This is a genomic window from Enhygromyxa salina (assembly GCF_002994635.1).
GTDB classification, from domain to species: domain Bacteria; phylum Myxococcota_A; class Polyangia; order Nannocystales; family Nannocystaceae; genus Plesiocystis; species Plesiocystis salina_B.
Map to the genome: position 1 here is coordinate 1 of NZ_PVNL01000062.1, position 49,418 is coordinate 49,418.

At 68.8% G+C, this 49,418-nt stretch carries 38 protein-coding genes; 12 read left to right on the forward strand and 26 right to left on the reverse strand.

The annotated features are described in order from the left end of the window. Positions 1 to 2,280: tetratricopeptide repeat protein (locus ENSA7_RS16735; protein ID WP_146157776.1), on the reverse strand; the 2,280-nt coding region annotated here is incomplete at its 3' end. A gap of 86 nt (positions 2,281 to 2,366) precedes the next feature. On the opposite strand from ENSA7_RS16735, the gene ENSA7_RS16740 reads away from it, so the two are divergent. Next, positions 2,367 to 3,026: a tetratricopeptide repeat protein gene (locus ENSA7_RS16740; RefSeq protein ID WP_106090297.1), complete on the forward strand. Its 660-nt coding sequence runs from the start codon at positions 2,367 to 2,369 to the stop codon at positions 3,024 to 3,026. 153 nt (positions 3,027 to 3,179) lie between these two features. On the opposite strand, the gene ENSA7_RS16745 is transcribed toward ENSA7_RS16740, so the two are convergent. The 5 genes from ENSA7_RS16745 to ENSA7_RS16765 form a co-directional block, all read right to left on the reverse strand. Next, positions 3,180 to 4,316: a hypothetical protein gene (locus tag ENSA7_RS16745; protein ID WP_106090298.1), complete on the reverse strand. Its 1,137-nt coding sequence runs from the start codon at positions 4,314 to 4,316 to the stop codon at positions 3,180 to 3,182. A gap of 166 nt (positions 4,317 to 4,482) precedes the next feature. Beyond that, entirely contained in the window at positions 4,483 to 6,840 is a 2,358-nt protein-coding gene (locus ENSA7_RS16750; RefSeq protein WP_181233810.1) for a TonB-dependent receptor, read from the reverse strand. A 128-nt stretch (positions 6,841 to 6,968) separates the two neighbouring features. Continuing rightward, on the reverse strand, positions 6,969 to 7,787 hold the full coding sequence (locus ENSA7_RS16755) for a TetR/AcrR family transcriptional regulator (RefSeq protein WP_106090300.1): 819 nt from the start codon (positions 7,785 to 7,787) through the stop codon (positions 6,969 to 6,971). A 430-nt stretch (positions 7,788 to 8,217) separates the two neighbouring features. Then, on the reverse strand, positions 8,218 to 10,119 hold the full coding sequence (locus tag ENSA7_RS16760; RefSeq protein ID WP_106090301.1) for a feruloyl-CoA synthase: 1,902 nt from the start codon (positions 10,117 to 10,119) through the stop codon (positions 8,218 to 8,220). A gap of 13 nt (positions 10,120 to 10,132) precedes the next feature. Next, positions 10,133 to 10,639, reverse strand: coding sequence for a hypothetical protein (locus ENSA7_RS16765; RefSeq protein ID WP_106090302.1), 507 nt, complete (start codon positions 10,637 to 10,639; stop codon positions 10,133 to 10,135). Positions 10,640 to 10,684: 45 nt separating this feature from the next. On the opposite strand from ENSA7_RS16765, the gene ENSA7_RS16770 reads away from it, so the two are divergent. Further along, on the forward strand, positions 10,685 to 11,431 hold the full coding sequence (locus ENSA7_RS16770) for a hypothetical protein (protein ID WP_106090303.1): 747 nt from the start codon (positions 10,685 to 10,687) through the stop codon (positions 11,429 to 11,431). 153 nt (positions 11,432 to 11,584) lie between these two features. After that, positions 11,585 to 12,034: a hypothetical protein gene (locus tag ENSA7_RS16775; protein ID WP_106090304.1), complete on the forward strand. Its 450-nt coding sequence runs from the start codon at positions 11,585 to 11,587 to the stop codon at positions 12,032 to 12,034. A gap of 72 nt (positions 12,035 to 12,106) precedes the next feature. On the opposite strand, the gene ENSA7_RS16780 is transcribed toward ENSA7_RS16775, so the two are convergent. From ENSA7_RS16780 to ENSA7_RS16790, 3 genes are all read right to left on the reverse strand, one after another. Next, positions 12,107 to 13,390 carry a citrate synthase gene (locus tag ENSA7_RS16780; protein WP_106090305.1) on the reverse strand — a complete coding sequence of 428 codons (1,284 nt, stop codon included), beginning with the start codon at positions 13,388 to 13,390 and terminating at the stop codon, positions 12,107 to 12,109. Positions 13,391 to 13,549: 159 nt separating this feature from the next. Continuing rightward, positions 13,550 to 15,298 carry a DUF167 domain-containing protein gene (locus ENSA7_RS16785; protein WP_106090306.1) on the reverse strand — a complete coding sequence of 583 codons (1,749 nt, stop codon included), beginning with the start codon at positions 15,296 to 15,298 and terminating at the stop codon, positions 13,550 to 13,552. Between the two features lie 9 nt (positions 15,299 to 15,307). Further along, positions 15,308 to 16,498 carry an alanine racemase gene (locus tag ENSA7_RS16790; RefSeq protein WP_181233811.1) on the reverse strand — a complete coding sequence of 397 codons (1,191 nt, stop codon included), beginning with the start codon at positions 16,496 to 16,498 and terminating at the stop codon, positions 15,308 to 15,310. A gap of 48 nt (positions 16,499 to 16,546) precedes the next feature. On the opposite strand from ENSA7_RS16790, the gene ENSA7_RS16795 reads away from it, so the two are divergent. The 3 genes from ENSA7_RS16795 to ENSA7_RS16805 are packed head-to-tail and all read left to right on the forward strand — an operon-like array spanning position 16,547 to position 19,466. After that, positions 16,547 to 17,749 carry a pyridoxal-phosphate-dependent aminotransferase family protein gene (locus ENSA7_RS16795; protein WP_106090308.1) on the forward strand — a complete coding sequence of 401 codons (1,203 nt, stop codon included), beginning with the start codon at positions 16,547 to 16,549 and terminating at the stop codon, positions 17,747 to 17,749. A 57-nt stretch (positions 17,750 to 17,806) separates the two neighbouring features. Beyond that, positions 17,807 to 18,655 (forward strand): C15 family peptidase, encoded by an 849-nt coding sequence (locus ENSA7_RS16800; RefSeq protein WP_106090309.1) that lies wholly within the window; start codon positions 17,807 to 17,809, stop codon positions 18,653 to 18,655. 10 nt (positions 18,656 to 18,665) lie between these two features. Further along, a complete protein-coding gene (locus ENSA7_RS16805) occupies positions 18,666 to 19,466 on the forward strand; it encodes a glutathione S-transferase C-terminal domain-containing protein (RefSeq protein ID WP_106090310.1) in 801 nt (266 codons plus the stop codon). Between the two features lie 140 nt (positions 19,467 to 19,606). On the opposite strand, the gene ENSA7_RS16810 is transcribed toward ENSA7_RS16805, so the two are convergent. Further along, entirely contained in the window at positions 19,607 to 20,212 is a 606-nt protein-coding gene (locus ENSA7_RS16810; protein WP_146157777.1) for a hypothetical protein, read from the reverse strand. 384 nt (positions 20,213 to 20,596) lie between these two features. Here ENSA7_RS16810 and ENSA7_RS16815 point away from each other — a divergent pair, with 384 nt between their 5' ends. Then, complete coding sequence (locus ENSA7_RS16815; protein ID WP_181233812.1) at positions 20,597 to 23,410, forward strand: serine/threonine-protein kinase; 2,814 nt, start codon at positions 20,597 to 20,599, stop codon at positions 23,408 to 23,410. 4 nt (positions 23,411 to 23,414) lie between these two features. On the opposite strand, the gene ENSA7_RS16820 is transcribed toward ENSA7_RS16815, so the two are convergent. From ENSA7_RS16820 to ENSA7_RS16840, 5 genes are read right to left on the reverse strand one after another with little or no spacing between them, the layout of a single operon-like run. Next, positions 23,415 to 24,626, reverse strand: a complete 1,212-nt coding sequence (locus ENSA7_RS16820; protein WP_106090313.1) for an NAD(P)/FAD-dependent oxidoreductase — start codon at positions 24,624 to 24,626, stop codon at positions 23,415 to 23,417. Next, entirely contained in the window at positions 24,623 to 24,982 is a 360-nt protein-coding gene (locus tag ENSA7_RS16825; protein ID WP_106090314.1) for a (2Fe-2S)-binding protein, read from the reverse strand. Before ENSA7_RS16825 ends, ENSA7_RS16820 begins: the two co-directional genes overlap by 4 nt. Then, positions 24,979 to 26,463 (reverse strand): (2Fe-2S)-binding protein, encoded by a 1,485-nt coding sequence (locus ENSA7_RS16830; RefSeq protein ID WP_106090315.1) that lies wholly within the window; start codon positions 26,461 to 26,463, stop codon positions 24,979 to 24,981. Before ENSA7_RS16830 ends, ENSA7_RS16825 begins: the two co-directional genes overlap by 4 nt. A 20-nt stretch (positions 26,464 to 26,483) precedes the next feature. After that, entirely contained in the window at positions 26,484 to 27,200 is a 717-nt protein-coding gene (locus ENSA7_RS16835) for a YggS family pyridoxal phosphate-dependent enzyme (RefSeq protein WP_106090316.1), read from the reverse strand. Further along, positions 27,193 to 27,849 carry a Maf family protein gene (locus ENSA7_RS16840; RefSeq protein ID WP_106090317.1) on the reverse strand — a complete coding sequence of 219 codons (657 nt, stop codon included), beginning with the start codon at positions 27,847 to 27,849 and terminating at the stop codon, positions 27,193 to 27,195. The genes ENSA7_RS16835 and ENSA7_RS16840 overlap by 8 nt, the downstream gene beginning before the upstream one ends. Positions 27,850 to 27,902: 53 nt before the next feature. Between ENSA7_RS16840 and ENSA7_RS16845 the strand changes: the two genes are divergently transcribed. After that, positions 27,903 to 28,844 carry a hypothetical protein gene (locus ENSA7_RS16845; protein WP_146157778.1) on the forward strand — a complete coding sequence of 314 codons (942 nt, stop codon included), beginning with the start codon at positions 27,903 to 27,905 and terminating at the stop codon, positions 28,842 to 28,844. Here the strand turns inward: ENSA7_RS16845 and ruvA are convergent. From ruvA to ENSA7_RS16860, 3 genes are read right to left on the reverse strand one after another with little or no spacing between them, the layout of a single operon-like run. Then, positions 28,831 to 29,478, reverse strand: a complete 648-nt coding sequence (gene ruvA, locus ENSA7_RS16850) for a Holliday junction branch migration protein RuvA (protein ID WP_106090319.1) — start codon at positions 29,476 to 29,478, stop codon at positions 28,831 to 28,833. The two genes, ENSA7_RS16845 and ruvA, sit on opposite strands and share 14 nt — an antisense overlap. A gap of 40 nt (positions 29,479 to 29,518) precedes the next feature. After that, positions 29,519 to 30,130 carry a crossover junction endodeoxyribonuclease RuvC gene (ruvC, locus tag ENSA7_RS16855; protein ID WP_219907980.1) on the reverse strand — a complete coding sequence of 204 codons (612 nt, stop codon included), beginning with the start codon at positions 30,128 to 30,130 and terminating at the stop codon, positions 29,519 to 29,521. Position 30,131: 1 nt separating this feature from the next. Then, the gene (locus ENSA7_RS16860) at positions 30,132 to 30,881 is read right to left on the reverse strand and encodes a YebC/PmpR family DNA-binding transcriptional regulator (protein ID WP_106090320.1); all 750 of its coding nucleotides are present in this window, start codon (positions 30,879 to 30,881) and stop codon (positions 30,132 to 30,134) included. 193 nt (positions 30,882 to 31,074) lie between these two features. Here ENSA7_RS16860 and ENSA7_RS16865 point away from each other — a divergent pair, with 193 nt between their 5' ends. Further along, a complete protein-coding gene (locus tag ENSA7_RS16865) occupies positions 31,075 to 32,325 on the forward strand; it encodes a DUF4215 domain-containing protein (RefSeq protein ID WP_146157779.1) in 1,251 nt (416 codons plus the stop codon). A 177-nt stretch (positions 32,326 to 32,502) separates the two neighbouring features. Here ENSA7_RS16865 and ENSA7_RS16870 read toward each other — a convergent pair whose 3' ends face one another. Together ENSA7_RS16870 and recD2 are read right to left on the reverse strand one after the other, a co-directional pair. Further along, a complete protein-coding gene (locus ENSA7_RS16870) occupies positions 32,503 to 32,715 on the reverse strand; it encodes a hypothetical protein (RefSeq protein ID WP_146157780.1) in 213 nt (70 codons plus the stop codon). Positions 32,716 to 32,996: 281 nt separating this feature from the next. Next, a complete protein-coding gene (gene recD2 / locus ENSA7_RS16875; protein WP_181233813.1) occupies positions 32,997 to 35,255 on the reverse strand; it encodes an SF1B family DNA helicase RecD2 in 2,259 nt (752 codons plus the stop codon). A 207-nt stretch (positions 35,256 to 35,462) separates the two neighbouring features. Between recD2 and ENSA7_RS16880 the strand changes: the two genes are divergently transcribed. Together ENSA7_RS16880 and ENSA7_RS16885 are read left to right on the forward strand one after the other, a co-directional pair. Further along, entirely contained in the window at positions 35,463 to 36,812 is a 1,350-nt protein-coding gene (locus ENSA7_RS16880; protein ID WP_181233814.1) for a CotH kinase family protein, read from the forward strand. Positions 36,813 to 36,820: 8 nt separating this feature from the next. After that, complete coding sequence (locus ENSA7_RS16885) at positions 36,821 to 37,522, forward strand: hypothetical protein (protein ID WP_146157782.1); 702 nt, start codon at positions 36,821 to 36,823, stop codon at positions 37,520 to 37,522. Between the two features lie 14 nt (positions 37,523 to 37,536). On the opposite strand, the gene ENSA7_RS16890 is transcribed toward ENSA7_RS16885, so the two are convergent. From ENSA7_RS16890 to ENSA7_RS16910, 5 genes are all read right to left on the reverse strand, one after another. Then, entirely contained in the window at positions 37,537 to 38,439 is a 903-nt protein-coding gene (locus tag ENSA7_RS16890) for a TapB family protein (RefSeq protein ID WP_106090326.1), read from the reverse strand. Continuing rightward, positions 38,436 to 40,076, reverse strand: a complete 1,641-nt coding sequence (locus tag ENSA7_RS16895) for a dTMP kinase (RefSeq protein ID WP_106090327.1) — start codon at positions 40,074 to 40,076, stop codon at positions 38,436 to 38,438. Before ENSA7_RS16895 ends, ENSA7_RS16890 begins: the two co-directional genes overlap by 4 nt. Next, a complete protein-coding gene (locus tag ENSA7_RS16900) occupies positions 40,073 to 41,416 on the reverse strand; it encodes a porin (RefSeq protein ID WP_106090328.1) in 1,344 nt (447 codons plus the stop codon). The genes ENSA7_RS16895 and ENSA7_RS16900 overlap by 4 nt, the downstream gene beginning before the upstream one ends. 111 nt (positions 41,417 to 41,527) lie before the next feature. Beyond that, positions 41,528 to 42,892 carry a DUF1552 domain-containing protein gene (locus ENSA7_RS16905; RefSeq protein WP_106090329.1) on the reverse strand — a complete coding sequence of 455 codons (1,365 nt, stop codon included), beginning with the start codon at positions 42,890 to 42,892 and terminating at the stop codon, positions 41,528 to 41,530. Beyond that, the gene (locus ENSA7_RS16910; RefSeq protein WP_106090330.1) at positions 42,889 to 44,610 is read right to left on the reverse strand and encodes a DUF1592 domain-containing protein; all 1,722 of its coding nucleotides are present in this window, start codon (positions 44,608 to 44,610) and stop codon (positions 42,889 to 42,891) included. Before ENSA7_RS16910 ends, ENSA7_RS16905 begins: the two co-directional genes overlap by 4 nt. 513 nt (positions 44,611 to 45,123) lie before the next feature. On the opposite strand from ENSA7_RS16910, the gene ENSA7_RS16915 reads away from it, so the two are divergent. Continuing rightward, the gene (locus ENSA7_RS16915) at positions 45,124 to 47,106 is read left to right on the forward strand and encodes a nucleotide-binding protein (RefSeq protein ID WP_106090331.1); all 1,983 of its coding nucleotides are present in this window, start codon (positions 45,124 to 45,126) and stop codon (positions 47,104 to 47,106) included. Positions 47,107 to 47,112: 6 nt separating this feature from the next. Here the strand turns inward: ENSA7_RS16915 and ENSA7_RS16920 are convergent, their stop codons facing one another. Continuing rightward, on the reverse strand, positions 47,113 to 49,206 hold the full coding sequence (locus tag ENSA7_RS16920) for a hypothetical protein (protein ID WP_106090332.1): 2,094 nt from the start codon (positions 49,204 to 49,206) through the stop codon (positions 47,113 to 47,115). Between the last annotated feature and the right edge of the window lie 212 nt (positions 49,207 to 49,418).

Sequence of the window (49,418 nt, forward strand, 5' to 3'; positions counted from 1 at the left end):
CCCCAGCACCCCCCGCGCCCGCTCCCACTCCTTCAGCTGCGTCAGCGAAGCCACCAACCCCAGCAGCGCCGCTCGCTGAAGCTCCACACTAACCAACCCCTCCCCCAAGACCGCCCGCTCAAACACCTCAGCAGCCCGCCCAGGCTCCGCAATGCTCGCGAACTGCCGCCCAAGCAGATAATCCCCAATCCCAGCATACCCCGGCAACCCAGCAATCTTCGCCGCCGTCCACAGCTGCAGCATCGAGCTCGCCCGCGAATCATCACTCACCCGAAACGGCCCAAAAAACTCGACAACCAGCGGAGCAAGCTCCACATCCCCAGCCCCAAGCAGCTTGATCTGCAGCTGCCGCCGACCAGCCTCGCTCAACCCCAGCCCGATCGCCGCCCGGTAGTGGATCGCCGCCTCGTCCAGCCGCCCAGCCACCAGCGCCGTGTCCCCGCGCTGTTCCTCGATCACCGCCCGCACCGTAGCCGTCAGCTCCTCGCGCCCAGCCAGCTCGTCCAGCACCGCCGCCGCCTGGTCGAACTGCTCCCACCCCGCGAGCATGTCGGCCAGCCGCAAGAAGTGGCCAGGCTCGTCCGGCTCGATCCGACACAGCGTCCGCTGAGTATCCAGTGCCTCCTCCTCCTGCCCCAGCACCCGCGCGACCGCAGCGGCGTGGGCGAGATCAGCGGCCCGGTGCGCACACGGCCGCCGAAACACGGAGCTTCGCTGGTATCGCTGCGCCTGCGCCTCGACGTCCGCCTCCCGCAGCGGAATCTCGCGCAGGAACCCGAGCCACTGCTGCTCGAGCGCGTCCAGGCCCACCCCATACGTAGCCTCGAAGTCCCCCGCGTTGCCATACAGCTCCGCGACCGACTCCCAGTCATGCGTCTGCGCCAACCACAGCACGAACGACCCGGCGGCGGTGTAGGCCCGGCTCGCCGCCGCCCCCCAAAACCCCGCGCCCATGATCGCCTGCAGCGGCGGTCGCTTCTCCAACCGATCGAGCACCGCCGCCTGCTCGTGCAGCCCCAGGTTGTCGTGCGCGCGCGGGGCCAGGGCCGTGGGCACGCCCTCGACCAGCGCGCCATTGAAGCGCAGCCCCGCGATCGGCAGCCCCAGCACGGGGTCGCCAAAGTCACCCAAGAACGCGTGCGCGAGCTCGTGGTGCATCACGTCGTGCGGCCACGGCCGCTGGCTCAGGTACATCTGCTGCCGCCACGGGGGTGACACTTCCACCTTGTTGGCCCCGATCAGCGCGCCGCGCTGATCCCCGCTGACAAAGATGAAGCTCTCGATCTTCCGGGTGGGCGCCGATCCCAGCCGGCGCTCGAGCCGGTGCCACGCAAACTCGTGCTCGGCCGCGACCATCTCGATCTCGCGCGCGGTGATCGAGGTCGGCGCGTAGCGGATCACAAAGTGCTCGGTGGTCTTGGTCGCCGCCAGCACCCGCGCCAGGCTCTCTGTGGTCGCGGTGAACCCCAGGCGCGGCGCCGACCAGCCGATCGCCAGCGCCGCGAGCCCGAGCACCACCGCAACCAATGAACGCAGCCGATTCGGACCGCCCGCGAGCATTCGTGACCGACTCAACCGCAGCCGCTCATCCAGGCTCGCTCCCAGCGCCAGCCACACCGCCGCCGCGGCCACCCCGTTGTAGGCCCGGTACAGCACATAGCGCGATGAGATCTCGATCCCCTCGTCATAGATCGGCCCCGAGAACCACCCGACGAAGGGATCATACGCAAACACGACCGGATCAAAATACAGCCGATGCACGCCGATCAACGTCGAGCCCAGCAGCGGCATCCAGCCCGCGATCAGCACGACCCACCGCGGCCGCGGGCCGATCAGCAGCGCGGCGCTGACCCCCGCGAGCCAGGCCAGCGCGGCCGAACACATCGGCCCGATCACAAAGTACGCCGCGCCCCCGAACGGATCGCAATTGGTCGTCCACAGCATCCCCACCACCAGCAGGCCGAGCGCGAGACCGACCAACCACGCCAGCTCGCGCGCCCCGTGAGCCGCGAGCCGCCACAGCGGTCCACGCTCGTCCGGGGATCCCCCAGTGTCAGCCGCGGCTCGCAGCTCCAGCACCGCGTCGACCCCCGCGGCCGCGGCCAGACAGCTCAGCAGCGGCGCCAGCAGCAGACTCGAGAAATAGCCCAACGTCCCCGCCATGGGCACGAAGCTCAGCGCGAGCACGCAGACGAACACGAGCGCTCGCCGACGCAGGTAGGGCCGACGCGGGATGGTTCGCAGCCAGTGCAGCACGCCCGTCACGCCCGGAGTATGCATGGGCGGGGGGTCGCGCATCAGACGCATTACCGCTTTCGCTTCAGACCTGGGCGCCGCGGTTGTATGATCGGCCGGGAGAGAGCCCCATGGCCGCAACCAAGAAAGACCTGTGGAGCGCTGCGATCGAGGCGTTCGAGGACGGCAGCCACGCGGTGCTCGAGCGGGTCTGTCGCGCGCTACTCGAGCACGAGCCGGAAAATTTTCCGGTTCGCATGCTGCTGGCGCACGCGCTGCTCAAGATGAAGCGGTTCCCCGAAGCCGGCGATCTGCTCGAAGGCGCCAACCCCAGCGACGAGCGAACCCTCGTGCTGTGGCATCGCACGACTGGCGACTACTACGTCGAGCGGGGCGATCACGAGGCCGCCGAAGACGAGTACGCGTCGGCGCTGGCGATCGCCGACGCGATGTCCAGCGATCTCGTGCTCGATCTCGTCGAGGCGCGGATCAACCAGGGCAGCCACGAGGCCGCCCTGCGCACGATCGAGACCTTCGTCGCGCGGCACGAGCACGAGCCCCTCGACGACCGTGAGCTGCTCGCGTTCGCCAAGGCCCGGGTGCTCCGCAACCTCGGCCGGTTCGAGCAAGCCCTCGTCGCCGCCCGCGAAGCCGAGGGCCTCGGCCGCGAGCTCGGCGGGTTCCCCGGCTGCGAAGCGTTGATCACTGATCTCGAGGCGCGCCTGGCCTGGGACGCGAGGCTCCCCGCCTCCCAGGCTCGGGTCGAGCTCGACGCCGATTCGCCCGAGTAGCCCGAGCGCGCCGCCCGAGCTCCTGGGACGACTCGGATCAGCCGCCCGAGCCGCCAGGACGACTCGGGGTCAGCCGCCCGAGCTCTCCAGGAGACGATTCGGGGTCAGCCGTTCGAGTCCTGGGACGACTCGGCTACTCAGCTCGAGCGCAGGTCAGCCGCAGGGGATGACCGAGTCGAGCAGCTCGACCGCGCGCTCGATGTCCGCGGTGCCCGGCTCGCTGAGCGCGTAGATCGCCGCCAGCTCGTCGGCCGCGGTCGCGTCGTGCTCACGCAGCTCGCGATCGAGCGCCCCACCAGCGATCTGCACGAACGCCCAGTTCGCCTCGAGCGCCTCGCTGCACTGCTCGTCGTCGTGCGCGAGCAAGTGCTGGCGCAGGGCGACCACGAAGCCGCGGGCGAGCGCGTCGTCGAGCTGCTCCCACGCGTTGTCGAACAGCGCCTGGCCCTCGGCCGGGAGGTCGGCGTAGGTCGGGAAGTCGTCGATCGAGTACAGATCGCGGAAGCAACGGACCGCCAAGATCCCGTCGAAGATGCGCTGGTGGGCGGTCGGGCTGTAGTCGCGGACCAGCTTGGCGAAGCCGATCACGTCGCCGTCAGCCTGGGCGCCGCCCGTGTAGTAGGCCCACGCGGAGTCGCAGTCCTTCGGGGTCGCGACGCAGGTGAACGCCTCCTTGTAGACGGACAGATACGAGAACCACACGATCGCGGCTTCGATGCGGGCGGCGTGGACGTTGGGATCGCCCTCACCGGACATGCCGGCGATGAACGCGTCGTTGATCAACGGTCGGATCTGCACCGGGCCCGCGCAGCGATCCGGGTGGTTCTCGGCGTTTTGGGTGTTGGAGCACTGCTTGTCCGGGTCGAGCCCGGGGTCCCACTCGGCCTCGGGGATCTCGGGGTAGTGCAGATCCTCGCGTCGCTCGACCCGCGAGCCGAGGCCCTGGTCGAACTCATAGGCGGCGCGCGCCATGGTGAAGTCGTCTCGGGTCGGCGCGTCGTTGCGCCACAGCAGATCGGCGATCTCGTCGGCCGCCTCGACGCGGGCGATCGAGCCGGGCGGATCCGAGACCAGCTCGTAGACGCCGCCGTCCGAGATACACGCCTCATACGAATCCGCGTCGCTGTCCATTGGCAGGTAGTCGGTCGCGAGCGGGACACAGGCGCTCTCGTCGACCGGGTCGTCGGCCGGATCACAGGGTTCTCCCGCACCGACGTCACCGTCGCCGTCACCACCGTCATCATCGATCGGGTCATCGCCCGCGCGGCAGGCCACCAGCGTGGCGAACAAGGTCAGGGTACAAAGAGCGCGAAGAGGTTGTATGGGCATCGGGTAGAACTCCAAGCCTCGGATACACCCGCGCGGCCGCACCCAACAATCGGGAGACCACCCGTATCTGGCACCGAACTCCTGGAGGCGAATCCCCTGGCTGACCGAGGGTTTCCCCCTGTCCCGATCAGAACCCGACCTCGACCGACAGGTTGAGCGAGCGCGTGGCCCCATTGACGCTCGAGCCATGATAGCGATGCGGCGAGTCGATCACGTTCTCGAACACGAGTCCAAGCAGGACCACCGGATCAAATCGGTAGCCAGCGCGAAGATCCCAGACCGCGAACCCGGGCGTGCCACCATCGGGAATTCGCGTGTCGGCGACGTCGGCGAGCGCCAGGCGATCTTGGGTGCCGGCCCAGCGCAGCGCCGAGCCCAGCCACAGGCCGACGTTCGAGTACCACGTCAGCTCGACGGTCCCGTTGAGCGGGGGCACCCGCGACAGCGGCAGCCGCTCCTCGTAGTTGCTCGCGCCGGTGTTGGTCGGCGGCGGCACGGGGTTTTGGCCCTCGCCCCAGGCCCACGAGAAGGTCGCACCGATCACGAACCCGGCCGGGATGAACACCCGCACGGAGCTGTCGACGCCGCGCAGCAACGCCCACCCGTCGAGGTTGACCAGCTGAAAGCGCGTGCGTGAGGCCTCGCAGCCGGTCGGGTTCTCGGCCGCGCCGCCCGGGCATGCACCCAGCTCGCGCGGGGCCCGGCCGATCAAGCCGCGGATGAACGAGTGCCAGACGAACAGGCTGGCCTCGACCCGCTTGTGACGCACGCGAAACCCGGTGTCGAACGACAGGGCCCGCTCGGGCTCGAGGCTCGCGTTCTCGAACTGAAACCCCGGGCCGGTCTGCTGGCGACTCGTCAGGTCGTCGAGGTTGGGCGCGCGAAAGCCCTGATCAAAGTCCAGGTGCCAGGTCAGCCACGGCGCGGCGACGACCATGAGCCCGGCGTTGCCGACCGCGGTCGCCCAGCTGCGATCGACCGCCAGGGTCTCGCTGGCGTCCTCGCCGTCGGCCTTGGCCCACACGAACGCCCCCCGGCCGCCGGCCCTGATCCGGACCCGCTCACCGATCCACACGTAGGGCTGGGCCCACACGCCGGAGGTCAGGTAGCGCGAGCCGTCGATGTACTGGCCGCGCGGCGCGACCGAGGTCACCGGCGGAGACACGTCCGTGAACTCCAGCCAGGCGTGGCTCTCGATCATGTCGAAGTACAGATCACCGCCGTAGTCGACCCCAAACGCGACGCGCTCACCGAGCGGGAGCACGGCCGTCGACAGCGTGGTGCGCAGGCCGAGCGTGTGCACGTCGTCGCGGCCGTTGCTCTCGATCCCACCGTCGATCGCAGGGACCCCGTTGTCGCGGGTCAGCTGGGTCCGCTCGTGCTGATTTTGGTAGCTCACGCTCACGCGCGCGCGCGCGGCCGCGTCGGGCCCGTCGGACATGTCCGCGGCGAGGTAGGTCAGGGTCCGAAACTGGTCGAGGTAGACCAGGCACTCGTCGTCGGGGGCCTCGGCTGGTGGGCACTTGTCGGTCCGCGGCGCGTCCTTTTGGCGGTAGTCGTAGTAGCCCGCGCTCAGTCGCCAGCGGTCATCAATTTGCCAGACCAGGCGCGCGTCGGCGGTCAGCTCGCGAAATCCGGTGCCGAGCTGGGTCCGCTCGTCACTGGCGAACCGGGGCTCCTTCCACGGCCGGCCCGTCGCGGGGGCCGTGACGGCGCCGGAGGTGCGCAGCTGCCCGACGTCGCGGTAGCCGACCCCGCCGAAGAATCCGAGCTTGCCCTTCCACCCGAGGTCGAGCTGCGCCCGCCCGCCGAGCTCGCCGTCGGCCGTGCGGTGGGCGAGCAGCAGGCGCGGGTGCACCGTCCACCGCTTCGAGCGATCCATGGTCGGATCCATGGGCGTCGTCAGCAGCGCGCCGCCGAGCGCATCGGACCCCCAGGTCGTCGAGGCCGCGCCGCGGACCACCTCGAGCCGCTGGATCGTGCGCGAGTCGACCGTGAAGAAGTACTGGTTGGGCCCCTGGCGAAACGTCGAGGTGTTGAGCCGGATCCCGTCGAAGGCGATCAGCGTCTGCTGTCCGGTCAGCCCACGGACGTAGGGAGACGCCTGAGCGTGGGCGCTCTGCTGCACGTAGACCCCGGGCTCGAACCGCAGCGCGTCGGGGGCCGAGCGAGGCAGCCGCTCTTGGATCTGGCGGCGGCTGACCACGCTGGCGTCACGCACGTAGTTGTCGGGCGTGTCGCTGCTCACGATGATCTCGCGAGTGGAGCGGTCGTCGTCGGCGGCGTCGTCGCCAGGTTCGGACTGGTCTGCATCCGCCTCGGGATCTGGATCCGAGTCTGGATCTGGATCGAGATCTTCGGTCTGCGCGCGGGTGTCATCCGGCGCCTCGCCCGACCCAGGCGGCCCCGCCCAGGCCAGACGTGAGGCTCCCGCCAACAGCCCAGCCAGCGCGGCGGCGAGCCGGGACCCTGGCCGGACAGACATTCCTCGCATTGTCGGAGCTCACCGCTGGTGAGCAAGGCGGGAAACCCCGGGTCCACGAGGGATTTCACTCGTGCGAGATGGCCGCGATCGGGCGCGGTGCGCCACAAAAAACCTGGCGGCCGTCGAGATCAGCCGCCTTCGTGGCTCGCGCGCCACTCGATGTTGGGCCGCGCGATCGGTCGCAGGCGGGTGTCGACGTCATCGTCGTGGCTGCCGTTGGAGCCCTGGGCCGCCTGCAGCGGCGCGGTCGCCTCGATCCCGCCACGGATCAGCCGCATCGCGTCCCGCACGAGCCCCCGCCACTCCGACTCCGCGAGCTCGGCTCCCGCGTCGGGCTTGGTCAGCAGCTCGTGGGCGTCGACGCCGAGCCGCTCGAGCACCGCGTTGGTGGTGCCGCGCAGGATCAGCGCGTCGATCAGGTGCGCGGCCGTGCGCGGATCGATGTTTTGTCGGACCTCGCCGGTGTGCCGGGCCTCGCTGAGCCGGGCCGCGAGATCGTCGATCTGCCTGCGCCACAGCGCGCCGTGCAGCTCCCTCAGCTCGTCGTCGGCGGACGGCTCCATCGCGCTGGCGGCGAGACGAGCGAGCCGCGGATGCGCGAGCATGAAGCCGATCCGCGTCATCACCAGGCGCTCGAGCCCGGCGAACAGTCCGAGCACCTCGCGGGGGCCCGACGCCTCGGCGTCATCTGCCTGCGCGTGCTGTTGCGAGTCATTTTCCAACCACTGCGTGCGCCTGGCCTCGAGCTCGTCGGTCACCAACCACCGATACAAGTCGAGCTTGTTCTCGAAGTATTGGTACATGCTGCCTTTGGCGATTCCTGCCCGAGAGACGATTCGTGACAGCGAAGCTTGGCGATAGGGGTAGGTCGAAAACTCATCGAGCGCGAGCTCGGTGATTCGTTTGCGCTTCTCGTCGGGGAGGTTGAGGAAGGTCGGCTTTGGCATCGGTACTCGTTCGATTGCGCCTGGGGCGCTATTCGGGGTTGGGGGGAAAGCTGAGGGACTCGGGATGCAAACCAGGGCCGCCGCAGTGGGGCGTGACTGGGGGTGTAGTAATGACCACTGCTTGAATCGGTATACTGAGACGGCGTTGGCAACGGTGCGAGTCGGCTCACCGCGAATGCACTCAATGCATACACGAACGCGAGACGAGAAGCGAGCGTGCGGTCGCACCGCTTTCAATACACTGATACGATCGCGGCTCTAGCAGCACTCGACTGCTGGCACTGAACGACCTTTTTTGCCCCTACCGCGGCTCAATGCAGCCCCCGCGGTGTCGCTAAATGCTACGAGGAGCGATTCAATGCATACCACCACGGGCTCCCAGAGCGCTCGACGCATTTCCTGCGGCATGGGCCACGCGTGGGCGGGGAAATTAGCTACAGTCCACAGTGCCGACGGTGAGCGCGTCTCGATCGTCGCTGAACAACGATTCGACCAGTGTAGCGCGATGACTGAGCACGGCACGCTGGTTGATGTAGCCCTTGTCGGTGATCTCGTTGGCGTCGATCGACGGCGGGTCGGCGAGCAGGATCGCGCGCGCGAAGCGGGTGCTGCTGCTGGGGTGCTGGCGGTTGTGGGCCGCGAGCGCGCGGCTGACCGCGGCCCGCACGAGCTCGTGCGAGACCACCTGCTGGGCCGTCGCCGCGCGGTCGAGCCCGGCGAGCTCGCGGCACGCGGCGAGGTTGGGGAACAGCAACAGCCCGAGCTCGGCGCGGTCGTGGCCGGCGAGCACGCAGTCCTCGACGAGCGGCTCGCAGGCGGCGATCGCCTGCAGCCGGAGCTTGCCAGCGTGGACCCAGGTGCCGGAGCTGAGCTTGAAGTCCTCGGACACCCGGCCATCGAACTCCAGGCCGAGCTCGGGTCGGGTGGGGTCCGCGAGCTTGCCGGCGTCGCCGATCCGATAGAACCCAAACTCGTCGAAGGCCGCGTCGCTGAGCTGCGCGTCGCGCCAGTAGCCCGGGGTCACGTTGGGGCCGCGCACCCGCAGCTCTTGCTTGTCCCCGTTGTCGATCAGGGCGATCTCGGTGCCCGGCATCGGGTTGCCGATCACCCCCGCGCGCTCGATCGGCCAGTAGACCGCGGTCGAGCACGGCGCGGTCTCGGTCGAGCCCCACGCCGAGACCATCAGCAGCCGCTGGCCCCGGGCCGCGATCGCGAGCTGCTCGAGCCGCGTCCACAGCCGCTGCGGGAGCGCGGCGGCGGCATAGAACACCAGATCGAGGTTTGCAAAGAAGCGCTCGCGCAGCTCGGCGTCGGCCTCGAGCTCGGGGACCAGCAGCTCGAAGCCCCGCGGCACGTTGAAGTACAGCGTGGGCGAGCGCTCGCGCAGGTTGGCGAGGGTGGCCTCGAACGCGCCCGGACCCGGCTTGCCAGCGTCGATCCACAAGCTGCCGCCGTGCATCAAGATCAGGTTGAAGTTGAAGTTGGCGCCAAAGGTGTGGTTCCACGGCAGCCAGTCACAGATCACCGGGACCCGACCGCGGGCGGCGTCTTCGCCCAAAAACGGCCACACCCGCGCGAGCGCGGCCTGGTTCGAGCACAGCATCCGCTGGGTGTTGAGCACGCCCTTGGGCAGCCCGGTCGAGCCCGAGGTGAACAGCACCTTGGCGATCGTGTCGGGTCCGAGCTGGGCGAAGCGGCGGTCGACCTCGTCGCTCGGCGCGAGCGAAAGCAGCGACTCGTAACGCTCGACCGTGCGCGCCCGCGGTCCTGGATCCGCGGGCGAGCCTGGCGACGCGTCGCCACAGATCAGCGGCAGGGCGGCGAGCCCGGCGGCCTCGAGCGCGGGGATGAAGGGCTTGCGCTGCTCGACGAACACGACCCCGGGCGTGATCTGCTGACTGATCAATTCGAGCTTGGCGAAGTCGCGCGACACCAGCGAGTACGCGACCGAGACCGGCACGGCCGGAATCCCGACGTGCATGGCCGCGAGGGTCAGCAGCGCGTGGGCGATCGAGTTGCCCGACAGCAACAAGAGCGGTCGCTCGGGCCCCGCGCCAAGATCGATCAGCGCCTGCGCGAGGCTGCGGACCCGGGTCAGGGCCTGTGCCCACGTGACCGTCTGCCACGGGCTGTGGGGACCCGCGGTGCGCTCACCGAGGAACACCTGATCGGGCCGGGCAGCGGCGTTGGCCACGAGCAGATCACCGAGGCAGCGCGGGTAGCTCCCGAGCGGCAGCGCGTTGGCGAGGATCGTGGCCCCGTCGGCTCGGCGGCGGAGCTCGACCTGCGGCGACGCGAGCTTGGGCAGCGCCCACTGTGGGAGATCATCCATGACCAGCCTTCGCTCAGCGCCTGAGGTCCACGCCCGCGGTCAGCGAGTAGGTCACGCCGTCGGCCCACGTCGCGGTGGCCTCGACCTTCCACACGGCGCACGAGCCCGCGCCGCGCTCGAGCTTGCTCAGCGCGGTCGGGTCGACCCACACGATCCAGCTCTCGCGCGCGTCTTGATCGCTGAGGCCGTGCTTGCCGGGTCGCACGATGTCGCGCTCGGGCACGCTGACCTGCTTGCCCTTGCAGTCGGTGACCGTGGCGACCAGCTGCTCGAACGGGGCGGCCGCGGTGAACGCCATGCCGGCCTTGGGATCGAGCTTGACGGTGTTGATGTTGACGGTGCCGTCGCGGGTGCCGCTGGTCGACTTGACCATCTCGCTCGGCTTGCACGCTCCGCCGCCGCAGTGCCACGCGCCGCGGTACGAGAGCTCCTGGCCGCGCATGTTCTGCCGCAGCGCGGCGCAGCCGAGCAGCGAGCCCGCGAATACGGAGGTGGCGAGGCATAGGCTGAGCTGGCGCATGCGTGGATCCTAAGAGCTTCGCTCGGCGTCGGCTATGCTCCTGGCATGCTTCGCGCCCATGTCCGAACTTCGGGGCTGTCGCTTGGTCTGCTGCTCGCCTGCGTCGTGGCCTGCGAGGGCCGATCGAGCGAGCAGACCCGCGAGGTCGTCGACGAGGCGGCGCGGACGGCGGAGCGAGGGGTCGAGCAGGCCAAGCGGGGTCTGGGCGAGGCTCGCCACGAAGCCCGCGAGGGGCTCGCCAACGCCCGCGAGGGGATCGCCGACGCCCGCGAGCGGTTCGAGGTCGACGAGAAGGTCGCGGGCGCGCGGCGCAGCTTGGCCGTGGGGCTGGACGAGGCCGCGCAGGGGTTCGCGGAGCTCGGCGAGGCGGGCAGGGCACGCGCCGATCAGCTCGGCGACAAGCTCGATCAGGTCGGTCGCGCCAGCCTCGAGATCGCGCCTGGGGCGATCGTCTGCACCGAGGAGCCACAGCGCGTGTGCAAGATCGATCCCGATCTCATCGACAAGCTCGCCGCCGAGCCCAAGCTGCTCGTCGGCGAGGTCTCGCTGTGGCCCAAGCGCGGCGCGACCGGGCAGGGCCTGCAGCTGGTCCGCGCGCGAACCGAGAGCCTCACCGGCATGTTGGGCCTGCGCGAGGGCGACATCCTGCTCTCGGTCAACGGCGCCGAGCTGAGCTCGCTCGACGCGATCCGTGCCCTCGACGAGGCGCTCTCGGGCAAGGACGAGGCCAACCTGGTGTACGAGCGAGACGGGCAGCGCGGGGAGCTCACGGTGATCCAGCAGCCTCGCTGAGTGGCCCCGCGCGGGGGGGTGAACTGGCGGCCCGACCGCGCCCCGCAGCCTGCTCCAAGAACTGAGTTCCTACGGTTTCGGTCCGAGGGACAGTCGGCCGGATCCGCGACCCGCTAGCCTCGATTCGTGGCAGTCGCGTCGCATACTTGGCAATTGAACGAACAAGTTTGTCTGCCGAAGGGGCTGGCAGCCGTCCGTGGAGGCGTGTTCATCCTCTACCACCCGGTGACGCCGAGCCTCGACGTCGCGCTGCGCGAGGCCAAGGCCTACCTCGAGATGCGCAGGCACTTCGAGTCGATGGTGGTGCTGATCTGGCTGGGCAAGATGTTCCCGCCGCCATCCGCCGAGGTTCGAGCCGGGTTCGCGGCCGCGTTCGCGGCCGGTCCCACCGTCACCGCGGTCGCGTGGATCGTCGACACCGAGCACAGCCTCGGCGCGTCGATCGTGCACAGCGTGTCCATGCAGATGTTCTCCAGCACCGCACAGGTCCGCCTGTTCCGCGACCCCTTCGACGCGGCCAGCTGGCTCAGCTCGATCGAGGGCACTGACGCCGAGCTGATCCTCGACGGCCTCGAGGCATTGGATCGCGCGCAACCGGCTTAGCAATCGAACAAGCAAACGCCCCGGCCTCCATCACGAACATGGAGAGCCGAGGCGCTGAGTGGTGTGACCCTTTTAGCGCTTGTCCATGGGGACGTAGGCCCGCTCGCCTGCGCCCGTGTAGATCTGCATGGGCCGCGCGATCTTCTGCTCGGGATCCATCAGCATCTCTTGCCACTGGGCCAGCCAGCCGGCGGCCCGGGGGATCGCAAACAGCACCGGAAAGAACTCGACCGGGAACCCGATCGACTGATAGATGAGCCCCGAGTAGAAGTCGACGTTGGGGTACAGCTTGCGCTCGACGAAGAACTCGTCGTTGAGGGCGATCTTCTCGAGCTCGAGGGCGATCTCCAGCAGCGGGTTCTTGCCGGTCACGGCGAACACCTCGTGGGCGAGCTTCTTGATGATCCGCGCCCGCGGGTCGTAGTTCTTGTAGACCCGGTGGCCAAAGCCCATCAGCCGGCGCTCGCGGTTCTTCACGCCCTCGATGAAGCCGGGGATGTTGCCGAGGTTGCCGATCTCCTCGAGCATCCGCAGCACGGCCTCGTTGGCGCCGCCATGCAGCGGCCCGTAGAGCGCGGCTGCAGCGGCGGCCAGCGAGCAGTAGGGGTCAGTCTCGGCCGAGCCGACCGCCCGCGCGGCGCTGGTCGAGCAGTTCTGCTCGTGGTCGGCGTGGAGGATGAACAGCACGTCGAGCGCCTTCTCGATCGCGGGATCCGGCTTGTACTGCGGCTCCGCCATGCGGAACAGCATGTTCATGAAGTTGCCGGCGTAGCTCAGGCCGTTGTCGGGGTAGATGTACGGCCGGCCCTGCATGTGGCGGAAGCACCACGCGGCGATCGTCGGCATCTTGGCGATGATCTTGATGATGTGCTCGTCGCGGACCGCCGCGTTGCGGACGTTCTTGCTGTCCTCGTAGAAGGTGGACAGGGTGCCGAGCAGCGAGACCAGCTTGCCCATCGCGTGGGCGTCCCACTTGAAGCCCTCCATCGCCTGGATCATGTACTGGTGCACGTAGGTGTGGTGCGTGATCTTGTCGACCCACGTGTCGAGCTCGCTCTGGTTGGGGAGCTCGCCCTTCAGCAGCAGGTACGAGACCTCGAGAAAGCTCGACTGCTCGGCGAGCTGCTCGATCGGGTAGCCCCGGTAGCGAAGGATGCCCTTCTCGCCGTCGATGAAGGTGATCGCCGAGCGACACGACGCCGTGTTCTTGTACGCCGGGTCGTAGGACATCAACCCGAAGTCCTCGTCGTCTACTTTGATCTCACGCAGCGCGCTGGCGGGGATGGTCCCGTCGGAGATCGGAATCTCGTATTGCTTACCGGTTCGGTTGTCCTTGACTGTCAGCGTGTCGGCCATTCTTGCTCCGTGATCACAGCCCCTGGGTGTGTTCGATGCGCGCGGACCGTCGGGGCGTCGGCCGGGGAGATGATGCGCAACAAGGGTTGGTTCCGTCGAGCAAAATCGCCGCGCGGGCTCGGTTGCTCACTGTCCACGGGCTGCGCCGTGGGCTCGAGGTCAGAGGGCGGGCGTGAAGACTTGCCAACGGTCGAGCGCGGCGCCTTCTGGGTTCACGCCGCCAACGACGAAAGTAACACCGTTCTCGAGAGAAACTAAATGGCCGCCGCTGGCCCGGGCAGGGGACGAGTTGGGCTCGGTGACGGTCAGGCCGTCGCGGGCGATGCGGAACCACCGACCCTCGCCTTGCGTATAGAGCGCGGACGCGTCGCTGAACATCAGTGGGTCAGGCAGCGCGACGGGGAGGAAACTCTCGTGCACGTCGACCTGCGCCGACGCCCCTGGGATCACGTCGATCGTCAGCGCGTCGGCGGTGGGCACAGCGTCGATGCTGCCGCCGACGCACACGACCGCGACGCCGGCCTGGGTCGGTGTCGGTGTCTGGATCGCGCAGCCGAGCCCCCGCCAGGCCATGCTCGGACCCACGCCAGCGCCGACACTCGACAGCACCGCGAGCGGAGCGTCGGCGTCGCCGCCGACTAGCAGCACGTCGGCGGTTGGATCGTCCTGCGTCGGGATCCACAGCGCGGTGGCCCCATCGCGCGGGCCGTCGAGCGCAAAGTCGGCGACCGGGGCGGCCGCGAGCACACCTTGCGCGTCTGCGATCAGATCGATCGCCACGCCGTCGGTCGAGCCGCCGCCGCCGAGCAGGTACACCCGGGTGTCGTCGGGATCGGTGAGCACGGCTGCGCCCGCGCGGCCGCCAACCTCGACGCCCGCGCCCGGACTCGCGAGGTCGAGCTCGGTCCAGGTGTCGGCGCCCGGGTCGTAGCGCCACGCGATCGGATCTGGCTGATCCCATCCGAGCCGCACGACGGTGCCGTTGGCGGCCGAGAACAGCCCGCTGCCCAACCCGCTGCCTAAATTGTTCGGGTCGGTCGAGAAGCCGGCCGTGTCTGGCAGGCGGCTGCCGCTCTCGAGCAGCAGCGTGTAGTGGTTGAGCAAGAAGGTGTCGCCGTCGGCCTGGACCAACAGCATGCCGCGCCCGATCGCGCGGGCGCCGAGGATCAGGGGATCGGGCGCGTCGAGCTGCTCGGGCCAGCTCGACAGCAGCCCGGGGCGACCCAGAAACAGGGCGAGGCCGACGTCCGGGGCCGCGCTCGCAAACGGGGCCGTGGCGCCCCACGCGAGCAGCTCTTCACCGTCCGCGAGGTACAGCTCGAGCTGCTGCGCCTCGGTCGAGGGGGGGCCCTCGAGCTCGAGCGTGAAGTCGAGGCCGTCGACGTCGAAGCTGAACACGTCGCCGCTGGGGCGCATGACCACGCTGGCGTTGTCAGCCCGGTCATAGTCGCTGACGTCGGCCGGCAACATCACGGTGATCGGCAGCTCGCGGGGGCTCTCACACCCGCCGACGCCGACCAGCGCGAGCAGCAGCAGCAGCCCGACCTGCGCGCTCGACCCTGGCGCCGGGACCCCATCGCCGTGGCAGTGGGCCTGGCCCTGGACCTGGTCCTCGAGCCCGAGCTTGGTCAGGACATCCGCGAGCGAGGTGAGCCCCGCGTGGGGGGAGATCCGCACGGTCTTGCGCTTGCCAGCTTGGCCGTGGACGAGCTCGATCTGGTCGCGCGGGACACCCAGCGTCTTGCCGATCAGCTTGATGATCGCCGCGTTGGCGCGTCCGTCGACGGGCGCGGCCTTGACGTGAAGCTTGAGCCGTCCGCCGTGGGGCTTGCCAACCGCGTCGCGCGACGACTTTGGGACCGCGTGGACATCGATCTCGATGGCGCCGTCTGGCCGAACGCGAAGCACCGCGAGACCCTAGCCCTCGCGCGGCGGCTTGACCAGCGATGTGTCCGGCAACCCACAGCCGTGGCCCGAGGCACCGACCGGCCCCACGCCGACGTAGCGCCCGCCCCGGATCCACACGGCCTCGCGGTAGAGGTTGACGGTCGTGCACACGTGCTCGGGGATCAGCCACAGCAAGCGTCCGAGCTCGGGGCTCGCCGCGCCTGGCTGCACGCGACAAGGAAGGTGCTCCTCGCTCGCGCGCTGGGGCTCGAGCTCGCCGTGATCCACGATCGCGCAGCTGGGCGGGCTGACGTCGGGTGCGATCGCCTTGCTCCCGGCGTCGAGGGTCACGCGATCGGGGCCGGCGCTGATCACCCGCGTGGCGACGAACGCCGCCTGGCGCAGGCCAATGTCGCGCTCGGCCGCGTGCGAGCGGCGATCCGACAGCACGATCGTCCCGGGCGACACGCTGTGACGCCACGCGCCCGCTCGCAGGCCCGGGTGGTCGAGCGCGTGCGCGTAGCTGTGGGTGCCAGAAGTCACCAGCTCGAGGGTGCTGGGAGCTGGCGCCGCGGGCCCCGAGCACAGCGCGGTAGCGAGCTCGACGAGCGCGTCGTAGCCGAGCTGCGCCTGCTCGCGCTGGGCCCAGGTCAGGTGTCCGTCGTAGCCGTGCAGGCCCGCGAGCACCAGCGGCTCGGGGACTGAGGGGCGCTCGCGCCATTCCGCCGGGATCGAGCCGGTTCGGTGCATGCCCAGATCGACGTCGAGCATGACGGGCAGCGGCGAGGTGTGACCGAGCGCGCGCGACCACGCCGCGATCGCGTCGAGGTGCGCGGGCGAGTCGGCCAGGACGAGGACCCGCGCGTGGGCGTGCGCGCGAGCCAGCGCCAGCACGGCGGTCAGCGAGGCGCGCTGGGCCGGGTAGCAGAACAACACGTCGACCGCCCGCGAGCCGGCCGTGCGCAGGAGCAGCCCGAGCTCGTCGCAGGTCGCCACCTTGAAATGGCGCAGCCCGGCGTCGAGCATCAGGTCGATGATCACCGCCTGCTTGCTGGTCTTGAGGTGCGGTCGCCAGCGATCCTCGCCACCGACACGCGCGATCGTGGCCGCGATGTTGGCCTGGACCGCGTCGAGATCGATCACCAGCGCGGGCGTGAGCAGCTGATCCAGGCACGGCGCGAGCGCCCCGTCCAACACCTCGCTGAGCCTCTGGCCGGTCATCGGCGCCACTTTAGCTGGTCCGCTCGCCGTCGGGTAAAACCCCATCGCATGAGCCACGCTGATCCGTTCAGGTCCTTCGAGCCGCCCCGCCGCATGTTGATGGGCCCCGGCCCGAGCGACGTTCACCCGCGGGTGCTGCAGGCGATGGCGCGCCCGACGATCGGCCACCTCGATCCGGCGTTCGTCGAGTTGATGGACGAGGTCAAGCGACTGCTGCAGTACGCGATGCGGACCGACAACCCGCTGACCTTTCCGATCTCGGCGCCTGGATCCGCGGGCATGGAGGCGTGCCTCGTGAACTTGATCGAGCCTGGCGACGCGGTGGTCGTGGGCCGCAACGGAGTGTTCGGTGGCCGCATGCACAGCATCGTCGAGCGCGCGGGCGGTCGCGCGATCGCGGTCGACGACGAGTGGGGGACGCCCGTCGATCCCGACAAGGTCGAGGCGGCCCTCAACGACAACCCCGACGCCAAGCTGCTCGCGTTCGTCCACGCGGAGACCTCGACGGGCGCGCTGTCCGACGCCGCGCGCCTCGCTGCGCTGGCTCAGAAGCACGACTGCCTGACGGTCGTCGACGCCGTGACCTCGCTGGGGGGCGTGCCGCTCGAGGTCGACGGGTGGGGCCTCGACGCCGTGTACTCGGGCTCGCAAAAGTGCATGTCGGCCGCGCCCGGGCTGTCGCCAGTGTCGTTCTCGGCCCGCGCGGTCGAGCGGATCCAGGCCCGGGCGACGCCCGTGCAGTCCTGGTTCCTGGATCTGAGCCTGGTGATGGGCTACTGGGGCGGCGGCGCCAAGCGTGCCTACCACCACACGGCCCCGGTCAACGCGATCTACGGGCTCCACGAGGCGCTGGTGATGGTCCACGAAGAGGGCCTCGAGCAGGCCTGGGCTCGCCACCGACGCCACCACGAGGCGCTCGCCGCTGGGCTGTCGGCCATGGGGTTGCGGCTCCGGGTCGCGGCGGAGCACCGGCTCCCGCAGCTCAACGTGGTCGAGCTCCCAACAGGGCTGGACGACGGCGCCACCCGAGCGCGACTGCTGCGAGACTACGGCCTCGAGGTTGGCGGTGGGCTCGGGGATCTCGCGGGCAAGGTCTGGCGGATCGGCTTGATGGGCACCGCCTGCACTCGGGGAAACGTGCTGGGGTGCCTCGCTGCGATCGACGACGTGCTGCGCGGTGCGGCCCCGGAGGGTGGCAAGGGCCTGGGCGTCGCCGCAGCGCTGGCCGCCTACGGCCCAGGCGAGCGATGAGTCGCCGTGCGTGGCAATCTAGCTGGCATGCGTGACGCCGCTCGAGCTTGGACGGACGTGGGGACTGAGCTGGCTGTGCTGGGCCTGTTGGGCCTGAGCGCGCTCGGGTGCTCGTCGAGCGTCGCCGAGCTCGATGACACCGCTCGGATCGACGGGCCGCGAGCCGCCCAGGTCGACGCCGCGCGGCCCGATCCCGATCAGCCGATCCTCGATCACGAAGGACAACCCATGCGCGTGTTGGTGACGGGCTTCAACGACTGGCGGGAGCTGGGCGAGCCGCCCAACGTGTGGCGGTGCCGCGACAACCCGAGCTGCAGGTTGCTGCTGGGCGAGCCCCGGACCAGCGAGCCCCGCGATCCCAGCGATCCCCGCGATCATGCCGGGCCGCTCGTCCAGCGCCTGCGGGCCGCGGCGCCGGAGCTCGAGTGGCGCTTCGCGACCATGCCGGTGACCTGGGAGGTCGGGACGCCTGTGCCGACCGACGTCGACGTGATCATCAACATCGGCCTGGGCGTCTATGATCGGCTGGACGCGCTTCAGCTCGAGGTCGGGGCCTACAACCTGCGGCAGGGCGCGGACGCGGCTGGTGTCGCGCGGACGGAGCCGATCAACCCGGACGCCCCAGCGATCCTGGCGGCGCCGGACGGGAGCCCGATCCCGGCTCGGATCGCCGCGCTGACCGGGCGGACGATCGCCGGCTACGAGCTGCTGGCGGCCAGCGCCCGGGCCGACAACAGCTACCTGTGCAACGAGACCCACTACGGCGCGCTCACGGCTCTGCACGCGGGCGAGGGCCGGCTCGAGGCCGTGTACTTCCTGCACATCCCCTACGCCGACTCGGACGACTACGACGCGCTGGCCGACGGCGTCGCGGGGGTCGTGTTGTCGCTGGTCGGACGCGAGTAAGCTGGCGGGCGTGACCCCGCGGCTGATCACGATTCGTCCGTCTCACTACAACGAGAAGGCTCGCTGGGCGCTCGATCGGTTTGGGCTCGAGTATGTGGAGGAGCCGTGGATGCCAGCGCTGCACTTCGCGGCCACGATCCCGGTCGGGCTGCGCTACCGTCGGGGCCAGGCCGATCGCGGCTCGACGCGGTTCTCGACCCCGATGCTGGTCACGGGCGATCCCGACGCGCCGCTGCTCACCGACTCGTCCGAGATCGTGCGCTTCGCGTCGACTCGGGCCGGGGCAGGGGACGAGTTTTGGAGTCCCGAGGCGACGGTCCTGGATCGCCACTTCAGCGGTCGGTTCGGGGCCGACACCCGCCGGCTCGTCTATCACTTCTTGCTGCCGGATGCCGCGGTGCTCGCCGAGATCGCGGTCCACAGCGTGGGGGCGAGCCAGGCCCGCACCTTCAGGCGGCTGGGTCCGGTGATCCGGAAGATCTTGATCCGCAAGCTGAAGATCACCCCGGAGCTGGCCGAGCGATCTCGCGGTCACATCCTGGCCGAGTTCACGCAGATCAGCGATCGCCTGTCCGACGGCCGCCGCTACCTCGTGGGCGATCAATTCTCGATCGCAGATCTGAGCTTCGCGGCGCTGTCCGCGATCGTGGTCGGTGTTCAGCCCAGCGAGGGCTACGGCGCCTGGTTGCCCGCGCTGGACCAGGGGCCGCCGGCCTACGGCGCGTTCGCCAGGCAGCTACGGGCGACCGCCGCGGGGGCGTTCGTGCTCCGCATGTTCGCCGAAGAGCGCCCGTCCACGCGAAGCTCATGACGAGAAGACCCCGAGACCGGCGTTGCGCCGACCTCGGGGTCCATGGAGCCCGGAACTGGTTTCAGCTCGGGCCAAGCTCCTCGCCCGCTTGCAGGCGCCACTCGTCGTCTGGTTCAGCTTGGGCAGCGACCTGTCTGCGGTCAGAACGTGTAGCCAGGCAGGCCTGCGCTGCCACACTCGCCGGTCATCAGCGCGGCCATCAGCAGCTTGCGACCCTCGCTCTGCGCGGTGATGTCGGCGTTGGTGGACATCAAACGGTAGCCGTCGATCGCTTCACCGAGGAAGATGTCGTTGGGCTCGAGCTGGAACAACAGCTTGTCGCCGAACTGCTTTTTGACCTGGCCCCAGTTCTCGCTCTTGACGTGGATCTCACCGTCGAACACGTAGTTGTTCCACACGGTGAACAGCACCTCGCTGCCGTTGGCGGCGACGACCTCGCGCATGTTGCTGTGCAGGAAGGGGCTGTCGATGGTGCAGGTCTTTTCCCCGCTGGTGTCGTAGATCGCGTTGCCTTCGACATACATGAGGACGTTGCCGAGCTGCGCTGGCCCCTCGTAGACCACGCCGGCCTCGACGATCTCCCAGATGACCGTGCCGTCGTCGCTGCCACCGTCGGCCATTGTCATCTGTGTGTTGACATCGAACGAGCCGCGGAAGTCGTCGCCCAGGTCCGCATCCGAGCTGTCACACGCGGGGGCCAGGGCGAGCAGGGAGATGGAGACAAGAGCGGTAATTGCGGGGCGCATGGGAGTGGTCCTTTGGATCAAGAGCTGATCATAAGATAATGTAAAGCACGCCCCATGACCAGGGTCTGAGCCGAACTTATTTCAACGAATTTTGCGCATTAGGGGCGGTTTAGACCCCGAATTCTGCATTTTGCGTCAAAATTACACAGTGAACGGAATCGCACGAAAGTGATCTAAAGATCACGATTGATCGGTCCAAAACTAATCGTTAGCAATACCATTTATAATGGTTCGCCGGTACACGGTTGATCTTCAGATCAGTCGGGCGACTGCGCGCTGCTCCGACCCGATCACCACCCCCGCACGGTACAATCCGAGCTGGGCATCTCGATGAACCAGCAGCCCAATTCAGCGCGGCGAGGGGGAGCCGAGACGGTCGCTGACATGGACAGCGATCCTGGCGACGCCAAGCAGCTGTCCGTCGTCGGCCGCTACGTGATCCTGGAGTCGATCGGGATGGGAGGCATGGGCATGGTCTGTGCCGCCTACGACCCCAAGCTGAATCGTAAGATCGCGCTCAAGCTGCTGCGCAACACGGCGACCGACGAGGCCAGCACCGCCGGGCGCAATCGGTTGTTTCGCGAAGCGCAGGCGCTGGCCAAGCTGAGCCACCCCAACGTCGTCACGGTCCACGACGTCGACGTGTTCGAGGGGCAGGTCTACATCGCGATGGAGTTTGTCGAGGGCGCGACGCTGCGCGAGTGGCTGCGCGACCGGCCGCGGACGTGGCAGGACATCCTCGCCAAGTTCGTGCTCGCGGGTCGCGGGATCGCGGCCGCGCACCAGGCCGACATCATCCATCGCGACTTCAAGCCCTCGAACGTGCTGATCAGCGTCGAGGGCGACGTGCGCGTGGCCGACTTTGGCGTCGCCAAGGAGCGCGATCGCCAGGTCAACGCCGAGCGCGATCGCCAGGAGTTCGAGCGACGCCGACACACGGCCAGCACGGCCAGCGCGGCCGACCCGACGTCGACCGCCGAGCACGCGCTGATCGACGAGATCCAGTCCAACATCAGCGTGGACCTGACCGTCGCGGGCCGGATGGTCGGCACCCCCGCGTACATGGCCCCCGAGCAGCACATGGGTCTGCGGGTCGGGCCGTTCACGGATCAGTACTCGTTCTGCGTGAGCTTCTACGAGGCGCTGTATGGGCGCCTGCCGTTCGAGGGGACCGATCGCCGCGATCAGCTGGCCAAGATGGCGGGGGGCAAGCCGGCGCAGCCACCCAAAGAGGCGAGCGCCCACAACGTCCCAACCTGGCTGTACAAGGTGCTCGCGCGCGGTCTCAGTGCCCACCCCTCGGAGCGCTGGCCGTCGATGGAGGCGCTGCTCACCGCGCTCGAGCGCGACCCGGCCAAGCGACTGCGCCGGTTCGCGGCGCTGGGCGTCGGGGTCGTGGGGCTGGTGACGGGAGCGCTTGGGTTGGTCTTCGGGTTTGGCAACAATTCGGAGCCGACGCCCAGCCACTGTCCAGCGTTGAGCGCGGAGATCGATCAGCACTGGAACGCGGAGCGGCGCGCCGACGTCGAGGCCGCGTTCTTGGCCTCGAGCAAGCCGTTCGCCGATGACGCGGCTCGCCGGGCGATCTCGACGCTCGACGGATGGAGCCTGGTCTGGGGCCAGAGTCGGGTCGCGATCTGCGAGGCGACGTGGGTGGGGGAGCAGTCCGACGAGCTGCTCGACGTCCGCATGTACTGTCTCGAGCAGCGGGCCCGCGAGCTCGACGCGATGGTGGATCTGTTTGTCGAGGCTGACGATCAGATCGTCGAGCGGGCGGTCTCGGCCGTGCACGCGCTCCCGGATCCGCGGGCCTGCGCGACGGTCCGCGAGACCGACGAGATCGACGATCGCGAGCTCGACGCGGTCACCCGCGAGGAGATCAGCGCGATGGAGGTCGACCTCAACCGGGCGTTCGCGCTGGCCTCGGCCGAGAAGTACGAGGAGAGCCTGCCGCTGCAAGAGCGGGTCGTGGCCAGGGCCCGCGCCGTCCCGCACCTGCGCACGCTCTCGCGGGCGCTGTACGACCAGTCGCAGTCGCAATTCGAGACCGGTAAATTCGAGCCCGGCGAGGCGAGCTTGCGCGAGGCGATCGAGCTCGCCGCGCAGCTCGGTGACGTCGAGCAAGAGGCGCGGGCGTGGACGCGGTTGATCTTCTATCTTGGGTCGCAGCAGCATCGCTTCGCCGAAGGCCGCGCGTGGACGCTCGCGGCCTCGTCAGCGCTGGTCCGCACGGGTGGCTCGCCCAAGCTCGAGATCCCCTACGAGGGGGCCGTCGCGGCGCTCGAGCTCGCCGAGGGCCACTTCGAGCCAGCGATCGTCCACTACGGACGGGCCCTGGCCCTGGCCCGTCAGGAGTACGGCGAGATCCACCCGATCACGATCCGCATGATGATGAACTACGGTTCCAGCGTCGCCCGGGTCGACGACACCGAGCACGAGGCTGAAGCCGAAGAGGTCCTGCTCGAGGCCGTCAGCCGATCCAAGGACGCCTACGGCCCCAATCACCCGCACCTCGCGACGGTCTTCTACAACCTCGGCAACGTCTACTGGGTCACCAAGCAGTACGACAAGGCCAAGGCGGCGTTTCGGGCGTCGCTGAGCATTCGGGAGCAGGTCGGGGGGCCCGACGCACCGAACCTCGCGAACCCGCTCCACGCCCTCGCTCGGATCGCCCGCAACGCCTCGCTGCTCGAGCAGGCCCTCGCCGACTTCGAGCGGGTCTTGGTGATCCACACCAAGACCAAGGGCGAGAATTCGCGGGAGGTCGCGGCCGCGTACACGGACATCGGCGTGACCCAGCAAGAGCTGGGGCGCTTCGACGACGCGCGCGCCAGCTTCGACCGCGCGGGGGCCGTGTACACGAAGATCTATCCCGACGGGCATCGCCACATCGGTGGGCTCGAGAAGCGTCGCTGCAACCTGTTCGTCGAGTCCCGCGAGTGGGCCGACGCCGTGGCGGCCTGCGAGCGGGCGCTGGCGATCGCGGCCCACTTCGACGCCGAGCCAGAGATCGAGCGCGAGGTCTACAAGCTGCTCGTCGCGGCGGAGACCGGGCGGGGGCGCAAACCGGCAGCCAAGCGCGCGCAGGGGCGGGTCGACGAGATCACGGCCAAGTTGACGGAGGACGCGGCGAACGACGCGGCCAACTCTGAGGCCAAGACTGAAGCCAAGACTGACGCCAGCGCGGAGCCCAAGTAGGTCGCTAGCCGATGATCATGTCTTCGCGGCGGAGCTGCCGACCGTCGCGGAACCGGCACGGATCCCAGCGCTCCAGCATCGGGTGCGACTCGCCCGTGGCGAGCCAGCGCGCGACCATGCGACCGACCGCGGGCGCCATCATGAACCCGTGACCCGTGAATCCGCACACCTGGATCAGCTGCGGGTGGTCGGGGCTCGGGCCGACCATCGCGTCGCCGTCGGGCGAGATGTCGTAGGGGCCGGACCACTGGCGCAGGGGTTTGAGGTGCCGGGCGATCGGCATCACGCGGATCAGCGCGCGCGAGACGTTGGACAAGAACCGCAGGGTCGAGCCGAGCTCGACCTCGTGGCTGGCGACCAGCCCCGGCGGATCGGGCAGCGTGATCCCGGTGACGATCTCGCCGCGGGTGCTCTGCGAGAAATACAGGCCGGTCTCGAGATCGACGACGAGCGGATCCAAGAACGGCTTGAGCGGCTCACTCGAGAGGATCTCGTGGCGGTGGGGGTGGTTGGGGAGCTCGATCCCCAGCCCGCGGTTGATCCCCACGCTCCAGGCCCCGGTCGCGTTGATGACCCGGGCCGCGCGCAGGCGCTCACCGGTCGAGAGCGTGACCCGGTAGCCGCCGTCGGCGTCGGGCTCGAGCGCGTCGACGCTGGTGTGGGTGCGGATCGCGACGCCGTGGGCGATCGCTCGCGCCGCGTAGCCCCACACGAACGGCCACGGAAACACGACCCCGTCTTCGGGGTTGTAGGCGGCCACGCGGACCTCGGACACGTCGAGCTGGGGGACCAGCTCGAGGGCCTCGCGCGCGGCGAGCAGGCGCGTGGGCACGCCGACTTGCTCGTGGACGGCGACGTTGCGGTGCAGGCGTCGCTCCCCCGACTCGGTCCGCGCGAGGAACAAATATCCGCCCTGGCGAAACCACAGGTTGATGCCGAGCTCCTGGGCGAGGTGACGGCACAGCTCGATGCTCTCGCGCATCAGCGCGACGTTGCCCGCGTCGCCCCACTGCATGCGCAGGCCGCCGCCGTTGCGCCCCGAGGCGCCCGAGACCAGGTAGCTGCGCTCGACCACGGCGACCCGCCCGAGCGCGCCCGGGTGGTTGCGGGCCAGGTTGTAGGCGATCGACAGGCCCATCACGCCGCCGCCGATGATCAGCAGATCGAGCTCGTCGGGGAGCTTCGCGTCGCGACTGCCGAGGCTCGCCGTGCTCATGTAGATGGCGGCTCCTGGGCGTCGGCGAGCGGATCGGCGTCGCCCAGCGGATCAGCGTGCAAGCGCGAGGGCAGCGGATCGACGTAGGGATCGGGCGCGGCTGCGAGCGCGCCAAAGCTGACCGGCTCGGCTGGCGGCCGGGCCGTGAATGGACGCAGCGCGGCGGGGGTGGCCAGGCCACGGCGGACGAGCTCGCGGGCCAGCGCCGCCATGCACTCCTTGCCCTGGCACGGCCCGGTGCCGAAGCCCGTGTAGCGCTTGACCTCTTCGATCGTGGTCAGCCCGGCCGCGAACGCGTGCTCGAGCTCGCTCACCGTCACGTCTTCGCAGCGGCACACGAAGGTTCGCTCGCTCATGGTGGATCCTCCGCGAAGCGATCGCCGACGACCGGGCGCTCGCGCAGCGTCGGCGGCTGGGGTGGGGACGCGGGGGCGAAGTGGGTGGCGTCGCGCAGCTCGTGGGGCGCAGCCGCGAGCACGTCCACCAGCGCCCGGGCCACGCGCGCGCCGTCGCGTGCGGCGGCAGCTTGACCGGACGCCGGATCGACCCCCACGCACACGTCGCCCGCGGCCCACAAGCTGGTCCCGCCGAGCTCACCGCAGCGTCCATGCGGGGCAGGGGCAGGGGCGCGCTCGATCGCAAATCCGCCGCCATCAAAGCGCAGCGCGACCCCGATCTGGGCGGCCAGCTCATGCGCGGGCGCGGGTGGCTCGGCGATCGCCAGCAGCGCGCAGCTGCGTCGCCCGCCGCCGTGACAGATCAGCGCCTCGATGCGCTCGCCCCCGATCGCGCGCTCGATCTGCGTGGGCGAGACGAGCTCGACCTTGGCCGCGTGGGGGGCCCGCAGCTGGTCGAGTGCGTCGCGCTGCGCGGTCGCCCATGGACCCTCGCCGACGACCAGACACGGACCCGCGATCCGGGCATCCGCCCGCCGCAGGGCCCGGATCAGCCCGCGCGCGGACACGATGCCCGGCAGGTCGTTGTTGGGGAACGGCAGCATGGGGTCGCGGCTGCCCACGCAGAACATCAGGTGGTGGGGACGAAACGCGTGGAGCCGCTCGACGGTGGCGTGGTGCTCGCTCGCGGCGACCAGCGCGAGGTCGCGCTCGCGCCCAGGGAACACCTGGTGCGGCCCGGGATAGATCCCAAACACGCCCGTGTTGGCGAGCAGCTTGGCGGGCGGGTGTGGGGGCGGTTCCGGGCTGGTGGCGTCCACGTTCGCGGCGAGCTGGGCCCGATCGAGCCGATCGACGATCAGGTGATCGATCCCCGCGGCCTCGAACTCGGCCGCGGCCGCCCGCCCAGCGGGCCCCGCCCCGATGATCAACACGGGCAGCTCGTGGGCCAGGTACTCGTAGCTGCAGGTGTCGACCCCCTCGGGCAGCTCGCCGAACCCGGTGAGGTTGCGGGCGAACTCCTGCATGACCTGATTGACGATCCGCGGCCGGACCATCAGGTGATGATGATCGATCCCGCCGGGGAACAGCGAGTCGACGAGCTGAGTCGGATCGAGCTGCTTGGGCCGGTAGCTGTTCTGCGAGCTGACCCGCATGCCCTCGCGGACCGGGGTCATGCACGCGCGCACGTTGGGTCGGCCGTCGACCCGCACCAGGCAGGTCCCACAGTCGCCGCTGAGACAGTAGGGCCCCCGCGGTCGCCGGTACTTGGGCGAGCGGCTGGTCATCAACACGCCCGCGGCGATCATCGCGGTCGCCAGGGTGTCGCTGGCGCGAGCCTCGATCAACGCCTCGTCGAAGCGCAGGTGTACGGCCGCGCCGCCGGGCCGCTCGGGCGTCGCGGGCGTGGCAGGCACGAGCAGCGGTCGCTGACGGCTCACGGCCTGCTAGTTAGCATCTTTCAGGCACGCGCGCCGAAGATCGCGGTCCCGACCCGGACCAGGGTCGCGCCCTCTTCGATCGCGACCTCGAAGTCGGCGCTCATGCCCATCGACAGCTCGCGCAGGTCGACGCCGGGGCGCTCGGGACCCTCGCGCAGGCGGTCACGAAGCTCGCGCAGCTCCCGAAAGAACCGCCGGGTGTGCTCGGGCTCGGCCGCTGGGGGGATGATCATCAGGCCCACGCAGCGGACCTGCTCGGTCGCCGCGCAGGCGTCGAGCAGCGTCGGCACTAGCGAGGGCGGGACCCCGGCCTTTTGCGCCTCGTCGGCGAGGTTGACCTCGATCAGAATTTTTTGAACGGCGCCAGCGCTGGTGGCCCGACGGTCGATCGCCTGGATCAGCTCGACCCGATCGACCGTGTGGATCAGCGCGACCTTGCCGACGATGTACTTGAGCTTGTTGGACTGGATCGCGCCGATGTAGTGCCAGCGAGCGTCGCGGTCGGCCGGCCAAGCTCCCAGCTTGTCGCGCAGCTCTTGCGCGTAGTTCTCGCCAAAGTCGCGCAGCCCGGCCGCGTAGGCGGCCTCGAGCTTGGCGAGCGGCTGGCGCTTGCTGACGCCGATCAGGCGGACGTCGGCCGTGCCCACTCGCGGCTCGCGGCGGGCGATCGCTGCATCGACGCGCTCGCGGATCGAGTCGAGGTTGGCGGCGACTGAGACGGACTCGATGTCAGGCATGAAGCACCTCGAGCTGGGCCACGACCTGCGCGAGCGGCAGGCCGACGACGTTCGTGTAGCTGCCCTCGATCGACTCGACCAGGGCGGCGGCGCGCCCTTGGATCGCGTAGCCACCGGCCTTGTCGCGCCAGCGCGCGAGCTCGAGGTACGGACCGATCCAGCTGGCAAACTGCTGGTCCGAGAGCGCCCGCATGTGGACGACGGTGGTCTCGCTCAGCTGCGCGAGCCGCTGCGGCGAAGCCCCGGGCCGCGCGGGTGGCCGCATGAACGCGCACGCGGTCGTGACCCGGTGGGGCCGACCCTGCGTCAGCGCGCGCAGCATCGCGGTCGCGTGGGCGCCGTCGCGGGGCTTGGCGAACGGCTCACCGTCGGCGTCGAGCCACACGGTCGTGTCGGCGGTCAGGATCACGGGTGTCGGGTCGGTGTCGATGACCGCGTCGAGCGAGCAGGCGGCCACGGCCTTGGCCGCGGCGACGCGCTCGACGTACGCGAGCGGGGTCTCGCCGGGTAGCCAGGTCTCCTCGCAGTCGACCGGGCAGACCGTGAATTCGAAGCCTGCGCGGCGCAGCAGCTCGGCGCGCCGCGGCGAGGCTGACGCCAGAACCAAGGGCGAGACCGGTGGCGAGGCCGGCGGCGAGTGAGAAGCCATCGCCGCGCATGCTCGCGCGGGTGCGGGGGCCATGCAAACCGGTACACTGCGGCATGCCCGTTCGGCGTCTGCTGTCCAGTTCGATCCGCCCGCTCGAGACCCGCCCGCCGTGGCGTCCCGGCGGCTGCTCGCCGTGTGCCGCGCTCGGCCTGGCGCTCGCCGCAGTGGTGCTGACGCTGCCGCTGCTGGAGTCGGAGCCACGCGACGCAGCGTCGGCAGCCAGCGAGGCGGCCGCCCAGGTCGAGGACCCTCTGCGTGGCCTGTGGACCCGCTACGAGTCCCGCGGCGAGGGCGAGCCGCTGCGGTTTTGGTACTTCCACGGCGACGGCAAGGGCCTGTACCGCTACGGCAAGGTCGGCCTCGCCAACACCCACAGCTTCGACTACAGCGTGGAACCGTCGGGCCGGGACGTGGACGTGTCGGTGCAGTTTCGCAAGCGCGGTGTCGCTCACGCGCTCACGGCCGTGCTCGAGCAGGACGAGCACGGGGTCACCTTGATGACCCTGCGCGGTGATCCCTACGAGCCGGGCGCCCGCTATCGCAAGGTCGAGTCCAATCTCGACGTCGCTAACCGTGAGCCGGCCGCGCCGACCGAGCAGACCAGCGGCATCGGCGATCGGCTGTGGATCGACTACCGCAACCACGCGACGGGCGGCGCGGAGTTTCACATGTACCAGCTCGCCGCGACCGCGATCGATGGCCGCGGGGTCGGGTGGTTTCATCGCGGTGACTTCGACGACTGGTCGACCGAGTCGCTGACCTACCGGCTCGACGGCGACCGCATCGAGCTGTTCTTCGACGTGCGCGAGGAGCCGAACACCACGCCGTTCCACGTGGTGGACGGCGACCACGGCCGGACACTGGTGCTCGATCGGGACCCGCGGGACTTCTGGGCGACCCACCGCTACCGCGACGGCGGTCGCTCGTTCGGCGGCCCCGCGTTCGCGCTGGTGGCGGGCTCGTCGACCTGGCCGCGCCCGCTCAGCGCTCCATGAGCCGGGCCAGCGTGGGCCGGACCAGGGCGTCGAGGCTGGTGCCCTTGGCCTTGTCGCCGAGCTCTTCGAGGACCTGCGCCAGCGCCTTCTCGACCGGCTTGGCCTTCCACCCGAGCGACAACAGCACGTCGCGGGCGGCGGTGGCCAGCTCGTCGCTGGCGTCCGCGCTGGCCGGCGCAGCCGAGGCTGGGGCGGCGTCGCCCGAGCTGCGCATGAACTCGAGCAGGGTCAGGGCCTTGTCGCCGAGCGTCAGCACGATCTGCTCGGCGGTCTTCTTTCCGATCCCCGGGATCTTGACCAGCTTGGCGCTCTCACCCGCGGCGATGCACTCGACGAGCTCGAGGACCGGGAGCCCCCCGAGCACGGCGACGGCGTTGCGCGGCCCGACCTTGGGCACCGACGTCAGCATCCGAAACAGCTGCTTCTCGCGCTCGTCGGCGAACCCAAACAGCTGGATCGCGTCCTCGCGGACGTTGGTGTGGATCCACAGCTCGACCACCTGGCCCTCGATCGGGACCCCGGCCAGGGTCTGCAGCGAGACCTGAAGCTCCCACCCGACGCCCTGGGCCTCGACGATGATCACTCCGCTCGCCGGGTTGCGGCGCACGACCTTACCTTTGATCCAGCCGATCATCTGCTGCTGCGCGTGCTCGCGCGGTCAGGCTCCCAGCCGATCATCGCCGTCCCTGCCTGCGCTTGCGGGCCAGCTGGCGGCGCAGCTGCGCGCGGGGATCGGTGTCGAGGTTGGGGAGCCGGCTGGCCTGGACGTGACAGATCGCGATGGCGAGGGCATCGGCGGCGTCGGACTCGGGCATGCTGCCCAGCCGACACAGCAGCCGCACCCGGGCCTGGATCTCGGCCTTGGTGGCCCGGCCGTTTCCGACCACCGCCCGCTTGATCCGCGCGGGCGCGTACTCGCTGACCGGGAGCCCATGCTCGAGCGCGACGAGCTTGAGCGCGCCGCGGGCCTCGGCGAGCTTGAGCGCGCTGGCGGCGTTGAGCCCGTGAAAGGCCCGCTCGATCGCCAGCGCGGACGGGCGAAACTCGGTGATCACCTCGCGCAGCCCAGTGCCGAGCTCGAGCAGCCGCGTGCCCAGATCGTCGCTGGCCCGGACCCGGAGCACGCCGCACTCGACATACTCGAACCGGCCCGGCGCGAGCACGTCGATGATCGCGTAGCCGACCACCCGGGTGCCTGGATCGACGCCGAGCATCCGGCCCCCGATCATTGGCAAGCTCGCTGGCAGATCGGCGTCGCGCGTCGAGTGGGCGTTGATCGTGCTCATCTCAGAGGCCGTGGGCTTCCATGATCTCATGGGGGAGATCGGCGTTGCAGTAGACCTTCTGGATGTCGTCGTGATCGTCGAGCTTGGCCCACAGCCTGGCCACGGCCTCGGCGGCCTCGCCGTCGAGCGGGAGCGCGCTCTCGGGTTTTGTCACCCACTGAATCTCGGCGCTCTCTGGCTCGAGATCGGCGAGCGCGGCCTCGAGCGCGGCGAAGCCCGTGAACTCGCAGCTGACCACCCAGACCTCGTCTTCGTCCTGGATGTCGTCGGCGCCGGCCTCGAGGCAGGTCTCGATCAGCTGGTTCTCGCTGATCGACTGCTTGGTCACGATGACCACCCCCTTGTGGTCGAACATCCACGTGGCCGAGCCATCGGAGCCCATCTCGCCGCCGTTCTTGCCCAGGATGTGACGCAGCTCGGGGACGGTGCGATTGCGGTTGTCGGTCAGGACCTCGAGCACGAACGCGGTGCCATGTGGGCCGCGGCCCTCATACAGCAGCTCCTCGAAGTTGACGCCCTCGAGCTCACCGAGGCCCTTCTTGATCGCCCGCTCCTGGTTGTCCTTGGGCATGTTCGCAGCCCGAGCGGCAGTGAGGGCGGTTCGCAGGCGTGGGTTGCCGTCGGGGTCGCCACCCCCCTCTTTGGCGGCGACCATGATCTCGCGGGCGATCTTGGTGAAGACCTTTCCGCGAGCCGCGTCGGTGGCCCCCTTCTTTCGCTTGATCGTGGACCATTTGCTGTGCCCCGACATGCACGCTGGCATACCACGATCTCGAGATCTCGCGGGAATTGGGTCGCGGCTGTCTCCATGTGCCTGCTGCCGCGCCGCGGGCTTGGCTCGGCACGCGGCCGCCCGAGCTCGCGGCTCGCGTGGCGTTCACGCGTCTGAATGCCGAAGCTCGGGTCTCGCTTTTCTGGCGAGCACAATTGTCGTAGGAGATCCCATGCGTCGATTTTTGTATGTCCCCGCTGTCGTGCTCCCTGGCCTCGTGTTGCTCACGGGCTGCCCCACCACCGACGGGCCAGCGACGAGCCTCACCTCGTTCGAGTCGACCGAGACGGGCGACGGCGATGGCGATGGCGACGGAGATGGCGACGGCGACGGTGATGGCGACGGTGATGGTGACGGCGATGGTGACGGCGACGGTGACGGCGACGGTGATGGCGATGGCGATGGCGACGGCGACGGCGACGGCGACGGCGACCCCGGCCCCTACTGTGGCGACGCCCACGTCGACCCGGGCGAGGAGTGTGACGTCGGCAACGAGACCATGTTCTGCGACGCGGACTGCACCTACGCGGTCTGCGGCGATGGCTATCACAACATGCTCTCGGAGCAGTGCGACGACGGCAACAACTCGAACGCCGACGGCTGCGTCGGGCCGTGCCTGATCGCCGCGTGCGGTGACAACTTCCTGTACGAGGGCATGGAGGAGTGCGACGACGGCGACATGGACGACGCCGACGACTGCAAGAACGACTGCACCACCGCGTTTTGTGGCGACGGCATCGTCCACGCCCAGGACGAGGACTGCGACGACGGCAACATGGCCGACGACGACGCCTGCACGGCCCAGTGCACGGACTCGTTTTGTGGCGACGGGGTGCTGTGGCAGGGCATGGAGGAGTGCGACGATGGCAACATGGTCGACACCGACGCGTGCCCGACCAGCTGCCAGCCCGCGGTGTGTGGCGACGCGTTCGTGCACATGGGCGTCGAAGAGTGCGACGACGGCAACATGAACCCGGACGACTTTTGCGCCAACGACTGCACGTCGACGGGCATGGGCGTGTTCTACCTCGAGAACTTCACGAACGGGCAAAACAGCCCGGCCCAGTGCGTAGCCTGGACGACCTTCCGGTCCCAGGTCGCGATGAACGGCCCCTACTCGACGGTGGTGATCCGGGGCAGCAACGACCCGATCGGAGTCACCTGCAATGGCGCCGCCGCCAACACGATCTGTCAGGCGCTGGGCAACGCGCAGACCGTCAACAACGTCGCGTGTGACGGCCGGACCTGGAACGTCGGCAACTGCGGGAACGGCCCGGAGGTCAACGCCCAGGGCAACAGCGTGTGCCAGTGCACCAACCCCGCCTACACGGTGCGGCCGTGCATCAACAACAGCAACTGGGGCGGCATCAACACGGCGACCTGCACCGGGCCGACGCAGTCGATGGAAGTGATCTGCGGGTAGGGGTCTAGCGGAGCCGCGCAGCGCCGACCGTGGCCTCAACGCCCGGGCAGCGGGCAATCGATGTCGCAGCAATCCGAGAGGTCGCAGTCGGCCGCGAGCGGCCTGTGCACGCCCGAGTGCGCTTGGCCGCGCGGCGCAAACAATCGATGGTCTCCCGCGAGCTCGTAGCGAGCTGACTCAGCTGACTTGCGTTCCCTTGATCACGAACCGTTGATCAATGAACATTTGATTGTGAGTGATCTTGTTGACGAGTAGGATCGCCAGCGGTGCCGAGACAGCCGCGGCAACGTCACGAACGATAGAAACCATCAACACGGCCTCCACCTTCATCGAGCTCGCGCTTCCCCACGGATACAGCCAAAACAATGCAGTTGCGAGCAGATGAAGCACCCATGAACCCCACCAAACATGCAACCAAAATGAGGATGAGGCAAATGCCGAAACTCACTCGGTAAAGCGGGTTGTTGCATTTCGCCTGTTCATGTTGGCCTGCCGCGACGACATTGCTATCGCCAGGGCCAAGCGCAACGTCATCCGTGGCCGCGAGGCCAAGCACCGTCGGTGGTGGCGAAGCCGGTCGGTCGAAGCCGGACGGGTGAAGCATCGCTTTGGCTTCGCGGCCTCCAAGCCCAGTGACCCACTTTGGGCCGCGTCGAGATTTCCCCGGCCCGCTAGTCGAGCTCCAGCGCCTGCACCCCCACCCCCGCCTCCGCGCTGGCCTCGAGCAGCGCAAGGGTGCGCTCCGCCAGCCCGGTCCAGCGCAGCGCGGCGTCGGCTTGCCGCACCGCTCGCTCGATCGCGCGGAGGTCCCCCACGATCACGCACAGCCGCCGGGCCCGAGTGATCGCGGTGTACAGCAGATTACGACGCAGCATCACGTGGTGCTCGGTCAGCATCGGGATCAGCACGGCCGGAAACTCGCTGCCCTGGCTCTTGTGGATCGAGATCGCGTACGCCAGGCGCAGGGCCCCGAGCTCGTTGCGCCCGTAGGTTGCGAAGTGACCGTCGTAGTTGACGGTCAGCATGCCGGCGTTGGCGACGATCCGGGTGACGACCCCAATGTCGCCGTTGAACACGTTGCGCTCGTAGTCGTTGCGGATCTGCATCACCCGATCACCCAGGCGAAACGTCCGTCCACCCTCACCGCGCGGGCCCGGGGCGTCGAGCCCCTCGCGCTCGCCGGTATAAGCCTGCTGCAGCGCGCGATTGAACGCCTCGGTCCCGGCCTGACCCTTGTGCATGGGGCACAGCACCTGGATCTCGGACACCCGATCAAAGCCGAACGCCGAGGGAATGCGCTCGGCCGCCATCTCGACGATCTTGGCGTGGGTCCGCTCGGCGTCGCTGGCTCGCAAGAAGAAGAATTCGCCCGCGCTGCCGCGGCTGGCCTCGTCGGGGGCGAGCGGCTGCCCGTGCAGGACCCGGTAGGCGTTGCCGACGATCGTCGAGCCCTCTTGCTGACGAAAGATCGTGTCGAGCCGGACCACGGGGATCGGGGACGACGCGCCCGCCTCGGCCGCGCGGATCAGATCGCGCAGCACGTTGCCGGGGCCGACCGAGGGCAGCTGATCCGCGTCGCCGACCAGCAACAACCGGTTGTTCACGGTCAGCGCGGTGATCAGCGCCTCGGCCAGCTCGAGGTCGAGCATCGAGCTCTCGTCGATCACCACCAGCCCGTCGGGCAGCGGGTTGTTGGCGCAGTAGCTGAACTCGCCGGTGTCGGGGCGAACCTCGAGCAGGCGATGCACGGTGCTCGCCGACTCGCCCGTGGTCTGCTCGAGCCGCTTGGCGGCCCGCCCGGTCGGCGCGGCAAGCAGCAACGCCGCGCCCGCGCGCTTGGCCACCTCGATCACGTTGGCGACCACGGTGCTCTTTCCGGTCCCCGGCCCGCCGGTCAAGATCGCGACGCCCGATGAGGCGATCGCCTCGACGGCCCGGCGCTGTCCGGGCGAGAGGTGCTCGGGCAGCTCACCGACCTCCCACGGCTCACGCGGGGTGCAGGCCAGCTCGAGCAAGCTCGCGACGAGGTTGTCCTCGGCCTCGTCGAACCGGCGCAGGAAGTACAGCTCGTCGGGCTCAGACCCGGGCGGGCGCAGGCGTGGGATCAGCTCGCCCTCGTTGATCAGGCGATCGATCCCAGCGTCGAGCAGCGGGGCCGGAAGCCGCAGGATCTTGCGGGCGTCGTCGAGCAGCTGCGCGGGTGGCAGCGCGCAGTGGCCATCGCTCTGGGCCTTCTCGAGGGTGTGCAGCAAGCCGGCGTCGACGCGCTCGTTGCTCTCGAGATCGACGCCGAGCGCCCGGGCGATCTTGTCGGCGGTCTGGAACCCGATGCCACGGACGTCGCGCGCGAGCCGGTAGGGGTGATGCTCGAGCATCGCCATGGCCTGATCGTGGTAGCGCTGGTTCAGCGCGTCGGCGAGGCGGGGGGAGACCTCGAGCTCGAGCAGCCGGTTCTCGAGCTCGACGACGGGCCCCTGGCGCTGCTCGTGATGCTCCGTGATGCTGGCGAGGGTCTTGTCGCCGAGCCCCGTGACCTCGAGCAGCCGGCGTGGCTCCCGGTCGAGCACGTCGAGGGTGTCGGTGCCGAACCGCTTGACGATGCGCTCGGCCATGACCTCCTTGATGCCGGGGTAGGTCCGCAGCCGCGCCGCGATCTGGGCCGCGGTGGTTGGTCGCCGCAGCTTGAGGGCCTCGAACGCGAACTGCCGGCCGTGGGTTGCGTGAACCGCCCAGCGCCCGTGCGCGCTGAAGTCGGCGCCGTCTTCGATCCCGGCGCTACGACCGACCAGGGTCACGAGCGCGACCTCGCCGGCAACCTTGGCACGCAGCACCGTCCACCGGCTCTCGGGCGCGTGGAAGACCGTGCGCTCGATGACGCCCTCGAGGACCTCGAGATCGCCGGCCGCCGGCTTTGTCTCTCGTTCGGGCATGCCCGCGACAGCATCTTCCATGGCCGTGCTCGCGGCAACGTCGAGGACCGTGGACGCAGCTCGTCGGTGCCCAACAATGCACGCGCGCAAGCGGGCGTTGGGTGCGCTGAGCGTCGCTTGGCGGTCGACATGCCGCGCTCGAAAATCCTGCTAAATGACCACCAGGACGTTCACGTGATGCAGCATCATAGAGTTCGATTTTTTGCGTTGACCTGGTGTGGACTGCTCGTGGCCTGCGGGGACGGGCAGGGCGTCGGCATCGAGGCCGACGACGCAAAGGCCGCGGCGACCGACACCTCGAGCGGCGACTCGCAGACGTCGACCGAGACCGAGACGTCGAGCGGGGACGAGGAAGAGCCGCTGCCGGACCTCCCGTCGGACCCCGAGCCGCCCGTGGACGACGAGGGCTGCCACGCGATCTATGCCCAGGATCTGCTGCCCACCTTCGAGCTGACCATTCACCCGATCGTCTGGGAGCTGCTGCAGACCGAGTGGCACAACGGCCAGATGAACGAGGACTTGGGCGTCAACCCCAAGCCCTACCACCCGCTCGCCGAGTTCAGGTACGGCGACATCGTGATCGAGAACGCGGAGATCCGGCTGCGCGGCAACCCGACGGCCTGGTACGACAACGACAAGTTCCAGTTCCAGATCGGGTTTCACACCAACGATCCCAACGGCAACTTCATGGGCCTCAAGCGCCTGGTGTTCGACGCTGCCACCTTCAATCGGCACTTGTTGCGCGAGCGGCTGGCCTACGCGGTGATGCGCGACGTCGGGATCAAGGCCCCCTGCGCCAACAATGCCCGGCTCAACATCAACGGCGAGTACTACGGCATTTTCACCAACCTCGAGAAGCTCGACGAGGTGTTCCTCGAGCGCAATTTCGACGATCCAACCGGTGATCTGTGGAAGCGCGGCAACTGGGTGCTCAAGACCAACGAGGACTCGAGCACCCCCATTCGCCTCAACGCCCTGCGCGACGCCGCGACGACCGAGGAGCTGTTCACCTATCTCGACATCGAGCAAGCGCTGCGGGTGTTCGCCGCCGAGGCCGTGATCCCCGACTCCGACGGGATGTGGGCCGGCGGGCTCAATTTTTACCTCTACGATGAGCCGATCGGCGGCAAGTTCATGCTGCTGCCGTGGGACAAGGACAACACCTTCGAGCGGTTTGCGCATCCGCCTGACGGGGACTACCCCGCCAACCCCGATCCCTTCGTGTGGGAGAAGCCGACCTCGCACGGCCGGCCCTACTACGACCTCTCACTGGAAGATCCAATGTGGTTCGCGCTGTACATCGATCTCATCGACGAGATCCTCCACGATGGCTACAACCCCGCCAAGATGCACGAGCGGATCGACACCTGGACCGAGCAGATCCAAGACGCGGTGTTCGAGGACGTCAACAAGCCCTACTCCGACGCCCTGTACCTGAACAAGGTCGCCGAGCTGCACGCCTTCGTTGACGCCCGCTACGCGTTCGTCGAGGAGTGGCTGGTCTGCTGGCGCAGCGGCGGAATCGCCGACGGCAATGGCTACTGCGTGTATCCTTGACGCCGGTGATGCGCGCCCCGCCCGACACGCTCCCTGAGGTCCACCTCGACGCCTCGCTCCCCACCGATCTGGGGCTCGGGTGGGCCGCGTTCTACGACGTCGGGTTCATCACCTCGATGCTGATGATCCTCGCGGTCACGATCAGCTTGGCCGCGCTGCTCGCCTATCACCCGACGACCCGAGCCAAGGCCACCACGATCGAAGAGATCGAGCAGCCCAAGACCTTCATCATGTACGCGCTGGTCGGGGCGATCATCGCGATCATCGTCAAGGTCCAGCCGAGCATGGCCCTGGTCGTGTTCGGGATCGGCGGGCTCATGCGGTTTCGGACCAACGTCGGCGAGGCCAAGGACACCGGGCGGGTGATCCTGGTGACCGTGATCGGCCTGTCGTGCGGGCTCGAGCTGTACGTGGTCGCGGTGCTGACCGCCGCGTTGTCGTGGGTGTTGATCTTCGTGCTCGAGCGCGACACCGTCGAGCGCGTGGTCGTGCAGGGCCTCGACAAGGACACCCTGCAGCCGGCCGCCGACGCCTATGGCGCCGCGCTGCGCCAGCTCGGCTGCACGGTCGTGGGTCAAGAAAAGCGGGTCAAGAAGGGGAGCCTCGCAATCATCTACCGGGCGCCGCGAGGGCTCGACCGGGGTCAGATCGAAGCACGGCTCGCGGAGCTCCCCAGCGACACGCGTGGCACCTACGGCTGGGATGGCTGAGCGGGGGAGTGGGCCTAAGGCAGCTGCACGCCGCCAGGCAGCGAGACGATCGCGAGCTCCTCGATGCGCGACTCGGCCGGCCGCTCCTCGCGGATCTTGCCGACCCCGAACGCGTACCACGAGATCGCAAGCTCACCTGCGTTGGTCCCCACGCTGCGGACCCGCTCGATCTTCACGCAGTCGAAGGTCCCGGCGGGCACGGTGACCTGCTCGTGGACGGCCTCGACCGTAAAGATGTGGCCGCGCGGCTCGAGCTTGGGGTTGAGCCCGTCGCCGTCGGTCTCGGTCCGATCGTAGAACAGCTCGTCGGAGAACCCGAGCACGTCCCAGGTGTCGTCGACCCGGGCGAAGCCGGGGTCGTAGTCGACGATCGAGGCGACCCCGTTCTCGGTCAAGATCTTCTTGTGGACCCGGGTAGCGAGGGTGCCATCGACGACCAGGACGCTCTGGGTCCACTCGCCCTTGGCGTTGGGCTGATCCGTCAGCATGAAGGCTTGCTCGCCATTCCACTCGATCTCCTGGGTGTCGACGATGTCCATGCCGAGGATCTGACCGTTGAGGTTCTTGATCAGGTAGGTCCAGTGGGCGCCGTCGGCGAGCGGGTACAGCGTGTCGGCGTACACGCCCAGGTTGGGATCGCCGCCGTCGCTGGTGTCGGTCTCGGTGTCGGTATCTCTGGAGGTGTCGGCGTCGGTGTCCTCTCCATTGTCGGTGGTCGCGTCCGAGCCGTCGGTGAGATCCGGCTGCATGTCCCCGGTCTCGCCGTCGTCGACGGCGTCACCCTGGTCCGTGGCCTCCGACGAACCCGGCGGCGCGGGTTGGTTGCAGGCGAGCGCCACGAGCGGGGTGAGCAGCGCGAGCCGCGTCCACGCGTGAATGGAGCCTGCCGAGTGGATGGAGCGATTGGGTATGATCATGGGCTGACCTGGGTGACTGGGGGCGAGCTGGTGGCGGCCGCCTGAAACAGGCGCCGCGAGACAAACAGATCCGTGGGTGCGCAGGCCCGACACCGCTCGAGCATCGCCGCGGTGCGAGGGTGATCGCCGAGGCCACCGAGGCTCCACGCGACGGTCGAGGGCCAGCGCTCGAGCAGCTGCTCGCGCAGCCCCCAGGCGCTCGGATCATCGAGCCCGATCAGCGAGTCGATCACCTCGCGCCCGGTGTCGAGCAGCTCCCGACGCAGGGCGTGGGCGGTCGCGTCCCCACGACCATGCAGCGCCTGCAGCACCGGCTTGGGCGCGAGCGCGGCGTAGCGCGCGAGGATCGGATCGACCCGCTCGATCGCCAGGCCACGCAAGCTCGAGATCACCAGCGCCGGGTCTTTCAGCAGTAACTTGTCGCGGCGCCGCCAGGACTCGGGATCGTCGCAGCCCTGCAGGCCCAGAGCCCGCTCGTAGGCGTCGGCGTGCTTCCACAGGCGGTCGCGCAAGGTGACGGCGAACGCGTCGCCGCGGCCCATGAGGCTCTCGACGACGGCGCCCGGCGCAGCCTCTGCCAGCTGGATCCGCATGCGATCGGCCGCGTCGCCGTCGACCCGGGCCAGGCTGCGCGCGACCTCGACCGGGTGCGACTCGAGCAGGCGCTCGCGCAGCGCGTCCTTGCTGACCAAGCCGCTGTCGAGCGCGCCGAGCCGCGCCAGCACCAGCTCCGGGGCGAGCTCGGCCGCGGCGACGAGCAGCGGATCGTCGAGATCACTGGCCCAGATCGCGAGCTCGGGCTCGCGCTCGAGCAGGCCGGCCCGCAGCTCCCGCCCGAGCGGCATGCGACGGGTGAAGTACAGCTGGACGATCGGCGGCAGCGCTGCAGCTGCGAGCTCGAACGGCGCGTCGGGATCGGTGATCCACCAGGGCGTCGCGTCCTCCGGCGGCTCCTCGAAGCTGCCGCGCTCGAGCAGCGAGATCACCCGGTCGGCGACCTCGCGCGGCCCGCTGCGCTCGGTGTGAAACACAGGCAGGTGGTCGCGGCTGGCCAGCTCGAGGTAGCCCGATCGGATCCGCTCCTTGAAGCCGGACCCGGCCAGCCCCTTGCGACCGCCGTCGCGCGATCGCTTGGTGCGGATCTTCTCGAGCCGCTTGCGGATCCGGCTGGTCCGCGGGTCGACGTCGAAGATCAGGGTGAGGTCGACGTCGAGGCCGGCCGAGGCGTGGGTGGCGATCGCCTCACATGACTCGAGCTCGAGCCCGCGGCCATAGGCGCCGATCACGATCGAGGTCAGCATCGAACGATCGAGCAGCACGGTCTCGCCGCGGGCCAGCGCTGGCCTCACGTGCTCGTCGAGGACCTGGGCCTCGCGGCTGGCGTAGAGCAGGCTCTCGGCCCGCGGCAGCAGCGAGAGGTTGCTGCGGTCGCGGGTCAGGCGACGGATCTCGCGGATCGGCTTGGAGCTGTGCTCTTTGCCGACCCGCGGCATGCTGACGGTCACGCCCGACTCGCGCAGGTGCTTGGCGACCAGCGCGAGCACGGTGCTCTTGCCAGCCCCGTCGACGCCCTCGAACGCGATCACGCGACCGCGGCCCGCGTGGGTGGTTGGCCCCAATTTCGATGGTGTGTTCATAGCTGCACCGATACCCAGAGCCCGACGACCCAGCTCTCGACGAAGTGATTGAAGGACGTCACCGGGGCCATCGGCATGACGTACTGGGCCTGCGGCATGACCCGCAGCCGCTTGGTCCACAAGATGTTGAGGCCGGCGACGCCGCGCAGCGCCTCGCTCTCGCTGAACGAGAGGTTGGTGTCGATGAACTCACCGGACACGATCGGCTGGAGCCGAGTCTTCTTGCCGACCTCGAAGTCGTAGGTGGCGTAGGCCAGCGCGCCCAGCATCCATGGTGAGGTCTCGGCGAACAGCCAGTCTTGCGCCAGGTTGGTCTCGACGCTCGCGTACAGGCCCTTGACCCGGAACACCAGGTCGAAGGTCGCGCCGAACACGTTGCGTCGGCAGCTGGCGTCGCGCTTCCACTCGGCCAGGCAGTCGGCCTCGTTGGCGAGCGAGTCCTGCACGTGCTTGAACGCCCCGCCGGCCCCGATCGACAGCCACGCGGTTGGATCGTAGGTCACGCGCGCGTGGGCATCGACCCCGTTGGGCGCGCCCGCCAGCGCGTTGTTGGACGCGCTGATTGACCAGCCCAGCTCGTGCAGGCCCGGGCGCATGGGCTCGAGCTTGCCCCACAGCGCGACCCCAACCGCGCGGTCGCCCCACGACAGGTCTTCGATCGCAACCGAGTTGTAGAGGCCGCGCCCGATCATGGGGACCTTCGAGACGCCGCGCAGCTCGAGCCGCGAGTACGGACGCTTGAAGTGGCCAACCTTGATCTGGAAGCCCGGGTGGATCTGGACGTTGCCCCACGCGTCGCGCAGGACGTCGCCCGCCGAGGGGCTGCCCAGCAAGTCCGAGAACTCGAGGCTGACCTTGGCCGACAGCACGTCGAGGTACTTCGCGCTGACCTTCACCCGCGCCTGTCGCAGCTGCAGCGACCCCTTGCGCTCGGGCTGCCCGATCCGGCTGCCCTCGCTGTCGAGCCGGGGCTCGATGTAGCGGAGCCGTCCGCCCGCGATGACCCGGGCGCCGACCTTGAACTCGTATTTCTTCGGCTTCTTGGCTTTCTTGGCCTCGCTGTCCGGCTTGCCCTGCTTGTCCTCGTCGGGCTGCTCGGCGCCCTCGACTGCCGCGTCGGCGTCTGGATTCGCGACCGGCGCGGGCGCGAGCGCGGGGCTCGGCGTGGTGGTCTCGACCGGCTGCGCGAGCTCGCTGGCGGGCGGCGCTGGTGTCGCGACCTCCACGATCTCGCTCGGCGCGGGCGGCTGTGGCGAGGTGATCTCGACAATGTCGCTTGGCGCGGACGAGGGCGGAGCGAGCGTGAGCGCGAGTCCAAGGATGAGTGAGAGTTGGCCCATAGCGAGGTCGTCTGCGCCCGGCCGACCGGCCGCGACGCATCCAGAATGTCCATCGTACCCAAGTTCAGGCGACGCGGCGATCTTCGCGAACGCCGCGTCGGGTGCCCGCGTCTAGGTCAGCCCAGACAGCGGGCCGGTGTCGAACTCGGGGTCGCCAAAGCTGTCCGTCTCGACGCCCATGGCCTGCAGCAGCGAGACCAAGAGCTTGTTGTGCGGGACCTGTGGCATGTCCGGCCGCGTCAGGTACCGACCCGTCTGAAAGTAGCCGCCCGCGCTGCCAGCGAGCACGTAGGGCATGTCGTAGCGACTATGGTTGTTGCCCTTGGCCTGCTCGTTGGTCCACAAGATCACGGTGTTGTCGAACACCGTGCCGTCGCCCTCGGGGATCGCCTTGAGCTTGGTGATCAGGTAGGCCAGCTGCTCGGCGTACCAGGCGTTGATCGCGCTGTTCTGCGCGATCTTGGGCGCGTCTTCGTCACCCTTGTGGGCGATCGAGTGGTGGCCTTCGGTGATCTTGGGATCGACGAACGAGAACACATGGTTCGCGACCGACCGGGTCCACATGATCGTGCCGACCCGCGTGATGTCGCAGGCCATGGCCATGGCCATGAGGTCCATCTGCAGCTTGCCCATGATCGGCATGTTGGTGACCAGGTTGGGATCCAGGAGCTCGCCCTGATCGAGCGGCTGACATTCCCCACCAAAGCTGATCACGCCCTCGTCGAGGCGGTTGCGGATCTCTTCGATCGCGGTCAGGTGATTGTGCAGCTTCTCGCGGTCGTCGCCGCTGAGGCGGTCACGCAGCGCGCGGTGCTCGTCCCCGACCGCGTCGAGCACGGCGCGGCGCTTCGCAGCGCGACGCTCGACCGCCAGCGGGTCGGCGATCGAGTCGCCAAACAGGCGCTGGTAGGCCGCGTAGGGGCTGTTCTCGGGCGGCAGCGGCTGCCCGGCCCCGCGATAGGAAATCCGCGCGCCGACGTTCGCGGGATCCTGGACGGCGACCCCGAGCTCGAGCGAGGCGAACGGCGTGTCCTTGCCGACGTGGTTGGCGACGGCTTGATCGAGCGAGATGCCGCCGGCCCAACCGGCCGACTGCCCACCGTCACCCGCGAAGTTACCCTCGAGCAGGGGCGTGCCCGTGAGGCAGCTACCGGTGCCCTTTTGGTGGGCGTCCCCGGGGCCTTTGAGCGACGACATCATGTCGAGGCCGCCGATGATCAGCAGGTCTTGCTTGTGGGCCGCGAGCGGGGTGAGGATCGGCGAGAGCTCGAAGTTGGGCCCATTGCCGGCTGGCCAGAAATTGGCTGGCACCGTGCCGTTGGGCGTGTACATGATGATCAGGCGCTTGGGGCTCTCGTTGGCTGCGAGCACGCTGCCGCTGCGCATGGCGTCGAGCAGCGGGAGCGCGATTGCTGCCCCGCCCAGCCCACGAAGCACGGTCCGTCGACTCAAGCGGTGATTCTTGCGAATGCTCATGGGGCCTCCTGTGTCGCGATCGCATGGCGATAGCGGAATGCGTCGGTCAAGGTCAGCGCAATGACCAACTCCTTGATGTCGTAGTCTGCCTCGGCGAACCGGGCCTGAATCGACTGAACCGAGCAGGCATCTTCCTTGGTCTCGGTCCGGCCGTAGCCAAACTGGAACCACTGGCTGGCGACGCAGTTCTTGACCTGATCGCTGTTGGCCAGCTTGTTGGCCAGCTCGACGACGCCGTTGTAGGGGCCGTCGTTGTCGGTCTCGACCAGCTCGCCGGTCGCGTCGATCGCCAGGCCCCACTCGGTCTCGCGGTACCGGCCGATCCCGTCAAAGTGCTCGAATCCAAACCCGAGCGGGTCCATGAGCCGGTGGCAGCCCGAGCACAGCGGATCTTCGGCGTGCTGGATGAACTGCTCGCGGGTGGTCTGGGTGTCGTCGACCGTGGGCGGCTTGGGGATCACGTCGGGCGGCGGCGGCGGGGCCTGACACAGCAGGACCTCGCGCACGAATTTGCCGCGGTGGATCGGCGACGAGCGATCCGGCATGGCGTAGAGCGCGAGCAGGCCGGCGTGGGTCAAGAACCCGGCGTAGCGGGTGGGGTCGAGCTCGACGCGCTCGAACTCCACGGTGTCTGGACCGGTGACCCCATAAAAGAAGGCCAATTGCTTGTTCATCATCGTGTAATTGGCGGTGAACAGCACCTCGACGTTCGCGTCTTGCTCGAATACTGCGTGGTCAATGAAGGCCTCGGTCTCGCGCCGCCACAGCGAGAGCAGATAGTCACCGTAGTCGGGGTAGATCTCGGCGCTCTTGCCGTTGGCGGAGATCTGCGACTCGATGCGGCCGAGCCCGAGCCACTGACGGTGAAAGTTCTTGACGGCTTCGCGTGCGCGAGGTGTGTCCATCATCCGGCGGGCCTGGGCTTCGATCTGGTCCCTGGTTCGCAGCTCGTCGGCGTCGGCGGCCTCGAACAGCGACACGTCGGGCATCGTGTTCCACAGCAGGTACGACAGCCGCGAGGCCAGCTCGTACGAGGTCAGCGGGACCACGTCGGGCTGCGCGGGGTCGGGCGGATCCTCGAGGTCCAACTGGCCAAACTCGACGCGATAGAGAAAGTGAGGCGACTGCAACATCGCCTGCAGCACTGTCTCGACGCCGACCTCGGGATCATAGGAGCTCTCGCCGAGCCCAGTGCCCGCGATGAACAGCTCGATGTGCGTGCTGACCTCGTCTTCGGTGAGCGGGCGTCGATAGGCCCGCTTGCCAAAGCTGCGAATGAAGGCGTCCGCGTCGGCGGTGCAGCTGTCGGGGTCGGGCGCGCCGCCGCCACAGGCAGGCAGTTGATCCATGAGCCCGGGGGCGTTGGCGATCGCGAGCTGCTCGGCGGCGTTCTCGTACTGCTCCGCGAGCAGCGGGCTGACCACCAAGGCGGCGGCTTGGTTGTCGAAGCTGCCGGCCACCTCGTCCGCAGGGAACGCGTTGGCGGGCAGGCTACTGTCGCCAAGCAGCTGATAGATGGTGTTGTTGTACTCGACGCGGGTCAGGCGCCGGATCGGCGACGGACCCGGCTCGATCGCCCCGCACTCGCCGAGATCGTCGCCGTCGGTCGAGCCCGCCGACTCGCCGTCCTTGCCAGATTGATCGGTCTGGCAGCCTGCCAACGTGGTGGTGGCGGCTCCGACCAAGAGCCCAATCAGGGCTGGAAGTAATTCACGCATGTTCACGCTCACTTTGGTTCGAGCATTGTCGGTACGCACGAGTTGCGTATTCGCGAAGCCAACCGATGGGGGCCGCGGCCGGTGAAGGGCACCGACGTCGACCACATCTAGGGACCGTACGCGCGGCCACGAGGGCCGGCAAGGGGGAGACCGGCCAAACGAAGGAGTTGCCGCCGTTGTCGAGAACGCGACCTGTTCGCGATAGTGACAATGCTCGTCGCGCCTGGAGTGGCGGCAATTCAGCGCATGGGCAGACAGGCTAGAGCGTCGCCGCCTGCGCCGCGTCTCGTGCGAGCGGCTGTGGCGACGAGTGTGGAGTGGGACGGCGCAGTGATGTGAAAGTCACGGGAGCGGAAACTCGGCGGTTTTGTCCACACTTTGTCGTGATGCGCGAGATTGAGCTCAAATTGTGCCGGCGCCCCCCTCGGATGTTTCGTGTCATGGTCCCGCCCGGAAACGGCCATGATCATGCACGATGTTCGACCTCGATCAGCAAGCCTTCGACTGTCCTTCTTGGTTGGGGCCCTCGGGCTCCTGGGGTGTACAGGCGATAGCGCCGGTAGCGATGGTGGCGGGTCGGAGACCGTCGGAGAAGATAGCTTCGGCGACGGCACCGACGGCGCGCTCACGTGCGACACTCCGCAGCTGTTCATCGACCGCTGCGGTGGATCGATCTGCCATGCCAAGGGCGAGTCGACGGCCGCGAGCTTGGATCTCACCTCGGCGGGCGTCGAGCAGCGGGTCTCGGGGGTGCCGGGGTCCAACTGCTCGGGCTTGCTCGCCAATCCAGCCTCACCCGAGGACAGCCTGCTGTATCTCAAGGTTGGCGACGCCCCCGGCTGCGGCTCGCGGATGCCAGTCAACGGCGATCCACTCAGCCAGGGCGAGATGGACTGCCTGCGCGACTGGATCTCGGGCCTGTTGCCGCCAGGCGCCGCCGACACCGGATCCGAAGACCCGACGGACGGCGAGCCTTTTGTGTGCGATCCGGGCAGCGTGGAGAGCTGCTACGACGGCCTGCCCGAGACCCTGAACGTGGGGATCTGCGCCGCCGGTGAGCGGACCTGTAACAACGACGGGCAGACCTGGGGCCCGTGTCAGGGCCAGACCACGCCGCAGGGGGAGGACTGCTTCACCGTCAACGTCGACGAGGACTGCGATGGCCTGATGCCCGAGTGCTCGGAGCTGTGGAGTCACAGCTTTGGGAACCCGCTGTCGCAGAGCATCTCGAGCGCGGATGTCGACTCGCTCGGCAATGTCTATGCGCTCGGTGACTTCGAGGGCGACGTCAGCTTTGGGGGGCCACCGCTGACAGCGACCGGCGAGAAGGCCGATCTGGTCCTCGCCAAATTCGATCTGTACGGCAACCCCAAGTGGAGCAAGCGCTACGGGGATAGCAGCAATCAATACCCAGCAAAGATCATCGTCGACGCGCAGGACAATCTCATCATTGTTGCGCGGATCTATGGGCACCTCGACTTTGGCGGCGGCGAGCTCACGGGCAAGGGCGCGGCAGACGTGGTGGTCGCGAAGCTCGACAGCGACGGCAACCACATCTGGAGCGACAGCTACGGCGATCTGGACCCCGATCGGTCCGAGCGGGTCGCCGTCGACAGCCTGGGCAACGTCCTGCTGACTGGCACCTTCACCGGCCAGGTCGACTATGGCAGCGGGATGTTCGAGAGCGCGGGCATGCGCGACGCGTTTGTCGTCAAGCTCGACGCGGACACGGGCGCGCACGTGTTCTCGCGCCAGATCGGCGGGCCCGGGGATGACTACGGGTTTGGGATCGACGCCGACGCCAGCAACAATGTGGTGATCGTCGGCCGGTTCCAGGAGTCGATCCCGCTCGGTGGCGGGATGGACAGCGCGGGTGAGCGGGACATCTACATGGCCAAGCTCAGCCCGCTCGGCGCGGTCCAGTGGAGCAAGCGGTTCGGCGGACCCGGCGATGACGGGGCCCACGACGTCAAGGTCCGCGACCAGACCGGTGAGATCGTGATGGTGGGGTTCATGGCGGACACCGTGAACTTCGGCGGGGGCGACCTGGTCAGCGCGGGCGAGCGGGACATCTTCCTGGTCACCCTCGATCAAAACGGCGACCACGTGTGGAGCAAGCGGTTTGGCGACGAGACTGACCAGTTCACCAGCAACTACGAGATCAACACGTGGATGAGCCTCGCGCTCGATCCGGCCGGGAACATCTACCTGGGCGGCGCGCTGCTGGGCTCGGCCAGCTTCGGCGGCGCGACGATCTCGGCGTCGGGGGCGAATCCGGACGTGTTCTTCGCCAAGCTCTCGGCCGGTGGCAACCTGATGTCCAACAATCGCTTTGGCGGGATCGGCACCGACATCGGGCTCGACATCTCGATCGCGGACAATGGATATGTCGTGCTGGCCGGCCGCTCATTTGGGAGCTCGGTCGACTTCGGGGTGTCTGGCAAGGTCCAAAATCACGGGCTCGACGACGGATTCATCGTCAAGCTGATGCCGTGACGCGGGTCAGCGGCAAAACCCGAGGTCCGCGTGCCATGGGGCGGCGCTCACGTCGGTGAGCGCGGCCGTGCAGACCTCACCGGGGCCACACACGGGCGCGTCGAGATCACACGCGCGCGCGCAGCAGGCCTCGCCGCAGCCGGGGTGCAGCTGGCCCGACACGCACACCAACCCGGAGTTGCACACGCCACAGTTGCCCCCGCAAGTCCCCCCGCCGCAGGTCTCGCCCTCGCCGACGTCGGCGGCGGGCCGACAGCTGAAGGTGCCGCCGCTGCGGGCACAGGTCTCACCCGGCCCGCAGTTGGGCGCCAGCGGGTCGCAGGCGGGCGTGAGCGAGAGGTTGAAGGGCCCGGCGTCCGAGCCCTCGCCGTCGACCGCCAACAGCACGGTCTCACCCGCGCTGACCTGAACCTCGACCCGCGAGCTCAGGCCATTGCCGGGGGCGATCCCCAGCGCGTCGTCATTGCACGACATGACCGGGCCGCCGCAGCCTTGCGTGCGCGCGTGCAACAGCGTGTCGTAGCTCGAGCCGAGGGTCGAGGCGACATAGGTGCCGGTCGCGGGGGCCGTCCACTCGACGATCCAATCGGGCGCCGCGAACCCGCCGCAGCTGCTGCCGACACGGTTGGCGCCGGCCAGGGTCGAGCCTGCGGTCGTCCAGGAGGTGGTCGCGGGCGCCACCTCGTCGACGCACGACAGGAGCTCGATCGTCAGCTCGATCGCCCCGGCCGTCGACTCGGCGCCGTCGACCACGATGACCTGGGTCTCGCCGGCCTCGAGATCCAGGACGATCCGCGAGCTGACCGTGAACCAGTCGCTGTCGTCGTTGCAGGTGGTGATCGGCGCTCCGCACCCGCTGCGCAGGGCCAGGGTCGTGTCGATCGTGCTGCCGACCGTCGAGAAGCTATAGATGCCGGCGACCGGTGGGGTGTACGAGTAGCTGCGGTCGCGCGCGAGCTCGCCTCCACACTCATCGAAGAAGTCGTTGCCGGCCCCGGCGGTGGTGTCGGTGAGCGTCAGGGGGACGACCGCGGGCAAGACCGTGTCGGGGCAGTCCTGCGGCGACGGGCCGAACATGCCGACGTTGAGCTGGTAGTCGCCCTCGGCCCCGAGCCAGCCGTCGACGGCGACGGTCACGGTCTCGCCGGCGGCCAGCTCGATCGCGATCCAGGACAGCTCACCGTCGAGGTCGTTGTTGCAGTCGAGCACCTCCGTTCCACACGCGCTCGCGTAGACCCACAGCGAGGTGTCGAAGCTCGAGCCGAGCGTGTCGAAGGTGTAGGTGCCGTCGGCCGGGGCGGTGAACACGTAGGCGTGCTCACCCGCCTCGCCGCCGCCGCACAGCGACTCGCTGCCCATCTCGTTGCTGGCGCCGAGCGTGGTCCCGCTGACGCTGATCGGCAGCGGCCCGGCGAGGACCTGCTCGGGGCACTCGACCGCGTCGATCTGCAGGGTGTACGTGCTGCCCTCGGGCCAGATCGCGTCGACCGTGACGACGACCGACTCGCCGGCCTCGAGCGGGTGGTGGATGCGCGCGTCTTGGGTCCACGGGCCCACGTCCTCGTTGCAGGCCAGCTCGGCGCCGTCGCAGCCGTCGCTCAGGGCGATCAGCGCGTCCTTGCCGACGCCGACCGCCTCGAACCGATATCGACCCGCGGCCGGGGCCGTCCATGTGTAGGTCTTCTCGGGGCCAAAGCCGCCGCAGCTCCACTCGTACTCGCTGGATTGGGCCGGGATGCTGTCGGGCAAGTCGACGGGCAGCTGGCTGCCGAGCTCGACGTCGGTCTCACACAGCGGGTCCCCGGTCTCGGACTCCGACTCGCTCTCGGACTCGGACTCGCTCTCGGACTCCGAGGACTCCGACTCGCTCTCCGAAGACTCCGACTCGCTCTCGCTCTCGGTCTCCGACTCGCTGCCGCCTGGATCCCCATCGCCGTCGCCGCTGCTCTCCGCTTCGCTCGAGTCGTCGGCGATCTCCGAGCCGCCCGCGGTCTCGCCCGTGCCGGTGCTGCCGAACCCCTCACGCCCCGGCGGAAACGGTGGTCCACACGCGACGCAGAGCGAAAGTAGCGGCCCGAGCCAGTACAGGGCCTTCACCATGGTTGCAGGGTATCGTGCCGCTGGCGCGAGCGCGAGTGATTCCGGGGTGGTGTGAAACCACAGTCCGCTGCCCACGGTGAACCAGTCTACGAACGGCGCCTGCAAGCGGGTCAGAAGCCTGACCCGAGCTGAAAACAGTCCGCTGCCCACGGTGAACCAGTCTACGAATGGCGCCTGCAAGCGGGTCAGAAGCCTGACCCGAGCTGAAAACA

Excerpts from the sequence above, each read along its gene's own strand:
- ENSA7_RS16740 (WP_106090297.1), top strand. The coding sequence starts at position 2,367 with ATGGCCGCAACCAAGAAAGACCTGTGGAGCGCTGCGATCGAGGCGTTC.
- ENSA7_RS16750 (WP_181233810.1), bottom strand. The coding sequence starts at position 6,840 with ATGTCTGTCCGGCCAGGGTCCCGGCTCGCCGCCGCGCTGGCTGGGCTG.
- ENSA7_RS16755 (WP_106090300.1), bottom strand. The coding sequence starts at position 7,787 with ATGCCAAAGCCGACCTTCCTCAACCTCCCCGACGAGAAGCGCAAACGA.
- ENSA7_RS16760 (WP_106090301.1), bottom strand. The coding sequence starts at position 10,119 with ATGGATGATCTCCCACAGTGGGCGCTGCCCAAGCTCGCGTCGCCGCAG.
- ENSA7_RS16765 (WP_106090302.1), bottom strand. The coding sequence starts at position 10,639 with ATGCGCCAGCTCAGCCTATGCCTCGCCACCTCCGTATTCGCGGGCTCG.
- ENSA7_RS16770 (WP_106090303.1), top strand. The coding sequence starts at position 10,685 with ATGCTTCGCGCCCATGTCCGAACTTCGGGGCTGTCGCTTGGTCTGCTG.
- ENSA7_RS16780 (WP_106090305.1), bottom strand. The coding sequence starts at position 13,390 with ATGGCCGACACGCTGACAGTCAAGGACAACCGAACCGGTAAGCAATAC.
- ENSA7_RS16790 (WP_181233811.1), bottom strand. The coding sequence starts at position 16,498 with ATGACCGGCCAGAGGCTCAGCGAGGTGTTGGACGGGGCGCTCGCGCCG.
- ENSA7_RS16795 (WP_106090308.1), top strand. The coding sequence starts at position 16,547 with ATGAGCCACGCTGATCCGTTCAGGTCCTTCGAGCCGCCCCGCCGCATG.
- ENSA7_RS16810 (WP_146157777.1), bottom strand. The coding sequence starts at position 20,212 with ATGCGCCCCGCAATTACCGCTCTTGTCTCCATCTCCCTGCTCGCCCTG.
- ENSA7_RS16815 (WP_181233812.1), top strand. The coding sequence starts at position 20,597 with ATGGACAGCGATCCTGGCGACGCCAAGCAGCTGTCCGTCGTCGGCCGC.
- ENSA7_RS16820 (WP_106090313.1), bottom strand. The coding sequence starts at position 24,626 with ATGAGCACGGCGAGCCTCGGCAGTCGCGACGCGAAGCTCCCCGACGAG.
- ENSA7_RS16825 (WP_106090314.1), bottom strand. The coding sequence starts at position 24,982 with ATGAGCGAGCGAACCTTCGTGTGCCGCTGCGAAGACGTGACGGTGAGC.
- ENSA7_RS16835 (WP_106090316.1), bottom strand. The coding sequence starts at position 27,200 with ATGCCTGACATCGAGTCCGTCTCAGTCGCCGCCAACCTCGACTCGATC.
- ENSA7_RS16840 (WP_106090317.1), bottom strand. The coding sequence starts at position 27,849 with ATGGCTTCTCACTCGCCGCCGGCCTCGCCACCGGTCTCGCCCTTGGTT.
- ENSA7_RS16845 (WP_146157778.1), top strand. The coding sequence starts at position 27,903 with ATGCCCGTTCGGCGTCTGCTGTCCAGTTCGATCCGCCCGCTCGAGACC.
- ruvA (WP_106090319.1), bottom strand. The coding sequence starts at position 29,478 with ATGATCGGCTGGATCAAAGGTAAGGTCGTGCGCCGCAACCCGGCGAGC.
- ruvC (WP_219907980.1), bottom strand. The coding sequence starts at position 30,130 with ATGAGCACGATCAACGCCCACTCGACGCGCGACGCCGATCTGCCAGCG.
- ENSA7_RS16860 (WP_106090320.1), bottom strand. The coding sequence starts at position 30,881 with ATGTCGGGGCACAGCAAATGGTCCACGATCAAGCGAAAGAAGGGGGCC.
- ENSA7_RS16865 (WP_146157779.1), top strand. The coding sequence starts at position 31,075 with ATGCGTCGATTTTTGTATGTCCCCGCTGTCGTGCTCCCTGGCCTCGTG.
- recD2 (WP_181233813.1), bottom strand. The coding sequence starts at position 35,255 with ATGCCCGAACGAGAGACAAAGCCGGCGGCCGGCGATCTCGAGGTCCTC.
- ENSA7_RS16885 (WP_146157782.1), top strand. The coding sequence starts at position 36,821 with ATGCGCGCCCCGCCCGACACGCTCCCTGAGGTCCACCTCGACGCCTCG.
- ENSA7_RS16890 (WP_106090326.1), bottom strand. The coding sequence starts at position 38,439 with ATGATCATACCCAATCGCTCCATCCACTCGGCAGGCTCCATTCACGCG.
- ENSA7_RS16895 (WP_106090327.1), bottom strand. The coding sequence starts at position 40,076 with ATGAACACACCATCGAAATTGGGGCCAACCACCCACGCGGGCCGCGGT.
- ENSA7_RS16900 (WP_106090328.1), bottom strand. The coding sequence starts at position 41,416 with ATGGGCCAACTCTCACTCATCCTTGGACTCGCGCTCACGCTCGCTCCG.
- ENSA7_RS16905 (WP_106090329.1), bottom strand. The coding sequence starts at position 42,892 with ATGAGCATTCGCAAGAATCACCGCTTGAGTCGACGGACCGTGCTTCGT.
- ENSA7_RS16910 (WP_106090330.1), bottom strand. The coding sequence starts at position 44,610 with ATGCGTGAATTACTTCCAGCCCTGATTGGGCTCTTGGTCGGAGCCGCC.
- ENSA7_RS16920 (WP_106090332.1), bottom strand. The coding sequence starts at position 49,206 with ATGGTGAAGGCCCTGTACTGGCTCGGGCCGCTACTTTCGCTCTGCGTC.